Source organism: Azospirillum humicireducens (assembly GCF_001639105.2).
In the GTDB taxonomy this organism is placed as follows: Bacteria; Pseudomonadota; Alphaproteobacteria; order Azospirillales; family Azospirillaceae; genus Azospirillum; species Azospirillum humicireducens.
This window is the reverse complement of the sequence record NZ_CP028907.1, coordinates 57,672-115,342: the sequence shown is the minus strand read 5'-3', so window position 1 is coordinate 115,342 and position 57,671 is coordinate 57,672. Positions and strand designations below refer to the sequence as shown.

General features: G+C 67.2%; 46 protein-coding genes and 4 pseudogenes (2 of these 50 cut by a window edge). 28 read left to right on the top strand and 22 right to left on the bottom strand.

Annotated elements, in window-relative coordinates:
• From A6A40_RS27800 to A6A40_RS27790, 3 genes are all read right to left on the bottom strand, one after another.
• A protein-coding gene (locus A6A40_RS27800; protein ID WP_108549083.1) for an ABC transporter substrate-binding protein crosses the window boundary here: on the bottom strand, positions 1 to 681 show its start. 987 nt of this gene lie to the left of the window's left edge; only the first 681 of its 1,668 coding nucleotides appear in the window; its start codon is at positions 679 to 681; its stop codon lies beyond the left edge, outside the window.
• 109 nt (positions 682 to 790) lie between these two features.
• Positions 791 to 1,582, bottom strand: coding sequence for a class II aldolase/adducin family protein (locus tag A6A40_RS27795; RefSeq protein ID WP_108549082.1), 792 nt, complete (start codon positions 1,580 to 1,582; stop codon positions 791 to 793).
• 28 nt (positions 1,583 to 1,610) lie between these two features.
• A complete protein-coding gene (locus A6A40_RS27790) occupies positions 1,611 to 2,933 on the bottom strand; it encodes a M20 family metallopeptidase (protein WP_108549081.1) in 1,323 nt (440 codons plus the stop codon).
• Between the two features lie 309 nt (positions 2,934 to 3,242).
• Here A6A40_RS27790 and A6A40_RS27785 point away from each other — a divergent pair, with 309 nt between their 5' ends.
• On the top strand, positions 3,243 to 4,226 hold the full coding sequence (locus A6A40_RS27785) for a LysR family transcriptional regulator (protein ID WP_236784104.1): 984 nt from the start codon (positions 3,243 to 3,245) through the stop codon (positions 4,224 to 4,226).
• A gap of 21 nt (positions 4,227 to 4,247) precedes the next feature.
• Here A6A40_RS27785 and A6A40_RS27780 read toward each other — a convergent pair whose 3' ends face one another.
• The 6 genes from A6A40_RS27780 to A6A40_RS27760 form a co-directional block, all read right to left on the bottom strand.
• Positions 4,248 to 5,666 carry a GAF domain-containing protein gene (locus tag A6A40_RS27780; RefSeq protein ID WP_108549079.1) on the bottom strand — a complete coding sequence of 473 codons (1,419 nt, stop codon included), beginning with the start codon at positions 5,664 to 5,666 and terminating at the stop codon, positions 4,248 to 4,250.
• Positions 5,663 to 6,166, bottom strand: coding sequence for a hypothetical protein (locus tag A6A40_RS27775; RefSeq protein ID WP_108549078.1), 504 nt, complete (start codon positions 6,164 to 6,166; stop codon positions 5,663 to 5,665). Before A6A40_RS27775 ends, A6A40_RS27780 begins: the two co-directional genes overlap by 4 nt.
• 113 nt (positions 6,167 to 6,279) lie before the next feature.
• Positions 6,280 to 6,552 (bottom strand): SPOR domain-containing protein, encoded by a 273-nt coding sequence (locus A6A40_RS31980; RefSeq protein WP_236784161.1) that lies wholly within the window; start codon positions 6,550 to 6,552, stop codon positions 6,280 to 6,282.
• Positions 6,553 to 6,940: 388 nt separating this feature from the next.
• Positions 6,941 to 7,303, bottom strand: a 363-nt coding sequence (locus A6A40_RS31970) for a lytic transglycosylase domain-containing protein (protein ID WP_236784103.1), incomplete at its 3' end; no start/stop codon positions are given.
• A 234-nt stretch (positions 7,304 to 7,537) separates the two neighbouring features.
• The gene (locus tag A6A40_RS27765) at positions 7,538 to 7,996 is read right to left on the bottom strand and encodes a hypothetical protein (protein WP_108549077.1); all 459 of its coding nucleotides are present in this window, start codon (positions 7,994 to 7,996) and stop codon (positions 7,538 to 7,540) included.
• A 268-nt stretch (positions 7,997 to 8,264) separates the two neighbouring features.
• A complete protein-coding gene (locus tag A6A40_RS27760) occupies positions 8,265 to 9,725 on the bottom strand; it encodes a catalase (protein ID WP_199275909.1) in 1,461 nt (486 codons plus the stop codon).
• A gap of 113 nt (positions 9,726 to 9,838) precedes the next feature.
• Between A6A40_RS27760 and A6A40_RS27755 the strand changes: the two genes are divergently transcribed.
• From A6A40_RS27755 to A6A40_RS27745, 3 genes are all read left to right on the top strand, one after another.
• A complete protein-coding gene (locus tag A6A40_RS27755) occupies positions 9,839 to 10,786 on the top strand; it encodes a LysR substrate-binding domain-containing protein (protein WP_108549075.1) in 948 nt (315 codons plus the stop codon).
• A gap of 121 nt (positions 10,787 to 10,907) precedes the next feature.
• The gene (gene glgX / locus A6A40_RS27750) at positions 10,908 to 13,235 is read left to right on the top strand and encodes a glycogen debranching protein GlgX (RefSeq protein ID WP_167562545.1); all 2,328 of its coding nucleotides are present in this window, start codon (positions 10,908 to 10,910) and stop codon (positions 13,233 to 13,235) included.
• 61 nt (positions 13,236 to 13,296) lie between these two features.
• The gene (locus A6A40_RS27745) at positions 13,297 to 14,376 is read left to right on the top strand and encodes a zinc-binding metallopeptidase family protein (protein WP_108549074.1); all 1,080 of its coding nucleotides are present in this window, start codon (positions 13,297 to 13,299) and stop codon (positions 14,374 to 14,376) included.
• Between the two features lie 4 nt (positions 14,377 to 14,380).
• Here A6A40_RS27745 and A6A40_RS27740 read toward each other — a convergent pair whose 3' ends face one another.
• Positions 14,381 to 16,033 (bottom strand): GGDEF domain-containing protein, encoded by a 1,653-nt coding sequence (locus tag A6A40_RS27740; RefSeq protein WP_108549073.1) that lies wholly within the window; start codon positions 16,031 to 16,033, stop codon positions 14,381 to 14,383.
• A 452-nt stretch (positions 16,034 to 16,485) separates the two neighbouring features.
• Here A6A40_RS27740 and A6A40_RS31965 point away from each other — a divergent pair.
• From A6A40_RS31965 to A6A40_RS27705, 7 genes and pseudogenes are all read left to right on the top strand, one after another.
• Positions 16,486 to 16,664, top strand: a pseudogene (locus A6A40_RS31965) (ABC transporter substrate-binding protein); the annotation flags it as partial.
• A gap of 1 nt (position 16,665) precedes the next feature.
• Positions 16,666 to 16,884, top strand: a pseudogene (locus tag A6A40_RS31960) (ABC transporter substrate-binding protein); the annotation flags it as partial.
• Position 16,885: 1 nt separating this feature from the next.
• Positions 16,886 to 17,480, top strand: a pseudogene (locus A6A40_RS32515) (type 2 periplasmic-binding domain-containing protein); the annotation flags it as partial.
• Between the two features lie 326 nt (positions 17,481 to 17,806).
• Positions 17,807 to 18,916: an ABC transporter ATP-binding protein gene (locus tag A6A40_RS27720; protein ID WP_108549071.1), complete on the top strand. Its 1,110-nt coding sequence runs from the start codon at positions 17,807 to 17,809 to the stop codon at positions 18,914 to 18,916.
• 67 nt (positions 18,917 to 18,983) lie between these two features.
• On the top strand, positions 18,984 to 20,030 hold the full coding sequence (locus A6A40_RS27715; RefSeq protein ID WP_108549070.1) for an ABC transporter substrate-binding protein: 1,047 nt from the start codon (positions 18,984 to 18,986) through the stop codon (positions 20,028 to 20,030).
• A gap of 202 nt (positions 20,031 to 20,232) precedes the next feature.
• On the top strand, positions 20,233 to 21,483 hold the full coding sequence (locus A6A40_RS27710) for an ABC transporter permease (RefSeq protein WP_108549069.1): 1,251 nt from the start codon (positions 20,233 to 20,235) through the stop codon (positions 21,481 to 21,483).
• Positions 21,480 to 22,310 carry an ABC transporter permease gene (locus tag A6A40_RS27705; RefSeq protein ID WP_162363852.1) on the top strand — a complete coding sequence of 277 codons (831 nt, stop codon included), beginning with the start codon at positions 21,480 to 21,482 and terminating at the stop codon, positions 22,308 to 22,310. Before A6A40_RS27710 ends, A6A40_RS27705 begins: the two co-directional genes overlap by 4 nt.
• A 43-nt stretch (positions 22,311 to 22,353) precedes the next feature.
• Here the strand turns inward: A6A40_RS27705 and A6A40_RS27700 are convergent, their stop codons facing one another.
• The gene (locus A6A40_RS27700; protein ID WP_108549068.1) at positions 22,354 to 22,920 is read right to left on the bottom strand and encodes a cupin domain-containing protein; all 567 of its coding nucleotides are present in this window, start codon (positions 22,918 to 22,920) and stop codon (positions 22,354 to 22,356) included.
• Positions 22,921 to 23,138: 218 nt separating this feature from the next.
• On the opposite strand from A6A40_RS27700, the gene A6A40_RS27695 reads away from it, so the two are divergent.
• The 3 genes from A6A40_RS27695 to A6A40_RS27685 all read left to right on the top strand — a co-directional run bounded on the left by A6A40_RS27695 (position 23,139) and on the right by A6A40_RS27685 (position 27,203).
• Complete coding sequence (locus A6A40_RS27695; RefSeq protein ID WP_174718557.1) at positions 23,139 to 24,599, top strand: NAD-dependent succinate-semialdehyde dehydrogenase; 1,461 nt, start codon at positions 23,139 to 23,141, stop codon at positions 24,597 to 24,599.
• 23 nt (positions 24,600 to 24,622) lie between these two features.
• Positions 24,623 to 25,912: a 4-aminobutyrate--2-oxoglutarate transaminase gene (gabT, locus tag A6A40_RS27690; RefSeq protein WP_108549067.1), complete on the top strand. Its 1,290-nt coding sequence runs from the start codon at positions 24,623 to 24,625 to the stop codon at positions 25,910 to 25,912.
• Between the two features lie 88 nt (positions 25,913 to 26,000).
• Positions 26,001 to 27,203, top strand: coding sequence for a CaiB/BaiF CoA transferase family protein (locus A6A40_RS27685; protein WP_108549066.1), 1,203 nt, complete (start codon positions 26,001 to 26,003; stop codon positions 27,201 to 27,203).
• A gap of 45 nt (positions 27,204 to 27,248) precedes the next feature.
• Here A6A40_RS27685 and A6A40_RS27680 read toward each other — a convergent pair whose 3' ends face one another.
• Positions 27,249 to 28,289: a zinc-dependent alcohol dehydrogenase family protein gene (locus tag A6A40_RS27680; protein ID WP_108549065.1), complete on the bottom strand. Its 1,041-nt coding sequence runs from the start codon at positions 28,287 to 28,289 to the stop codon at positions 27,249 to 27,251.
• A 136-nt stretch (positions 28,290 to 28,425) separates the two neighbouring features.
• Between A6A40_RS27680 and A6A40_RS27675 the strand changes: the two genes are divergently transcribed.
• On the top strand, positions 28,426 to 28,905 hold the full coding sequence (locus A6A40_RS27675; protein WP_108549064.1) for an Lrp/AsnC family transcriptional regulator: 480 nt from the start codon (positions 28,426 to 28,428) through the stop codon (positions 28,903 to 28,905).
• A gap of 383 nt (positions 28,906 to 29,288) precedes the next feature.
• Here the strand turns inward: A6A40_RS27675 and A6A40_RS27670 are convergent.
• On the bottom strand, positions 29,289 to 30,420 hold a 1,132-nt coding region (locus A6A40_RS27670), incomplete at its 3' end, for a CHASE3 domain-containing protein (protein ID WP_257792312.1).
• A gap of 549 nt (positions 30,421 to 30,969) precedes the next feature.
• On the opposite strand from A6A40_RS27670, the gene A6A40_RS27665 reads away from it, so the two are divergent.
• The gene (locus A6A40_RS27665; RefSeq protein WP_108549062.1) at positions 30,970 to 31,872 is read left to right on the top strand and encodes a DMT family transporter; all 903 of its coding nucleotides are present in this window, start codon (positions 30,970 to 30,972) and stop codon (positions 31,870 to 31,872) included.
• Positions 31,873 to 31,881: 9 nt separating this feature from the next.
• Here A6A40_RS27665 and A6A40_RS27660 read toward each other — a convergent pair whose 3' ends face one another.
• From A6A40_RS27660 to A6A40_RS27650, 3 genes are read right to left on the bottom strand one after another with little or no spacing between them, the layout of a single operon-like run.
• Complete coding sequence (locus A6A40_RS27660) at positions 31,882 to 32,256, bottom strand: hypothetical protein (RefSeq protein WP_108549061.1); 375 nt, start codon at positions 32,254 to 32,256, stop codon at positions 31,882 to 31,884.
• Between the two features lie 35 nt (positions 32,257 to 32,291).
• A complete protein-coding gene (locus tag A6A40_RS27655) occupies positions 32,292 to 33,599 on the bottom strand; it encodes a hypothetical protein (protein ID WP_108549060.1) in 1,308 nt (435 codons plus the stop codon).
• Positions 33,600 to 33,601: 2 nt separating this feature from the next.
• A complete protein-coding gene (locus A6A40_RS27650) occupies positions 33,602 to 34,705 on the bottom strand; it encodes a hypothetical protein (protein WP_108549059.1) in 1,104 nt (367 codons plus the stop codon).
• 220 nt (positions 34,706 to 34,925) lie between these two features.
• Between A6A40_RS27650 and A6A40_RS27645 the strand changes: the two genes are divergently transcribed.
• The gene (locus A6A40_RS27645; protein ID WP_108549058.1) at positions 34,926 to 36,968 is read left to right on the top strand and encodes an AsmA family protein; all 2,043 of its coding nucleotides are present in this window, start codon (positions 34,926 to 34,928) and stop codon (positions 36,966 to 36,968) included.
• Between the two features lie 83 nt (positions 36,969 to 37,051).
• Complete coding sequence (locus tag A6A40_RS27640) at positions 37,052 to 38,827, top strand: SLC13 family permease (protein WP_108549057.1); 1,776 nt, start codon at positions 37,052 to 37,054, stop codon at positions 38,825 to 38,827.
• A 364-nt stretch (positions 38,828 to 39,191) separates the two neighbouring features.
• Here A6A40_RS27640 and A6A40_RS27635 read toward each other — a convergent pair.
• The coding region (locus A6A40_RS27635; protein WP_236784101.1) for a methyl-accepting chemotaxis protein at positions 39,192 to 40,508 on the bottom strand (1,317 nt) is incomplete at its 3' end.
• Between the two features lie 361 nt (positions 40,509 to 40,869).
• On the opposite strand from A6A40_RS27635, the gene A6A40_RS27630 reads away from it, so the two are divergent.
• The 4 genes from A6A40_RS27630 (at position 40,870) to A6A40_RS27615 (ending at position 48,120) form a co-directional block, all read left to right on the top strand.
• Positions 40,870 to 41,361, top strand: coding sequence for a hypothetical protein (locus A6A40_RS27630; protein WP_108549055.1), 492 nt, complete (start codon positions 40,870 to 40,872; stop codon positions 41,359 to 41,361).
• 98 nt (positions 41,362 to 41,459) lie between these two features.
• Positions 41,460 to 41,750 (top strand): hypothetical protein, encoded by a 291-nt coding sequence (locus A6A40_RS27625; RefSeq protein ID WP_108549499.1) that lies wholly within the window; start codon positions 41,460 to 41,462, stop codon positions 41,748 to 41,750.
• Between the two features lie 260 nt (positions 41,751 to 42,010).
• On the top strand, positions 42,011 to 43,174 hold the full coding sequence (locus A6A40_RS27620; RefSeq protein WP_108549054.1) for an aminotransferase: 1,164 nt from the start codon (positions 42,011 to 42,013) through the stop codon (positions 43,172 to 43,174).
• Between the two features lie 266 nt (positions 43,175 to 43,440).
• On the top strand, positions 43,441 to 48,120 hold the full coding sequence (locus A6A40_RS27615) for an alpha-2-macroglobulin family protein (protein ID WP_236784100.1): 4,680 nt from the start codon (positions 43,441 to 43,443) through the stop codon (positions 48,118 to 48,120).
• Between the two features lie 78 nt (positions 48,121 to 48,198).
• On the opposite strand, the gene A6A40_RS27610 is transcribed toward A6A40_RS27615, so the two are convergent.
• Positions 48,199 to 48,387 (bottom strand): hypothetical protein, encoded by a 189-nt coding sequence (locus A6A40_RS27610; RefSeq protein ID WP_108549052.1) that lies wholly within the window; start codon positions 48,385 to 48,387, stop codon positions 48,199 to 48,201.
• Positions 48,388 to 48,722: 335 nt separating this feature from the next.
• Between A6A40_RS27610 and A6A40_RS27605 the strand changes: the two genes are divergently transcribed.
• From A6A40_RS27605 to A6A40_RS27585, 6 genes and pseudogenes are all read left to right on the top strand, one after another.
• Positions 48,723 to 49,229 carry a MerR family transcriptional regulator gene (locus A6A40_RS27605; protein WP_108549498.1) on the top strand — a complete coding sequence of 169 codons (507 nt, stop codon included), beginning with the start codon at positions 48,723 to 48,725 and terminating at the stop codon, positions 49,227 to 49,229.
• Positions 49,226 to 50,362, top strand: coding sequence for a thiolase family protein (locus A6A40_RS27600; RefSeq protein WP_108549051.1), 1,137 nt, complete (start codon positions 49,226 to 49,228; stop codon positions 50,360 to 50,362). The genes A6A40_RS27605 and A6A40_RS27600 overlap by 4 nt, the downstream gene beginning before the upstream one ends.
• A 26-nt stretch (positions 50,363 to 50,388) precedes the next feature.
• Complete coding sequence (locus A6A40_RS27595; RefSeq protein WP_108549050.1) at positions 50,389 to 52,728, top strand: 3-hydroxyacyl-CoA dehydrogenase/enoyl-CoA hydratase family protein; 2,340 nt, start codon at positions 50,389 to 50,391, stop codon at positions 52,726 to 52,728.
• Positions 52,729 to 52,744: 16 nt separating this feature from the next.
• Positions 52,745 to 53,328: pseudogene (locus A6A40_RS31955) on the top strand (acyl-CoA dehydrogenase family protein); the annotation flags it as partial.
• A 1-nt stretch (position 53,329) separates the two neighbouring features.
• Positions 53,330 to 54,483: acyl-CoA dehydrogenase C-terminal domain-containing protein (locus tag A6A40_RS27590; RefSeq protein WP_236784099.1), on the top strand; the 1,154-nt coding region annotated here is incomplete at its 5' end.
• Positions 54,484 to 54,860: 377 nt separating this feature from the next.
• Entirely contained in the window at positions 54,861 to 55,511 is a 651-nt protein-coding gene (locus A6A40_RS27585; RefSeq protein WP_108549049.1) for a response regulator, read from the top strand.
• Positions 55,512 to 55,594: 83 nt separating this feature from the next.
• Here A6A40_RS27585 and A6A40_RS27580 read toward each other — a convergent pair whose 3' ends face one another.
• The 4 genes from A6A40_RS27580 to A6A40_RS27565 all read right to left on the bottom strand — a co-directional run.
• Positions 55,595 to 56,029: a CBS domain-containing protein gene (locus A6A40_RS27580; protein ID WP_108549048.1), complete on the bottom strand. Its 435-nt coding sequence runs from the start codon at positions 56,027 to 56,029 to the stop codon at positions 55,595 to 55,597.
• Positions 56,030 to 56,181: 152 nt separating this feature from the next.
• Entirely contained in the window at positions 56,182 to 56,880 is a 699-nt protein-coding gene (locus tag A6A40_RS27575; RefSeq protein WP_236784098.1) for an OmpW/AlkL family protein, read from the bottom strand.
• Between the two features lie 155 nt (positions 56,881 to 57,035).
• Entirely contained in the window at positions 57,036 to 57,512 is a 477-nt protein-coding gene (locus tag A6A40_RS27570) for a hypothetical protein (protein ID WP_418208639.1), read from the bottom strand.
• A 58-nt stretch (positions 57,513 to 57,570) separates the two neighbouring features.
• Positions 57,571 to 57,671, bottom strand: partial view of an NAD(P)/FAD-dependent oxidoreductase gene (locus A6A40_RS27565; protein WP_108549046.1) — the final stretch only. It continues 1,039 nt past the right edge of the window; only the last 101 of its 1,140 coding nucleotides appear in the window; its start codon lies beyond the right edge, outside the window — the gene reads right to left on this strand; the stop codon is at positions 57,571 to 57,573.

Genomic DNA, 57,671 nt, shown 5'->3' with positions numbered 1-57,671 from the left:
CCATTCCTTCAGCTTGAAGGGGCCGGTGCCGACCGGCGTGGTGTTGGCCGGGTTGGCGCGGTAATCGGTGCCTTCATAAAGGTGGGCCGGCACCATCGGGGCGGAGGACACCTCGAAGGCCTGAATGAAGGCGGGGAAGGCCTCCTTCAGCTTGAACTCGACGGTGTTGTCATCAACCGCGGTGATCGACTCGCAGCGGCTGAAGACGGCACGCGCCCGCGGGTGAACCTCCATCAGGAACTTGGAGGTCGAGAACACGACGTCCTTCGCGGTGAAGGGCTTGCCGTCATGCCATTTGACATTCTGGAACAGCTTGAAGGTGTAGGTCAGCCCGTCCGGCGAGACCGTCCAGCTCTCGGCCAGCGACGGCATCGGGTTCAGCTTCTGGTCGTAGGTCAACAGGCCCTGATAGATCTTGCCGGCGACCGTCTGGGTCGGACCCTGCTGGTTCAGCCCCAGCATCAGGGTCGGCGGTTCGGGCTGCACGATGGAGTTGAGGACACCGCCGCGGACCGGCGTCTCCTGGGCCATGGCCGGAGCGGCGACCAGTGCCGCGGTGCCGGGAACGGCGAGCACGGCGGCCAGCAGGCCTGCGGCGGCGGCGCGGTGGACGCCGCGGGTGAAGCCGCCCTGAAAACTACGGCGGAAGCTGGCGGGGATACCGGTAAGGCGTCTGGTCATCGGGTGTCCTCGTCTCCAGAAGTTGTCGGTGGTGTCAGCGACCCTGTCGTGTCGATTGTAATTTTNGCGAAGCGGGGGAGGGTCGGGGAGGGGGGCATGACGACTATCCTCACCGCGGCCCCACCGGCCCGGACGTGCCGTCCAGCCAGCGCAGCAGCGCGTCCCATTCCAGGACGCCGGCCTTCGGATAGGCGCGTTCATATTGCTGCGCCGTGTGTTCGCAGACCTCGGGCGACGGGTAGACCAGCGGCCGGCCGCCGGCCAGCGCCATGATCTGCTGCTTGCAGGCCTGCTCCAGGTAGTACATCAGCACCGCCGCCTCGGCGACGTCCTGGCCGGCGGTCAGCAGGCCGTGGTTGCGCAGGATCATGCTGTGATGGCTGCCGAGATCGGCGACCAGCCGCTCGCGCTCCGCCAGGTCGAGCGCGATGCCTTCGTAGGTGTGATAGGCGATGCGGTTGTACCAGCGCAGCGAATGCTGGGTGATCGGCAGCAGCCCGTCGGCCTGGGCGCTCACCGCCATGCCGGCGTCGGTGTGCAGGTGGATGACGGCGCCGACGTCGGGGCGGGCGTGATGGACGGCGCTGTGGATGGTGAAGCCGGCGGGGTTGATGGCGTCACCCTCGCGCCCGTCCACCAGATTGCCGTCGATGTCGACCTTCACGAGGTTGTCGGGTGTCACCTCGTGGAACATCAGGCCATAGGGGTTGATCAGGAAATGGTCGGGGGTATCGGGAATCCGCGCCGACATGTGGGTGTAGATCAGGTCGGTCATGCCGAGCCGGTCGAACAGCCTGTAGGCGGCGGCCAGATCGGTTCGCACCTTCCACTCCACGTCGGAGCAGTCGCGGGTGGCGCGCGGGGCGTGGGCGGCGGTGGCGGTCAGGGAGGCGGCGATCATCGGGTGGGTCTCGTCGGGAAAGAAGGGATCAGATGGGTTCCAGGCCGCACCAGCCGGCGATGAACAGTGCCAGCACGCGGGTGACGTCGCGCACGCTGTCCAGCGACACCGATTCGTCGATGCCGTGGATACGCGTCGCCTCCGGGCCGTAGCAGGTGGCGGGGGTATCGCCGTACAGCTGGAAGAAGCGGGCGTCGGTGGTGCAGGTCAGCGCCACCAGCTCCGGGTCGCCGCCGCGCACGGCGCGATGGCTGTCGGCCAGCATGGTCACCAGCGGATGGGCCGGGTCGATCTCGCAGCCGGCGGCCTGGAAGCCGTTCCACTGCAACGCGACGCCCACACTGGCAAGAGCCGGGTCGGTGGAGCGCGCCTGCTCCACCGCCCGTGTCACCTCGGCGCGGACCGCCTCCGGCTCCTGCCCGGGGAAGAAGCCGAGCCGGAGGTCGAGCGCGCAGCGCGTCGGGACTGACGACGGCCACTCGCCGCCCTCAATCCGGCCGAGATTGATGTTGACGGGATGGGCGTGGCCGCAGAAGGCGGGATGGCGGCAGGACGGCTCGTTCCACCGCACTTCCAGCGCCTTCAGGTGCGCCGCCAGCGCATAGGCCGCCTCGATGGCGTTCACCCCCGCCGAGGTGTCGAGCACATGGGCCGGCGTGCCGGTCAGCACCAGCCGCAGCCACATCACGCCGACCTGCGCGACGGAGATGGTATGGTTGAACGGCTCCGGGATCACCGCGGCGTCGGCACGGTAGCCGCGGTGCAGGCAGGCGAGCGCGCCATTGCCGGTGCACTCCTCCTCGATCACCGATTGCAGATAGACGGGGGCGGCCGGCCGGTAGCCCAGCGTGCGCAGCGCGCCGAAGGCGGCGGTATAGGCGGCGATGCCCGCCTTCATGTCGCCGGCGCCGCGGCCGTAGAGCCGTCCGTCGGCGATGCGCGGCTCGAAGGGCGGAGTGGTCCACAGCTCCGCCGGGCCGGCCGGCACCACGTCGATGTGGCCGTTCAGGATCAGCGAGCGCCCCTTCGCCTCGCGCGGGCGATGGACGCCGACGACATTCTCCCGACCGGCATAGGCGCCCGGCAACACCGGCGGCGAGAAGCCCGGCATGCGGGAGATCGCCTCCTCGTCCACGTCGAAACGGTCGACCTCCAGCCCGAGCGCGGCGAAGCGGTCGGCCATCAGAGCCTGCGCCCCGGCTTCCTCCCCCAGCAGCGACGGCTGGCGCACGAGGTCCGACAGCAGGGCCACGCACTCGTCCTGCGCTGCGTCGGCGGCGTCCAGGATGGCGGCACGCAGGCCGGGGTCCGGCAACGCATGGTCGAGACGGTCTGCCGTTTCTCGTGTCATTCCGAATCCTCTTCACCGCTGCGGCAGGATTGCACGGTCGGTTGAAAAAAGACAAAGCGGCTGCTGCGCGGCCTATCCCAAATGGATATGACCGCTATAATGCGACGTTATGCATGTCCGGCTTGGCGATGTTTGAAGGCCGCCATGTGTCGATTAGGCGATGACGAATGCGACGTGGCAAATAAGCATTTTTCATTTCGCCCATGAGTTTGATTTATGCCGCAGTTGCTCAGTGGGCAATCATGTGCGTAGTATTTGTGCGGCAGAATGAATGCACCGGAATCGGGCAGAGCGGACAAGGGGCGGGCAGTGAACGAAACCGGGGCGGAACGGCAGGCTTTGGCCCGTCTTGGGCAGCAGATGGACTGGAATCTGCTGCGCACCTTCATGGTGATCGTGCAGGAGGGGAGCATCACCAAGGCCTCCGTCCGCCTGTTTTTGACGCAGCCCGCGGTCAGCCTCGCGCTGAAGCGGCTGGAGGAGCAGCTCGGCCGCACCCTGATCGACCGCGGCCCCGGCCGCTTCGCCGTCACTGCCGCCGGTGAGCAGGTCTATGACGAGGCGGTGGCGATCCACGCGACCGTGTCGCGCCTGGGCGCCCTGGTTCGTGACGCCAAGGACGAGATCAGCGGCCATGTCCACATCCTGATGACCAGCCGCATCCAGACGCCGTTGCTCGACCGCTCGCTGCGGGAATTCCACCGCATGTATCCGCAGGTGACCTTCCGCATCGACGTGATGGCCTCGGCCGACGCTCATATCGCCTTGCAGCAGCGTGTCGGCGCCATGGCGATCTGCCTGCTGCGCGAACCGATTCCCGGATTGTCCAGCCAGGTGTTCCTGCGCCAGACCTACCGCCTCTATTGCGGCTCCGAGTTCCGCCTTTTCGGGCAGCGCGACATCGACATCGCAGAACTGCGGCACGAGAATTTCGTCTCCTTCACCTCCGACCAGATCGACGGCGCCCTGTCTCCGCTGACGCTGTTCCGTGCGCGGGAGGGCTTCGCCGGACGCGTCGTCGCCTCGTCCGCCAATCTGGAGGAGGTGCGCCGCATGATCGTCTGCGGTCTCGGCATCGGGCCGCTGCCGGAGCACATCGCCGCCCGCGACGTCGACGACGGCATGCTGTGGGAATTGCCGCCCTATGAGGGGATCGCGCCGGTCAACGTCCACCTGATCTGGAACGAACAGGCCAAGCTGAACCGGGCGGAGCGGGCCTTCCTGGATTATCTGCAGACGGCGCTCGCCACCGCCCCGGCGCGGGAACTGGCTGGCGTGTCACCTGTCCCGTAACCGCTGCCATCCCACGCCCCTTCACTGCATCTCTTCCAGCCGCAGCGGCGTCTCCACCAGCAGCCGGAACCGCCCGCGCCCGGTCTTCTCGATCCGCAACGGCCCGCGGCGGTCGTCCAGCCGGCGCTGCAGCAGGATCAGCCGCGCTTCCAGATTCTCGGCAAAATCAGGCAAGGGAATGTCCGGCGCCAGCCGCAGTTCGCGGTTGGTGAAATCGGTGCGCCCCAGAATGGTATGCTCTCGCACCAGCTTCCACAGGATCGCCCCGGCCACGCCCTTGATCAGATAATCGTGGTCGAGGAAGACGCTGTCGTCGGTGGTGTAATGGCGCACGGTGATCGGCGGGCCGCCGGCCGGTGCCGGTGCCGGTGCCGGTGCAGGTTCGGCCGGCGGGTCCTCCACCTCCGTCGTCTGGGCCGCGGGCAGGCTGCGCATCAGCGCGCCCAGCTGTGCGGCGAGCGTCGCCAGTGCATCCTCGTCGTCGTAGGTGAAGCGCATCTCCTGGGCGCTCTCCACGAACAGCACCCCGCCCAGCCCGCCGCGGCCGTCCCCGGCCTCATGTGTCAGGATCGGCACCGCCAGCTGGCTGTGCGGCCGCTCCAGACCGGGGAAGGGGATCTCGTGCAACGGCCCCGCCGCCGTGCCCTGCCGCATCGCCATGCTGTAGGCGACATCGGTGGTCATGTGGGTGATGCGGATCGGCACCCGTTCGCGCGCCGCCACCCCGATCACGCCGTCGCCGGGTGCAACCTCCCAACCGATGCCGCTGCCCCGCTTGCTCGCCTCCCCGGCCGCCTCCCCGCTGGCCTCGTAACCCAGCGCCGCGACGGTGAACAGCCGCCCGCTGGCGGCGTCCGGCAGCAGGATCAGCGCATGCTCCACCCCGAACAGGTCGCGCAGGGCCATGATGGCGCGGTCGAGCAGGTCCGACAGGTCGGCGCAGCCGCGCAAGCCCTCGCAGGCGCGCCGGACGGCCGACAGCAGGCTGCGCGGGCGTATGCGCGCTGGCAGGGGACGGCCGCCGGGCACCGCCTCGATCTCCGTCACCCGGAACAGGTCGGCACCGCGCAGCCGGAACACCTCCGCCATCCCGACATGCGAGGCGATCCCCGACAGCTTGGCCTTCATGCTCTCGAACAGCGGCCCGTCGGTCTCGGTCCGCAGATAGTCCAGCCGCAGCCGGTACTGCGCGCCGGTCGACGGGTCGATGACCTCGAGAAGCGCATCCCGGCAGTCCAGGATGTTGGCCCGCGTCTTGTTGAAGAACTGATAGGATAGGGCGATGTGGCCGGGATCGACGTAATGGACCTGAGACAGCTGCGAGACGTTGGGCGTGCCGTCCGGCGCCACTGTGGCGATGGTGGCGGGGATCACCCCCTCCAGACAGGTTCGGATGGCATCCAGCGTCAGCACGGGATGGTGGTCTTGCCGGTCGCTCATGCCTGCACCGGCTCGCCGGCCTTCGGGCCCGGCGTCTGGTCGAACACCGTGGCCGGGCGGACATGCAGCGCCACCAGATCGGCGGGATCGCAGGACATCACCGCCCGGATGAAGGGCTCGGTGAAGCCGATTCCGGTCAGCTCGGCGATGAAGCCGTCCAGATAGGGACCGGTGAGCGCCGCCTCTTCCGCGGTCGGGGCGGCGACAAGGGCGCCGTCGCCCTTGACCTGCAGGGAGCGGTGGGTGCTGGGTTCGGAAAAGACCACGGCCAGCCGGCCGGTGTCGGCGACGGCAGCCACCAGTTCGGCATTGGCGCGCCCGTCGAGCAGCACGGTCAGCCGCTCTCCCCCGGAACTCGCCTGTGCCGCCACGGCCCGCGCGACCAGGGGCCGGTTCGACCGGTCGCTGGAGGCGACATTGACGCTGAGGCTGCGGTCGAGAAAACGCGAGACCGCGGCGCCCACACCCGCCCCAAGCTGAAGACCGTCCGGCTCCGCCACGCCTGCCTCCTCAGCGCCCCTGTATGGCGATCAGGATAGCAACGGCACCGGCCGGGCGGCAAACCAACCGATGGATGTCATCCATGCGGCACGGATTTGCCCGACCTTGTCGGTCACGCTCCCGGCGCCACCACGAAGCAAGCCATGCCGATGGTGACCAGCCCGCTGCAGGCGCTGGCCGCATCCTGCTGCGACAGGCCCGACAGGCGGGCACGGTAGAGCGGTCCGGTCTGGGTATCCACCGCCTGCACCACCCGTTGCGAGCGCGACAGCACCGGCATGGAGTTGCGGGCGCGGTCGATCACACGCTGGCTGTCGTCGGGCGAGCGGAAGGCGCCGAGCTGAACCGTCCACACCCCGCCGCCGGCGGTCGCCGGCCCGGCCATCGTCGCCACCGGCCGCGGTGCCGGCGCGTCGGGCGTCGAGGTGTCCGGCGCCACCACCCGCACCGCAGGCGCCGGCGCCGCTGCCGGGGCGGGCAGCGCCGCCACGGCGATCGGCGGACGGCTGGCCGCCGGGCGGCTGTTCGCCGGCGGCGCGTAGGAGGGCGCCTGATAGGAGGGGGCCTGATAGGAGGGGGTTGGCTGCGACGAGGTGTAGGACGGCCCAAAGTGCGAAGGCAAATCGGAGGACGGCGCACTGACCAGCACGATGTCGGCGCCGTTGGGAGCCGGGGTGCGGTTCAGCCGTGGGCCGACCGACGCGATGTAGCGCCGCGTCTCGCCCGGCAGGCTGCGCTTGCCGGCCAGATAGTCGCCGTAACAGCCCGGACCNCAGATAGGCGGTGCCGGCGATGATGTTGTCATGCGGATCGAACGGGTCGGAGCCCAGATCGTGCTTGCGCCGCATCTCCTCGTAAGTGCCGGGCATCACCTGCATCAGGCCCATCGCGCCGGCCTTGCTGACGATGGGCTTGCCGTTGACGGTGGTGCGCCCGCCGCTTTCCTGGCGGATGACTTCGCGAATCCAAAGCTCCGGCATGTCGAAGCGCTTGGATGCCTCGGCGATGTGGGCGTCGATCTCCGCCGGGGTGGCGGTGCGGTGCGATCCGCCCCCGCTGGCGCAGGCGCTCAGCAGGGCGGTCAGGGCGGCGCAGGTCAGCAACGGCTTCAGGCGACGCACGGAACCCCCGGTCATCGTTTGATTCTAACTTTAGGATAAGCCCGATTTGGAGGTAGCGACCTTTGCACATTCCGGCCCCGCCGTAAACCGTCCCGGCTGTGACCTTCGACGCGGCCGGGGAACGCGGAGGGGGGAGGGCACCGGAGTCCTTCGGCCGGACAAGCGGCCGGACGGGCATCTGCCGTCCGGATCGCCTTCTGCCGGGATAGCCCTTGCGCGGGTCTTTCGGCAATTCGGTCTCGCGGCGAATCACGTTTCCCGGTCGTCGTCCGGATCGCGGCGGGTCGTCAGTTCGCGCATCAGCCGCTCCTTTGCGGTCTTCCGGCTCGGCCTGCCGCCGGGCCTGCCGAGCAGCCCGCCAAGGAGCCCGCCCAGCGGCCCCCCGGTCTTCGGCTCGTCCTCCGGTTCAGCGGTCACCTGCGCGCGCTCCGCCTCGCGCCGGGCCAGCATGGCGGCGCGGTCGACCAGCGGGTTGCGCAGCCGGTGCGGCAGCGCCTTGAAGGCGAGGTTGGCGCGTTCCAGGTCCGTCACCGACTCGGTGGACCGCGCGATGCGCAGCGCCACCCGGAACAGGTCGAGCCGCCACGCATCCTCCGGCGCATGCGGCAGCGTCTCCGCCGCCGCCAGCAGGGTGTCCAGCCCCTTCCCGGTCAGTCCGCTGGTGGATTCCCCGCCGGTCGTTCGTTCGGTATCGCGGTCCCGTCCCATTCCGTCTTCGAAGCTGTCGCGCTGGAGGCGGACTTTAGGACGCCGGCTGCCGCTTTGTCTGCCCCCAAGCGGGGACCACACCATTTGGGTGGGGACGGGAGGAACCGCGACCGAAAAAAGCCCCCTTCCCGAGACGGGGAAGAGGGCGGCAAGTCAGTCGGGGAAATGCGCGGCTGGATGCCGGCAATCATGCAGCGCCCAGGGGGATGGACGCGGCATCTCGAAGCCGGCCCCTCCGCAAAGCCGCGGAAGGGCCGGAAACCTCACGTCACTCCGCGGCCTGCGCCACGCTCAGGCCCAGCCGCTTGGCCACGCCCTCGCCATAGGCCGGGTCGGCGGCCAGGAAGTGCTTCAACTGGCGCTGCTGGATGAACAACGGGGCCTTGCTCAGGCTGCCGGCGATGTTGTCCATCAGGCGGTCCTGAGCCTCGGCGCCGATCAGGCGGAACAGCGCGCCGGCCTGGGCATAATCGTCGTTGCCCTCGCGGTGGTCGTAGTGGGCGGCGTCGCCGCGGATGCGCAGCGGCGGTTCGCTCGCGACACCGGTCTGCGTCGGGCCGCCGAAGCTGTTCGGCTCGTAGTTCGGCCGGGCGCCGCCGTTGCCGTCGGTGCGCATGGCCCCGTCGCGCTGATAGTTGTGGACCGGGCAGCCCTGCGGCTTGTTCACCGGGATCTGGGCGTAGTTGCCGCCCAGCCGGTAGCGGTGGGCGTCGGCATAGGCGAACAGCCGGCCCTGCAGCATCTTGTCGGGGCTGAAGGAGATGCCGGGCACCACGCTGGCCGGGCTGAAGGCGGACTGCTCGGTCTCGGCGAAGAAATTCTCCGGGTTGCGGTTCAGCACCAGTTCGCCGATCTCGATCAGCGGGTAGTCGGCATGCGGCCACACCTTGGTCAGGTCGAACGGGTTGATGCGGTAATCGTCGGCCTCCGCCTCCGGCATGATCTGCACCGAGACGGTCCAGGCCGGGAAATCGCCGTCCTCGATCGAGGCGAACAGGTCGCGGGTGGCGTGGTCGGGGTCGATGCCGCCCATCGTCACCGCCTGCGCGGCGGTGAAGTTCTCGATGCCCTGGCGGGTCTTGAAGTGATACTTGACCCAGAAGCGCTCGTTCGCCGCGTTGATCCACGAGAAGGTGTGGCTGCCGAAGCCGTCCATGTGGCGGTAGCTGCGCGGGGTGCCGCGGTCGCTGAACAGGATGGTCAGTTGGTGCATCGTCTCCGGCGACAGCGAGAAGAAGTCCCACATCGCGGTGGGGTCCTTCAGGTTGGTGGCCGGGTTGCGCTTCTGGGTGTGGATGAAGTCGGGGAACTTCAGCGGATCGCGCAGGAAGAAGACCGGTGTGTTGTTGCCGACCAGATCGTAGTTGCCCTCTTCCGTGTAGAACTTCACGGCGAAGCCGCGCGGGTCGCGCTCGGCATCGGCGGAGCCCTTCTCGCCGCCGACGGTGGAGAAGCGCAGGAAGACCGGCGTTTCCTTGCCGACCGACGACAGGAAGGCGGCCTTGGTCCAGCCGGTCACGTCGCGGGTGACGCGGAAGCTGCCATAGGCGCCGGCTCCCTTGGCGTGGACCACGCGCTCCGGAATGCGTTCGCGGTTGAAATGGGCCAGCTTCTCGATCAGGTGGAAGTCCTGCAGCAGCAGCGGACCGCGCGGCCCTGCGCTCAGCGAATTCTGGTTGTCGGGAACGGGCTGGCCGAAGCTGGTGGTCAGGGTGCTCATCCGGGTCATCCTCGTTAAGGCGGGTGTCGCTCGATGCGGCGTCATTGTCTCGCCTCTGGTTATCCGGCGTCTTGAACGATATATCCAAGACATTGAAGGAAATGCTCCCATAGGCGTTGTCTATGAATCTCTCCGCCCTCTCCCTGCGTGACCTCGAATATGTCGTCGCCGTCGCCGAACTGCGCCATTTCGGCCGAGCCGCCGAACGCTGCGCCGTCAGCCAGCCGTCGCTGAGCGCCCAGATCCGCAAGCTGGAGGAGGCTCTCGGCCTCTCCCTGTTCGAGCGGACAAGCCGCAAGGTCCTGCTGACCCCGCGCGGCGAGGCCATCGTCGCCCAGGCCCGCGTGGTCTTGGAGGAGGCGCGCCGGCTGCTGGCCCTGGCCGACGGGTCGGGCGGTGCGCTGACCGGGCGGCTGCGGCTGGCGGCGATCCACACGCTGGGGCCCTACCTGTTCCCGCACATCCTGCCGCCGCTGCGCGAGGCCTGGCCCGACCTGACGCTGATCCTGTCGGAAGGGCGGACCGACAGTCTGCTGGAGGAGCTGCGCGACGGCCGGCTCGACGCCGTGCTGCTGGCCCTGCCGGTGGAGAGCGACGGGCTGGTGGCGGAGCCGCTGTTCTTCGAGCCCTTCCTGCTCGCCCATCCCGCCGGCCATCGCCTCTGTTCGTCGCCCACCCTGTCGCTGAACGACCTCGACCCGTCCGAGCTTCTGCTGCTGGAGGAGGGGCATTGCCTGCGCGATCAGGCGCTGGCCGCCTGCGGCCTCAGCGCGCGCGGCGGCGGGGTGCACGCCACCGGGCTGGAGACCTTGCGCCACATGGTGGCCGCCGGTGCCGGCTGCACGCTGATGCCGCTGCTGGCGGCCGAGGGGGACGCCGGACGGACAGCCAGCGTCGGCGGGTTGGTGGATTACCGCCCCTTCGATGCGTCCTCCAACGGCACCCGCCCGCCCGGCCGCATCATCGGTCTGGTCTGGCGGGCCAGCGATCCGCGTGACCGCGGTCTGCGCGATCTGGCGGCCTTGCTGCACCGCGTGATGCCGGCAGGCACCGGACCGGTCCTATCCTGAAAGGCTGAGGGGGTTCGGGAAGGAACAAGCGCCCATCGGCCGGGTTGAAGGCTCGGCCCGCGCTTCTCACTGTCCAGGAGCGAGGGCACGATTTTCGATCCAGGTGGAGAAGCGGGCGATCATGGCAAACATCCTGAAACAGGCAACGCGGCTCGGTGAAGGATTGCCCTTTCCGCTGGGAGCGACATGGGACGGGCTCGGCGTCAACTTCGCCTTGTTTTCCGCCCATGCCACCAAGGTCGAACTGTGTCTGTTCGATGAAAACGGCGAGGAGGAGCTCGAACGCATCGAGCTTCCCGAATTCACCAACGAGATCTGGCACGGCTACCTGCCCGATGCCCGCCCCGGCCTGCTCTACGGCTACCGCGTGTACGGCCCGTACGAGCCGGAGCAGGGACACCGCTTCAACCCCAACAAACTTCTGCTCGACCCCTACGCCAAGGAGCTGGTCGGCGAAATCCGCTGGAACCCGGCCCATTTCGGCTATGTGATGGAATCGGGCGACGACTTGACCTATGACGAGCGCGACAGCGCGCCCTTCATGCCGAAGTGCAAGGTGATCGACTCCGCCTTCACCTGGGGCCGTGACCACAAGCCCGGCACCGCCTGGGACCGCACCATCTTCTACGAAACCCATGTGAAGGGCTTCACCAGGCTGCACCCGGCGGTGCCCGACAGCCTGCGCGGCACCTATGGCGGCATGGCGGTGAAGGAGGTGGTCGACTACATCAAGTCGCTCGGCGTCACCTCGGTGGAGCTGCTGCCGGTCCATGCCTTCGTCCAGGACCAGCATCTGGTCGACAAGAATCTCGCCAATTACTGGGGCTACAACTCCATCGGCTTCTTCGCGCCGGAGCCGCGCTATGCCGCCTCACGCAACGCCATCAAGGAATTCAAGGAGATGGTGGCCCATCTCCACAATGCCGGGCTGGAGGTGATCCTCGACGTCGTCTACAACCACACCGCCGAGGGCAACGAGCGCGGGCCGACCCTGTCCTTCAAGGGCATCGACAACGCCTCCTACTACCGCCTGATCCCGGACCGGAAGCGCTATTACATCAACGAGACGGGGACCGGGAACACCGTCAATCTCAGCCACCCGCGCGTCCTGCAGATGGTCACCGACAGCTTGCGCTACTGGGCGACGGAGATGCATGTCGACGGCTTCCGCTTCGACCTCGCCACCATCCTCGGCCGCGAGCCCTACGGCTTCGACGAGGGCGGCGGCTTCCTCGACAGCTGCCTGCAGGACCCGATCCTGAACAGCGTCAAGCTGATCGCCGAGCCGTGGGACTGCGGCCCCGGCGGCTATCAGGTCGGCAACTTCCCGCCGGGCTGGGCTGAATGGAACGACCGCTACCGCGACACCGTCCGCGCCTTCTGGAAGGGCGACGAGGGCAAGCTGCCGGAGGTGGCGCCGCGGCTCTGCGGCTCCGCCGACCTGTTCGACAAGCGCGGGCGCAAGCCCTGGGCCAGTGTGAACTTCATCACCGCCCATGACGGCTATACGCTGAACGACCTCGTCTCCTACAACGACAAGCACAACGAGGCGAACGGCGAGGACAACAACGACGGCCACTCCCACAACCTGTCCTGGAACCATGGGGTGGAGGGGCCGACCGACGATCCGGAGATCAGGGAACTGCGCGAACGCCAGAAGCGCAACATGCTGGCGACGCTGCTGCTGTCGCAGGGTTCGCCGATGCTGCTGGCCGGCGACGAGTTCGGCAACAGCCAGCACGGCAACAACAACGCCTATTGCCAGGACAATGAGACGGCCTGGCTGAACTGGGACGGCATCGACGAGGATGGGCAGGCCCTGATCGAGTTCGTCCGCCGCGTCGTCGCGGTGCGCCAGTCCTTCCCCATGCTGCGGCGCGGGCGCTTCCTGTCGGGCGAATACAATGCCGAGTTCGACGTGAAGGACGTGACATGGCTGACCCCCAACGCCGATGAGATGGACGAGAGCCATTGGCATGACGGCAACGCCCGCTGCATGGGCATGCTGCTGGACGGCCGCGCCCAGGCCAGCGGCATCAAGCGCCCTGCGATGGATGCAACGCTGCTTCTGGTCATCAACGCCCATCACGACGTGGTCGGGTTCACACTGCCCGAGGTGACCGGCGGCAGCGTCTGGCGCTGTCTGGTCGACACCAACCTGCCGGACCCCGACGAGGCGCCGCGTGTCGACACCGGCGACACCTATATGGTGACCGGCCGCTCGCTGCTGCTTCTGGCGCTGGAACCGGAAGGCAAGACCTCCTTCGCGCTCCGCCGCGCCGCCCACGCCCTGCGCAACGTCGCCGAAAGCCCGACACCGGTGACGTCCTACGGCGAGGAGACCACGGAGGAGGAGGCGCCGGCGGAGACGAAGGAGCCGGCCGGGTCCGCCGCGGAACCGGCGCCGGCAAAACCGCAACCGAAACCTGAGACAAGGACGCGGACCTGATTCTCCGCATCCCCTCTCCACGCCGGAGAGGGGATTTCCCGTGGCCCCCGGATTCCCAGCGATGAAACTCTTCGAATGCCAGAACTGCCGCCAGCCGCTCTATTTCGAGAACACGCTGTGCGAGCGCTGCGGCTACCGGCTGGGCTATCTGCCGGATGCGGGCACCCTGTCGGCCATCGACCCCACCGACCATGACGGGGTGTGGAGCGCGCTCGCCACCAGCGAACCCCTCCACAAGTTCTGTGCGAACGCCGGATTGGACGCCTGCAACTGGATGCTGCCGGCGGATTCGCCGGACACCCATTGCGCCGCCTGCCGGCACAACCGCACCATTCCCGACCTGTCCGACACCGCCAACCTGACGCTCTGGCGCAAGCTGGAGATGGCGAAGCACCACCTGTTCTACACGCTGACCAACCTGACGCTGCCGCTGCAGACGCGGATCGAGAATCCGGAGGAAGGGCTCGCCTTCGATTTCCTGTCCGACACGGTCGCCGCCGACGGCACGGTGACGCCGGTTCTGACCGGCCACGCCAACGGCCTGATCACCATCAATGTCGCCGAGGCCGACGATGCCGAGCGCGAGAAGCGGCGCACCGACATGGGCGAGCCTTACCGCACGCTGCTCGGACATTTCCGGCACGAGATCGGCCATTATGTCTGGGACCGCCTGGTGCGCGACGACCCGGCCCTGCTGGAGCGCTTCCGCGCCCTGTTCGGCGACGAGCGCGAGGATTATGGCGAGGCGCTGAAGCGCCACTATGCCAACGGTGCGCCGGCCGACTGGCAGGCGAACTTCGTCAGTTCCTACGCCACCGCCCACCCGTGGGAGGATTTCGCCGAGACCTGGGCGCATTATCTGCACATCGTCGACACGCTGGAGACCGCCCGCGCCTTCGGGCTGAGGATCCGTCCCCGCATCACCGAGGGGGCGGAGTTGGAATCGGAAATCGACTTCAACCCCCACAAGGCCCGGCAGATCGAGGATCTGATTGACCCGTGGCTGCCGCTGACCTATGCCGTGAACAGCCTGAACCGCAGCATGGGCCAGCCTGACCTCTACCCCTTCATCCTGTCGCCGGCGGTGATCGGCAAGCTGGGATTCATGAACGGGATGGTGCGGGGGCTGGAGGGGCGTTGACTCCCTACTCGACCCTGGTCCAGCGCACGGCGCGGTTGCGTCCGTCGCGCTTGGCCTGGTAGAGCGCGGAGTCGGCATGGCGCATCACCGTCGCCATGTCGCCGTCGTCTTCCGGCCAGGAGGCGATGCCGATGGAGCAGCCGACGCGCACCTTCTCGCCGTTGATCGAAACCGGTTCGTTCACCGCGGCGATGATGCGGCAGGCCAATTCCCCGGCATCGGGGGCGGGATGGCCGGCGCGGCGCGGCAGCACGGCGGCGAACTCGTCGCCGCCCAGCCGGGCGATGACATCGTCGCCTCGGAAGATGCCGGCGAGCCGGCCGCCGATCTGCCGCAGGACGGCGTCACCGGCATCGTGGCCCAGCCGGTCGTTCACCGGCTTGAAGCCGTCCAGGTCGATGTACATCACCGTCGCCGATCCGCCGCCGCTCCCGGCCGACGCCTCGACATACTGTTCGAAATAGCGGCGGTTCGGCAGCGCGGTCAGCCGGTCCTCATAGGCGATGTCCTCCAGCCGCATCAGTGCGGCGTCCTTGTTGGTCAGGCTGTCCACCATGTCCCGCAGCGAGACGCACAGCCGGCGGATCTCCGTCACGCCGCCGACGTCTGGAATGGCGACGCCGCGCTCGCCATGGCCGATCCGTCCGGCGGCATCGGCGATCGCGCTCAGCGGGCGGGCGATCCGCCCGGCGGCGAACCAGCCGATCACGCTGAACAGCAGGGCCAGCAGGATGCCCGACCCGATGATGGTCAGCCGAAGCCGGTTGGTCTCGGCGAACACCATGTTGGCCGGCTGGCGGGCGATCACCGTCCAGCCGAGACCGGCATAGTCATGCAGCCCGCGGCCGTGCGCCACGCCGGTGACATAGGTGACGCCGTCCGGCCAGCGGTCGGCGCTCCAGCCGTCGCGCAGCCTTGCGGTCAGAGTCGCGACCGGCAGGGGCTTGCCCACCGTCTGATCCGGACCGATCAGCACCGTGCCATCGACCGAAAGGATGAACAGCGTGAGATCCCGCCGGTCGGACAGCGGCTCCGTCAGCTGCCGGATCGAGGCGTGGGCCCATTCCCAGCTGTAATGGGCAGCCAGCACGCCCACCGGGCTGCCGTCCGCCTTCTGCAGCGGGGCGGAGACATCGACGAATTTCGGCGTCTCGCCCTCCAGGTACGGAATCTTGCCGCGCAGGGCCACAGCCTCGTGCACGTCGCCGATGAACAGCCCTTTCATGCCTTCCTGATGGACCGGGCGGCTGGAGATGTCCGCCCCCAGCAGCAGCCCGCCGGACGCCGCCATCACCCGCCCGTCGGAATTCGTCATGCCGATCCAGGCGATGGTCGGGTCGCGGCGCTTCAACTCGTCGATGGTCGATTGCGCCACCGCCGGGTCCTTCAATGCTTCGATGCGCGAGAGAGCGGCGATCTGATTGGCGCGCGCCCACATGGTCGAATCGAGCTGGCGCGCCAGCGACTGCGCCAGGCCGGTCATCGAATCGCCGATCTCCTGCTCCAGGGCATCGGCGGCGCCATCGCCGACGACCAGCCCCTTCACCACCGCCGATCCCAGAACGAGGATCGCCACGGTGACGGCGACCGTGGCGCGCAGGCCAAGCGTCCAGCTGCGGCGTTCGGCCGTGCCGCTTGGTTGTCCAAGGGGCGTCATCGCGGCATCGTCCTTTCGGGAATCGCAAGGGTGGGGCAGGGATCGATCAGTGAAGACACCGCATCATCCCAACCCGTTACAATGGGTCAAGTAAAACAGTCGGAAATATTTGCAATTTTAGGAAGATCGGATTTTGATGTTCGGCGCGCATCGGTCGTGCGTCCGCCAAAAAAGTTTGCGAAACTGACTTTCAGCATATTGCGTAAAAAGGAAAAGGCCGCTAGCTATTGAGCCGCGGCCCGAGTTTAGGGAGGAAACGCCTGAAAGGCGATCGAAACAACAAATAATGCTGCGTCGCCGAAAATCCAGCCCAATGCGGCTGGATTTTTCGTTTCCGGCGCAAGGATCTTCCGCAAATTCCGTGTTGCCCCGGTGGATGAGGGATTCCCCGAACGGTTGGTTGCGCTATCATGCCGGTCCAACGAACCATACAGTCGGGAAGAATTGTCATCATGAAAAGGCGTGCGTTCCTCACCAGCGCCGGCGCCGGCATTGCCGCCGCCGGGACCGTCGGGACCATTGCGGCCCCGGCCATCGCCCAGGGCTCCCAGCCGGAGATCAAATGGCGCATGGCGTCGAGCTATCCCAAGAGCCTCGACACCATCTACGGCGCGGCGGAGTTCATCGCCCGNGCTACGACAAGGACAAGCTGAAGGACGCGCCGAAGAGCTGGACGCCGTGCAGAACGGCACGGTCGAGTGCGGCCAGTCGGCGGCCTATTTCTATGTCGGCAAGGATCCGACCTTCTGCTTCGACACCGCCATGCCCTTCGGCCTGAACACGCGCCAGCACATCGCCTGGATGATGCATGGCGGCGGGCTGGAGCTGATGCGGGAGGTGTTCAAGGAGCANGAGGCCGCCTACAAGTTCCTGAACTTCGTCGGCAAGGCGGAGAACCAGGCCAAGCTGTCCGAAGGCATCGCCTACGGCACCTCGAACAAGAAGGCCCCGTCGCTGCTGTCGAAGGCGGTCCTGACCGACCTGCCGACCTCGCCCGACAACATGAAGAACGCGGTGGAGATCAACACCGACTTCTGTCGCCAAATACTACTATTACCCCGGCTGGTGGGAAGGATCGGCGCAGATCCCGCTGATGTTCAACATCCAGGCCTGGGAATCGCTGCCGAAATCCTACCAGACCATCCTGGAGCAGGCCTGCTGGGAGGCCAACAGCTGGATGATCGCCAAGTACGACACGCTGAACGCCGCCGCGCTGAAGCGGCTGGTCGCCGGCGGCGCCATCCTGCGCCCCTTCCCGCGCGACATGATGCAGGCCTGCGAGAAGGCGGCGTTCGAATTCTACGACAAGCTCGCCGCCGGCAACCCGCGCTTCAAGAAGGTCTATGACGGCTGGAAGCCCTTCCTGGAGCAGGAACGGCTGTGGTTCCGCGTCGCGGAGAACGGCTTCGACAGCTTCGTCTACAGCCAGGCCGCCCAGCAGCGCTGATTGGAGGCCGGTCGTGGGACCGGGGGGCGGGTAGCCTGCGGCGATTCGCCCCCTCTTTTCGCGGCCGCCGCTGATTTTCATGCTTCCGTCTGTCCGCGATATCGATCATTGGTCTTCTCAATCGCATGCGGAAAGAGCACACTGCCGGTCGAGGCGTGGGCAACCCCTTTGCATTTGCACATAAAATCGGCAGACCGTTGAATTGATCAAGTCATAGTCATTCTTCTTGTCTATTTTCTTAAACGCGTGTTACCGTCAGGGCCAGAAAGACGGACCGGGCCGGGGTGGCGTACCCGGAGCCGGGCGCCTGTGACGGGAGCGGACGGATGGACGGCGGGATGATCGCGACGACAGAGACCCTGGTGCGCTTCACCGGGGTGCAGAAGACCTACGATGGCGAGCATCTGGTGGTGAAAAGCCTCGATCTCGACATCCGCAAGGGCGAGTTCCTGACGCTGTTGGGGCCGTCGGGGTCGGGCAAGACCACCACGCTGATGATGCTGGCCGGGTTCGAAGTGCCGACCCATGGCGACATCTTCATCGGCGACCGGCCGATCAAGAATGTGCCGCCGCACAAGCGCGACATCGGCATGGTCTTCCAGAACTACGCCCTGTTCCCCCACCTGACGATCGAAGAGAACGTCGCCTTCCCGCTGTCGGTGCGCGGCGTTTCCAAGGCGGAAACCAAGGAGCGCGTGGCCGCCGCGCTCGACATGATCAAGCTCGGCAATCTGGCATCGCGCCGTCCCGGCCAGCTGTCCGGCGGCCAGCAGCAGCGCGTGGCGCTGGCCCGCGCCCTGGTCTTCAACCCGGCGCTGGTGCTTATGGACGAGCCGCTGGGGGCGCTGGACAAGCGCCTGCGCGAGCATATGCAGCTGGAGATCAAGCGCCTGCACGAGACGATGGGGCTGACCGTCGTCTACGTCACCCACGACCAGGGGGAGGCCCTGACGATGTCCGACCGCATCGCGGTGTTCAACGACGGCATCGTCCAGCAGATCGACCGCCCGGATGCGCTGTACGAGCGGCCGGTGAACAGCTTCGTCGCCAATTTCATCGGCGAGAACAATGTTCTGAACGGCGTCGTTGAAAATATCGAACAGGGCTGGGCTCGGGTCGCGCTGGATGCCGGCGGCTCGGTGGTGGCGCAGGCGGTCAATGTCGGCGGCGCCGGCAGCCGCAGCTCGCTGTCCATCCGGCCGGAGCGCGTGGCCATCGAGACCGGCGACAGCGGCGATCCGGCCACCAACCGCCTGCCTGCCACTCTGACGGACCTGATCTATGTCGGCGACCACACGCTGGCGATTCTGTCCACGCCCGCCAATCCGGAATTCATGGTCAAGCTGCCGGCCGGCTCCTACGCCGGTCTGGTGCCGGGCCAGGACGTCTACATCGCGTTCCGCCCGGAGGACTGCCGGGCGCTCGATCCGGTCTGAGGACGTGGTTCCTCAGCGCCAGGGTGCCTTCCAGCAACAACAACCACGACGAATAAGGACGGGGATCATGTCGAAGATTAAGGTGGCTCTCGGTTTTGCTGCGACCTTCACCGCCCTCACGGCCCTGTCATCGGCCGCCAGCGCCCGCGACCTGACCGTCGTGTCGTGGGGCGGCGCCTATCAGGACGTCCAGAAGAAGGTCTATTTCGAGCCGTTCAAGGCCACCGGTACGCCGATGAATGACGAATCCTGGGACGGCGGCGTCGGTGTCCTGCGCGCCAAGGTCCAGGGCGGCGCCTCCACCTGGGACGTCGTCCAGGTCGAGAGCGAGGAGCTGGCTCTGGGCTGCGACGAAGGCCTGTACGAGAAGCTGAACTACTCCAAGATCGGCGGCGAGGACGCCTACCTGCCCGCCACCGTCAACGCCTGCGGCGTCGGCGCCATCGTCTATGATTTCGTGCTGGGCTACGACAAGGACAAGCTGAAGGACGCGCCGAAGAGCTGGGCCGACTTCTTCGACACCAAGAAGTTCCCGGGCAAGCGCGGCCTGCGCCAGGGCGCCAAGACCACGCTGGAGATCGCGCTGATGGCCGACGGCGTCGCCCCGGCCGACGTCTACAAGGTGCTGGGCACCGAGGCCGGTGTGGAGCGCGCCTTCAAGAAGCTCGACACCATCAAGAACGACATCGTCTGGTGGAAGGCCGGCGCCCAGCCGCCGCAGCTGCTGGCTTCGGGCGAAGTGGCGATGACCTCGGTCTACAACGGCCGCATCGACGCCGCCAACAAGAAGGAAAACAAGAATTTCGGCATGGTGTGGAACGGCGCGCTCTACACCATCGACAGCTGGGTCATCCTGAAGGGCAGCCCCAACCAGGAGGCCGCCTACAAGTTCCTGAACTTCGTCGGCAAGGCGGAGAACCAGGCCAAGCTGTCCGAAGGCATCGCCTACGGCACCTCGAACAAGAAGGCCCCGTCGCTGCTGTCGAAGGCGGTCCTGACCGACCTGCCGACCTCGCCCGACAACATGAAGAACGCGGTGGAGATCAACACCGACTTCTGGCTGGAGAACATCGACCGCCTGACCGAGCGCTTCAACAAGTGGGCGGCGAAGTAAGCGTCTGAAGCAGTAATTCCCTCTCCTGTACCGGGAGAGGGAAGGCCCTTCCGCGAAGCGGTGGGAAGGTGAGGGGCACCACGAGGCTCCCGAACCGCATGGTTCCCCGGATGGTTCGTTGGACCACCCCTCACCCGGCGCCTATGGCGCCCCCCTCTCCCGGGGCGGGAGAGGGAAAGGACTTTCCAACAGGACATTGCCGATGACAGCCGCCTTCGTTGCCGGCGCCGACGTGCCGTTGAAGCGTCGATTGAAACGGGCCGAGCGCACCCGGCAGCTCCGTGCGCTGGGGCTGGTGCTGCCGCTGCTTGCCTTCCTGCTGTTCACCTTCGTCGTGCCGATCGCCGGCATGATCTGGAAATCGGTGGACGACTGGGAGGTGCCGCAGGTGATGCCGCAGACCGTCGCGGCGCTGGAGCGGTGGAACGGCCAGGGCCTGCCCGACGAGGCCGCCTTCGCCGCGCTCGCCGCCGATATCCGCACCGCGCGCGAGGCCGGCAATCTGGCGGTGGCCGCCAAGCGGCTGAACTATGTGGTCAACGGCTTCCGCACCACGCTGCTGTCGACCGGACGCAAGCTGAAGGAGCAGCCCGCTCCCGGCACCGCGAAGGCGACGCTGATCGAGATCGCGCCGGCCTGGGGCGAGCGCGAGAGCTGGGCGGCGATCAAGAGCGCCAGCGGCCCGGTCACCAGCTATTACCTGCTGGCCGCGGTCGACCTGACCCGCAATCCGGACGGCGCCGTCGTCCATGCCCCGGCGGACCAGTCGATCTACCGCGACGTGTTCCTGCGCACCTTCGAGATCGGCTTCGGCGTCACTGCGCTCTGCCTGATCCTGGGTTTCCCGGTCGCCTATCTGCTGGCGAACCTGCCGACCGGCCGCTCGAACCTGCTGATGATCTTCGTGCTGCTGCCGTTCTGGACCTCGCTGCTGGTGCGGACCTGCGCCTGGATCGTGATCCTGCAGAGCGAGGGCATCGTCAACGGCTCGCTGCAATGGCTGGGCGTGATCGACGAGCCGCTGCGGCTGATCTACAACCGGTTCGGCGTCTACATGGCGATGACCCATGTGCTGCTGCCCTTCATGATCCTGCCGCTCTACAGCGTCATGCGCGGCATCTCCCCGGCCTACATGCGGGCCGCCGCCTCGCTGGGCGCGGCGCCGACGACCGCCTTCCTGCGCATCTACCTGCCGCAGACCATTCCGGGCATCGGCGCCGGCTGCCTGCTCGTCTTCATCCTGGCCATCGGCTACTACATCACGCCGGCGCTGGTCGGCGGCGCTGCCGACCAGATGATTTCCTACTTCATCGCCTTCTACACCACGGAAACGGTCAATTGGGGCCTCGCCTCGGCGCTGGGAGCGGTGCTGCTGCTCTCCACCGTGGTGCTGGCGGTGCTCTACGGCAAGCTGGCGCTCGGCCGCCAGACGACGGGAGGTCTGAAGAATTGAGCGCGAACCATTCCCCCCGGACCGCCAGCCAGCGCATCGCCTGGATTGCCACGGTCGTTTCCGGCACGCTGGTGCTGTTCTTCCTGATGGCGCCGATCCTGGCCATCGTGCCGCTGTCCTTCAGTTCCAGCACCTATCTGACCTACCCGCTGCCGGGCCTGTCGCTGCGCTGGTACGAGGATTTCGTCAATTCTGCGCGCTGGATCCATGCGTTGAAGAACAGCGTCATCATCGGCGTCGCCTCCTCCATGCTGTCGATGGTGCTGGGGACGGTCGCCTCGCTGGGGCTCGCCCAGTGGAAGAGCAGGTGGAAGCCGCTGGTGCTGGCCGTCGTGCTGTCGCCGATGGTCGTTCCCGTCGTCATCACCGCGGTCGGCGTCTATTTCTTCTTCGCGCCGCTCGGGCTGACCGGCAACTATCTCGGTCTGATCCTGGTCCACACCGCGCTGGCGACGCCCTTCGTCGTCATCACCGTGTCGGCGACGCTGCAGAGCTTCGACATGACTCTGGCCCGTGCCGCCGCCTCGCTGGGAGCGCCGCCGCTGCTGACCTTCCGCAAGGTGATCCTGCCGCTGATCCTGCCGGGTCTGGCGTCGGGCGCGCTCTTCGCCTTCGCCACCAGCTTCGACGAGGTGGTGACGGTGCTTCTGCTCGCCGGGCCGGAGCAGCGCACCCTGCCGCGTGAGATGTTCAGCGGCATCCGCGAGAACATCAGCCCCACCATCACCGCGGTTGCGGTGGTGCTGACGGTGATCTCGGTCTGCATGCTGTCGACGCTGGAATACCTGCGCCGGCGCAACGAGCGGCTGAAGGGGAACGCGGGATAGGGGATTGGCTTGGGGGGAGGCCAGACCTCCCCCCAATCCCCGCTCAAAGATACGGCGGCGTGCAGGCGCTGATCAGCTCGCACTCCACCTCGCCGACGTTGCGGAACCGATGGGGGACGCGGCTGTCGAAGAAATAGGCGTCGCCGGGGCCGAGCAGCTGTTTGCGGTCGCCCACCGTCAGCTCGATCTGGCCCTTGATGACGATGCCGCCCTCTTCGGATTCATGCTGAAGCATGGTGCGGCCGGTGTCGGCGCCGGGGGCGTAGCGTTCGTGGAGGATCTGCAGGTTGCGGCTGCGCAGGTCGCCCACCTGCCGGAAGGAGACCTGGCCGACCGTGCCCTTCAGCTCGCCGGCCAGTTCGATCAGCTCGTCGCCCTTGAAGAAGATCTGCTCGGGCGGCGGTAAATCGTCGGAGGAGAAGAATTCGGCAAGAGTCATCGGGATGCCCTGAAGCACCTTGCGCAGCGACGACACCGACGGGCTGCTGCGGTTCTGTTCGATCAAAGAGATCGTGCCGTTGGTAACTCCGGCTCGCTGGGCAAGCGCCCGCTGGGACAGCCCATGCTGTTCGCGGATCTGCTTCAACCTGGCGCCGACATCGAATTCCATCACCGGACTCCTGCTCCACACCTGTCTAGGCAATAGCCCATCCGCGCAACCCCGTCATCAGAATATGAACAGCTAAACAGGGGTTGTTTAATTTATTAAACATGGTACGCTTCTGTCCACGATCCAGGCCCCCGCGCAGGAAGCCCTTGATAAAAAAGGGAGATTTCGCCGGGCGCGGCCTAACGGTTCCACAATCCTTCATCCAGGGCGGATAGAACATGCTGTCGTTGAACGACCAGGGCCTTCTCCGAACCAAGGGCTACGTGAATGGTGCGTGGCGCGCGGCCGAGTCCGGGAAGAGCTTCCCGGTCACCAACCCCGCCACCGGTGCCGTTCTTGCCGAAGTCGCCGACATGGGCGCCGCCGAGACGCGCGAGGCCATCGACGCTGCCAACGCCGCCCTGCCGGGCTGGAAGGCGAAGACCGCCAAGGAGCGCGCGGCCATCCTGCGGCGCTGGCACGACCTGATCCTGGCGGCCCAGGAGGATCTGGCCCAGCTGATGACCGCCGAGCAGGGCAAGCCCCTGACCGAATCGCGCGGTGAGATCGTCTACGGCGCCTCCTTCATCGAATGGTTCGCGGAAGAGGGCAAGCGCGCCTATGGCGACGTCATCCCGACCTTCGCCGGCAACAAGCGCATCGTCGTGCTGAAGGAGGCCATCGGCGTCGTCGCGGCGATCACGCCGTGGAACTTCCCGAACGCCATGATCACCCGCAAGGTGGCCCCGGCGCTGGCCGCCGGCTGCACCGTGGTGGTCAAGCCGGCCGAGGACACCCCGCTGTCGGCGCTGGCGCTCGCCGAACTGGCGGAGCGTGCCGGCTTCCCGGCCGGTGTCTTCAACATCGTGATGGGCAGCGATCCGGCCGCCATCGGAAGCGAGCTGACCCACAGCCCGATCGTCCGCAAGGTCAGCTTCACCGGCTCGACCGAGGTCGGCAAGCTGCTGATGCGGCAGGCCGCCAGCACGGTCAAGAAGGTGTCGCTGGAGCTGGGCGGCAACGCCCCCTTCATCGTCTTCGACGACGCCGACCTCGACGAGGCGGTCAAGGGCGCCATGGCGTCGAAGTACCGCAACGCCGGCCAGACCTGCGTCTGCGCCAACCGCCTGCTGGTCCAGGCCGGCGTCTATGACGCCTTCGCCGCCAAGCTGGCCGAGGCCGTCAAGGCCCTGAAGGTCGGCGACGGCTCCGAGCCGGGTGTCACCCAGGGGCCGCTGATCAACGCCGACGCCATCGCCAAGGTGGAAGAGCTGATGGGCGATGCGCTGGAGAAGGGCGCCACCGTCGCGCTGGGCGGCAAGCGCCACGCGCTGGGCGGCACCTTCTTCGAGCCGACCATCCTGACCGGCATCACCACCGAGATGCGCGTTGCCCGCGAGGAGATCTTCGGGCCGGTCGCCCCGCTGTTCAAGTTCGAGACGGAAGAGGACGCCATCCGCATGGCGAACGACACCGAGTTCGGTCTTGCCGCCTATTTCTACAGCCGCGACATCGGCCGCGTCTGGCGCGTGGCGGAAAAGCTGGAATACGGCATGGTCGGCATCAACGAGGGCATCATCTCGACCGAGGTGGCTCCCTTCGGCGGTGTCAAGGAGTCCGGCATCGGCCGCGAAGGCTCCAAGTACGGCCTCGATGATTTCATGGAAGTCAAATATCTCTGCGTCGGCCTCGGCGCCTGACTGTCGTCAAAGGAAAACAGACCATGACCACCAACCAGTCCTTCGTCGCCCGTCGCGAGGCCGCCGTTTCCCGCGGCATTTCCGCCGGCATGCCCTTCTACATCGACCGCGCTGAGAATGCCGAGATGTGGGATGTCGAGGGCAAGCGCTTCATCGATTTCGCCGGCGGCATCGCCGTGCTGAACACCGGCCACCGCCACCCGAAGGTGATGGAGGCGGTGAAGGCCCAGCTCGACCGCTTCACCCACACCTGCGCGATGGTCACGCCCTATGACAGCTTCGTCGAGCTGGCGGAGAAGCTGAACGCGCTGGTCCCCGGCCCGACCCCGAAGAAGACCGCCTTCTTCACCACCGGCGCCGAGGCGGTGGAGAACGCCGTGAAGGTCGCCCGCGCCGCCACCGGCCGTCCGGGCGTGGTCGCCTTCTCCGGCGGCTTCCACGGCCGCACGCTGCTGACCATGGGCCTGACCGGCAAGGTCGTGCCCTACAAGGTCGGCTTCGGCCCGTTCCCGGCCGAGATCTTCCATGTGCCGTTCCCCAACGCCTATCGCGGCATCAGCGAGGCGGAGAGCCTGAAGGCGCTGGACAGCCTGTTCAAGTCGGACGTCGATCCGGCCCGCGTCGCCGCGATCATCATCGAGCCGGTGCAGGGCGAGGGCGGCTTCAACATCGCCAGCCCGTCCTTCCTGCAGTCGCTGCGCGCGGTCTGCGACAAGCACGGCATCGTCATGATCGTCGACGAGATCCAGACCGGCTTCGCCCGCACCGGCAAGATGTTCGCCGTCGAGCATGCCGGGATCGAGCCGGACCTCGTCACCATGGCCAAGAGCCTGGCCGGCGGCTTCCCGCTGTCGGCGCTGACCGGCAAGGCCGCCCTGATGGACGCCCCGATCCCCGGCGGCCTCGGCGGCACCTATGCCGGCAGCCCGCTGGCGACCACCGCCGCGCTGGCCGTCATCAACGTCATCGAGGAAGAGAAGCTGGTCGAGCGCAGCGAGAAGTTGGGCGAACACATCGCCGGCCGCTTCCGCACCATGGCCCAGCGCAACAGCCTGTCGGTGATCGGCGACGTCCGCAACCTGGGCGCCATGGTTGCCATGGAGCTGGTGACCGACCGCGAGACCAAGGAGCCGGCGGCCGACCTGACCAAGGCGCTCGTCGCCAAGGCGGCGGAAAAGGGCCTGATCCTGCTGTCCTGCGGCACCTACGCCAACGTCATCCGCATCCTGGTCCCGCTGACCGCCTCCGATGCCCTGGTCGATGAAGGCCTGGACATCATCGAGCGGTCTCTGGAAGAACTGGTGTCGGCGTAACAACCTCCCCCTCCCGCTCCTCCGTCCCTCTCGGGGCGGAGGAGCGGGAGGGACGTGGGGGCTGGAAAAAAATCAGGAGGAAGACACCTTGGCCGGACCCTTGTCGCACATCCGGGTGCTGGAGCTGTCGCGCGTGCTGGCCGGGCCGTGGTCGGCGCAGACGCTGGCCGATCTCGGCGCCGACGTGATCAAGGTGGAACGGCCCGGTGCCGGCGACGACACCCGCGCCTGGGGCCCGCCCTGGGCCGGCGACCAGTCGGCCTATTTCCTCTCGACCAACCGCGGCAAGCGCTCGATCACCATCGACTTCGAGCGGCCGGAAGGGCAGGAGCTTGTCCGCAGGCTCGCCGCCCAGGCCGACGTCGTCATCGAGAATTTCAAGGTCGGCGGGCTGGTGAAATACGGTCTCGACTATGACAGCCTGAAGGCGGTCAACCCGCGGCTGGTCTATTGCTCGATCACCGGCTTCGGCCAGACCGGGCCGTACCGCAACCGGGCCGGCTACGACTTCATGATCCAGGGCATGGGCGGGCTGATGAGCATCACCGGCCAGCCCGATGGCGAGCCGGGCGGCGGCCCGGTCAAGGTCGGCGTCGCGGTGACCGACATCTTCACCGGCCTCTACGCCACCATCGGCATCATGGGCGCGCTTGCCCACCGCGACCGCACCGGCGAGGGGCAGCAGGTCGATCTGGCATTGCTCGACGTCCAGGTGGCGGTGCTGGCCAATCAGGCGATGAACTGTCTGGTCGGCGGCAAGGCGCCGCAGCGCCTCGGCAACGCCCATCCCAACATCGTGCCCTATCAGGCTTTCGCCACCCGCGACGGCCACATCATCCTGGCGGTCGGCAACGACGGCCAGTTCGCCAAATTCTGCACGGTCGCCGGCCTCCCCGATCTGGCTCGGGATGAGCGCTACGCCACCAACCCGGCCCGCGTCGCCAACCGCAAGGAACTGGTGGCTCTGCTGGTGGAATTGATCCGCACCCGCGACAGCCACGACTGGCTGGCCGCGCTGGAAGAGGTCGGCGTGCCCTGCGGCCCGATCAACGATCTGGCCGCGGTCTTCGAGGACCCGCAGGTGAAGGCCCGCAACATCCACCAGGATCTGCCGCACCCGACCCAGGGCAGCGTGCCGACGGTGGCCAGCCCCATCCGTTACAGCGGCACGCCGCTGGTCCACGACACCGCCCCGCCGACGCTGGGGCAGCACACCGATGCGGTGCTGGCCGAGTCCCTCGGGCTGGGCGAGGCCGACATTGCCGCCCTGCGCGAGAAGGGCGTGATCTGACCGCTGTTTTGAAAGCCGGAAAGCGCGGGCTTTCCGGCTTGATCGTCAGAACTCCGTCACCACGGTGACGCCGGTGCCCTCGAACCTGTCCATGGTCATCAGGGCGTCGATGGACTGTTCCAGCGTGATCGTCCGGCCGATCAGCTTCTCCGGCGCCAGCTTGCCGGAACGCATCATCTCCATCATCGCGTCATAGCGATGGGCCTGCATGCCGTGGCTGCCGAGGATCTCCAGTTCCTTGGCGATGACGCGGTCCATCGGAATGGCGGGGGTGCTGTTCTCTGCCAGCATCAGCCCAACCTGCACATGCTTGCCCCGCTTGCGCAGGTTGGCGATCGAGTTGAAGCAGGTGGTGGGATGGCCCAGCGCGTCGAGCGAGACATGGGCGCCGCCGCGCGTGATCTCGGTGACCGCTTCGGCGACCTCTCCCACCTCCGCCGCGTTCACCGTGGCGACGGCGCCGAGCGCGCGGGCCAGCGCGAGCTTGTCTTCCGCGATGTCGATGGCGACGACATTGGCCCCCACCGCATTGGCGATCATGATCGCCGACAGGCCGACGCCGCCGCAGCCGTGAACGGCGACCCACTGGCCGGCGGACGCCTTGCCCTGGTCGATGACGGCGCGGAACGAGGTGACGAAGCGGCAGCCGAGGCTGGCCGCCGTGGTGAAATCCATGCTCTCCGGCAGCCCCACCAGATTGATGTCCGCCTGATGCAGGCCGACATACTGGGCGAACGACCCCCAATGGGTGAAACCGGGCTGGAATTGCCGGTCGCAGACCTGATGATTGCCGGAATGGCATTCGGGGCAGGCACCGCATCCGCCGACGAACGGAACCGTCACCCGGTCGCCGACCTTCCATTTCGTCACGTCCCTGCCGACCGCCTCGACGATGCCGGCGAGTTCATGGCCGGGGACATGCGGAAGCTGGATGTCGGGGTCGTGGCCAACCCAGCCATGCCAGTCGCTCCGGCAGACCCCGGTCGCCATCACCCTGACGACGACGCCATGCGGCTCCGGCGTCGGGTCGGGCACGGTCATGATTCGGGGCGGGGTGCGAAAGGCCTCGAAAACCACGGCTTTCATTGGGGGAGCTCCGTCTGGGCGTTGTCCGCATTCTACGACGCCCCCCCTGAAATTGGCTTTCAATTGAAGACGGGTGGCACCAGAGATATGAAAGGGTCTTTCCGATTATGATGCTCTGTCGAAGGAATCCTTCAACATGGACCCGCTTGATAAAATGGATGCCGTGATCGTGGATCGTTTGCAGCAGGATGGCCGGCTGTCCAACGCCAGGCTCGCCGAGCAGCTGGCGCTGAGCGAGGCGTCCTGCTGGCGTCGTCAGAAGCGGTTGGAGGAGTGCGGCGTTATCCGCGGCTATCAGGCGGTTCTGGACCGCCGCAAGCTCGGCTTCGGCGTAATGGCCTTCGTACAGATCGTCTGCACCCAGCATGGCGAGGAAGCGACCGAGGCGTTCGAGAGGATCATCCGGGACTGCCCTTCCGTTCTGAGTTGCCACAACACGACCGGAGAGGCGGATTTCCTGCTGGTCGTCGTCGCCCGTGATCTCGACGATTACAGCGGGTTCGTCGACAAGGTTCTGCGGAAACTGCCGGGCGTCGCCAGCATCCGCTCGCACCTTTCCCTGCGGGAGATGAAGGAGACCAACCGCCTGCCCGTACTGGAGGCGCCCTATCGATGACCCACCGCCCCCCGGGGAGTGAACGGACCGGGGGGAAGGGGGCATCCATGGGCTCGCCCTTGCGGTGCCGCGTCAGGCCGCGCGGACACCACGCAGGAATTCATCGACCGCGGCGCTCAGCGTACTGGCTTCCCGCGACAGTTCGCCGGCCGCATCCAGCACCTGGCCCGCCATGCTGCCGCTTTCGCTGGCGGCTTTCTGCACCTCGATGACGTTGGTGGAAACCTCGCGGGTGCCGGACGCGGCCTGCGTCACGTTGCGGGAGATCTCGCTGGTCGCCGCGTTCTGCTCCTCGACGGCGGAGGCGATGGCGGTGGCGATGCCGCTCATCTGCGTGATCGTAGCGCCGATTCCCTTGATCGCCTCGACTGCGTCCGATGTCNGGATCAGCCCGATCACCTCGCCGATCTTCTGTGCGGCTTCGGCCAGACCGGCCACGGTGTCGTTGGTCCGCCCCGCGTCCTGAACCGCCTGGGCGGCGATCTGCGACGAGTTGCTGACCTGCTTGGAGATTTCGATCAGCGAGGCCGACATTTCCTCTGCGGCGGCGGCAACCGTCTGCACATTGGCGGATGTCTGTTCGGCCGCCGCCGCCGAGGCGCCGGCCTGATGGCTGGTCTGTTCCGCCGTTCCCACCATCGAGCCGGCGACCGACTGCATCCTGTTCGACGCGGTTGCGACGCTTTCCACCACCGCCTTGACGCTGGCTTCGAAGCGCTGGGCCATCGTCGCCATCGCCGCCTTGCGGTCGGCTTCGGCCTTCGCCTTCAACCCCTCCTGCTCGGACGCCATCCGGGCGTTGTCGATGGCGTTCCGCTTGAACACCTCGACGGCCTTGGCCATCGCGCCGATCTCGTCGCCCCGGTCCTGGCCCTCGATCGCCACGCCGTTGTCGCCGGCGGCAAGCCTGCCCATGACGGCGGTCATGCCGCGGATCGGCCCGGCGATTCCGCGCGACAGCAGGATGCCGGCCGCCAGCGCGATGGCGATCATCGCGGCGCCACCGATCAGATTGCTGGTGTAGGAGGCGGAAAAGGCGGTCGCCTGATCGGCGGCGCGCCTGGTCAGCAGATCGCGCTCAACCTTGTCGATCTCGGCGATCTTGGCACGCAGTCCGTCCATCGACGCCTTTCCGGCGCCCGAGGCTTCCAGCCCGCGCGCCTCATCGCGGGACTCGGCCTTGGACATCAGGGCGATCTCCTTTTCGGCGACAGAGGCCCGCCAAGTCTGGGCAAGCCGATCCACCTCGGCGAATCGCGCCTGCTGCGCCGCATTGTCCGCCGTCAGCCGCTTGGCATTCGTCAGGGCTTCCGCATAGGCCCGCTGTCCTGCCCGGTAGGGTTCCAGGAACGTCTCGTCTGCGGAAACCAGATAGCCGCGCACGCCGGTTTCCTGGTCCACCATGGCCGCCTGGATTCGGGATATTTCTTCAAGGACCTTGTAGGTGTGGGTGGTCCAGCCGTTCGATGTCTCGATGAACGACAATTTCGAATATCCAAAGACAGCGACGACCATGGAGACCATGACCAGAGAGGCGAAAGCCGCCGTGAGTTTGGTCGAAATAGAAAAATCCCGAACCTTGAGCATGATTTCTCCTTTCCCATTCATCGAACTCTGCAAATTTCAGAAGAAATATAATTTCTAGAAATTTGGAGTCTGAACTTTTGATGGGATTTTCCGGGTTGATCTGTGTGATCATTCGTCTGCGGAGATTATAAAGCTGGCGAAGAAGTCATACGCAAGTATGGGAAAACCCTTGCCGTCCGGAAATCCATATTAAAAAAGCGGTTAATCCGGCTGAGAGAATACAAGGAGATGGATCGAGGTCTTGAAAGATGTTCGCGGTCCTTATGCATATCGCAGTCGCGACGGCGTTTGGACAGGTCGCTGACCTGTCGTCCGCAATATTCATCCCAGCCATGCGGACCGACGGCGTCCATCGCCGGTGCAGGGCTTGCGCTCGTGCGGTATTCCAACATCATTGGGCCCGGCTCAGCCGCCAAGTGCGACATCGGCCCGCGGCACCTCGACACGTCACGCTTCAACCAACTCCCGGACCCCTCCATGACCGCGGCCCCCGCGACCGACACCCGCCTTGGCATCCTGATGATGCTGGGCGGGATGACGCTCTTCACGCTGAACGACGCGCTCGGCAAATGGCTGGTGGCGGACCATCCCGTCGCCATGCTGCTGGCCGTGCGCAGCCTGTTCGGGCTGGCCGTCCTGGCGCCGATGATCTGGCGCGAGGGGATCGCCGCGGTCTTCGCCGTCGACCGGCTGCCGCTGCACATCCTGCGCGTGGTTCTGATGACGGTGGACGTCGCCTGCTTCTATTGGGCGGTCGGCTATCTGCCGCTTGCCGACGTGATGACCATCTACATGTCGGCGCCGCTGATCGTCACCGCGCTGTCGGTGCTGGTCCTGGGGGAAAGCGTTGGCTGGCGCCGCTGGGTGGCTGTGCTGGTCGGCTTCGTCGGCGTCGTCATCGTGCTGAACCCGACCGGACGCTTCGATCTGTGGCCGTCGCTGGTGGCGCTGCTCGGCGCCTTCATCTTCTCCTGCGGCGTGATCTCCACCCGCGTCCTGCGCTCAGCCTCCAGCCTGACGCTGGTGGGCAATCAGATGGTCGGCGGCCTGCTGATCGGCGGGGTGACATTGCCCTGGACCTGGGAGGCGCCGGGCTGGCTCGGCTTCGTCCTGCTGGGGCTGCTGGGCGTCACCGCGCTGGCCGGACACGCCATGATGAACCGCTCGCTGCAGCTCAGCCCGGCCGCGGTGGTGGTGCCCTTCCAGTATGTCTCGATCCTGTGGGCGGTGGTGCTCGACCTCGCCGTCTGGGGCACCGCGCCGACCGCCCGCATGGGGGTGGGGGCGGCGCTGATCATCGGCAGCGGCCTGTTCATCGTCTATCGCGAACAGCGGCTGAAGCGGGGCGTGGCGGCGGAAGGGGTGGCGGAGGTGCCGTGAGGCAAGGCCTCAGGACCCGAAGAGCCGCGGCACCAGCCGGACCGTCACCGGCTCCACCGGGCGCCAGCCATAATCGCGGATGACGTCGTTGGCTTCCACCGGGCGGCGGTTCTGCTCCAGCGACCATGTGATGTGGTAGGTGGAGCCGTCGGGCCGGTCGCTGGTTCCGTCGATGGCGACGACGACCGCCTGCACCCCCTCGCCATCGTCGGCGCAGCCGATCACCTCCGCCTCGGTGGCGGTCGGCAGCGGCTCCTGCGGGCCGGCGCCGAACTGCAGGGTCACATGGTCGGCGACGACCCGCTCATAGCGCGGCGGGATCAGGGCCAGCAGCCGGCCGCGCTCGTCGGCCGGCAGTTCCCATCCGCTGTATCCCGCTTGCATCGCCCGATCCTCCGAAGCGAAAGACGTTGTACCCGTCAACGCCGGCCGCCGTTCATGATCCCGTCCATGATCTTATTCGCTTCGGCGGGTCCGGCAATCAGTTCGATCATGCGGATGGCGGTGTAGCCGGTGCGCGTGTTGCCGGCGGGACCGCCCAGCGCCTGCTGCGCCTTTGCCGTCAGCGAGACGGTGGTCTTCTGGGTCACCTCCCGCAGCTCGCCGCGCAGGCCCAGCGAATCGGCGATGGTGGCGCATTTGCGCAGCGCCCGCGCCTGGTTCTCCGCCTGGGCCAGCCGGGCCCGCCCGTCGCCGCCGTCCTCCAGCGCACCGATGGCCGCGATGATTCCGGCATCGGCATCCTGCAGCACCTGGGTCTTCACCATGGCGTGGACGGAGTTGCGGACCTGCTTCAGCCGCTGGTCGAAGTCCTTGTTGCGGCTGTGCTCCATCGCGGCGCGGGTGGCGTCCAGGCTGGCGACGAGGCCGAGCGCCAGATCGGCCACCGCCATGCGGTCGGTTGTGCCGCCGGGCGCGCTTTGGAAGGCGCGCGACCGGTCCTCCATCTGGGCGACGACGGTGCCGCTCAGCGCCATGAACAGGGTGGCGCGGTCGGCAGGCTTCTGGCCCAGATCCATGTCCCACAGCCCGCTCAGCAGGGCGGACGGGTCGCTGAGGCGCGAGGTCGCGGTCAGGATGAAGATCTTCAGCGCCTCCGGCCGGGCGCGGGCGATCCGGCGGCCGATGGTCCTGATCGCCTCGATGTGGTCGCCGTGCAGCTTGGGCACCGGCTTGGGCGACAGCGCCGCCTTCATCTCCGCCACATCGGGCGCGATCGACAGGATGGTGGCGATGTCGGACAGGGCGCGCACGCGGTCGGGATTCATCCGCAACTCGAGCGCCTCGCTGTAATGGCCGGCGACGGCCCCCTCGGCGATCCGCGCCACCGCCGTGCCGCATTCGGTCCAGAATCCCTCGGCCAGCGCCTTGCGCTCCGGCCCGTCCTGCAGGGCGGGGCGGAAGGCGCGCAGCCGCTCCTTGCCGATCTGCGCCTCCACCAGCGGCCACAGGCTGTTCATCAATGACCGCTCGATCACGCTCAACGGCACCGGGTCGGCCTTGCCTAGCGCTTCGAACAGGTCCTCGAACGGGTCGCAGAACAGCCGCTTCAGCGTCGGCCGGCGGTGCAGCCGCAGCTCGACCAGCCGGGGGCGGATGACGGCGATGGTGCGCTGGATGTCGGGATGGTCGTTCATCTGCTCCAGCAGCTCGACCACCTGACGGAACTTGGCCTCGTCGATGTCCAGAAGCTTGTCGCCCAGCGCGACCAGATCCCTCATCTCCATGGTCAGGCCGCCTTCCCTTTGAGCGTCTCGATCCGCATGACCAGATCGACGTCCAGCTGGCCGCTGCGCCAGTCGACATAGGCGCGCACCGACCGCTTCTGGGTGGTGATCAGCTTGTCGGCCATCAGCGACTGGTCGATCCGTCCCTCGTCCCTGGGCAGCAGCGGGATGACGCGGAAGATGTCGTGGACGGCCATGTCCTGGCTGTAGCGGTCCTGCGTCAGCGCGTCGCTCCACAGCAGGATCAGGTATTCCCAGCCGTCCAGCAGCCAGGACAGCCGGCTGGACGCCTTGCGGATCTGCGGCCGCTTGGTCTCCCACTGGCGCAACAGGACCTCGAAGGAGGCCATCGCCTGATCCAGCTGGCCGATGACGTTGCGGGCGTGGTTGACCGTGTGTTCCGCCACCTCGGCGCAGAAGCCGCCGATGGGGGCCGCTTCCGACACGTTGTCGGTGGCCCAGTCGGTCATGCTGTCGCGGAAGCCCTGCAGGTCGCGCATCAGCCGCCGCAGCCGGGCCGGCTTGGGCGAGGCGGCGAGCCCGATCGATTCCATCAGCACCGCCAGTTCGGCGATGCGGCCATAGAGTTCGGTCGGCTCCAGCGCCAGCCGCTGCGCCGCCTTCATCATCAGGTCGCGGGTCAGTTTCTGCCCCTCGGCCGAGGTCAGGCCGACCCGCAGGATCTCGGTCGATTCCAGGCCGACCGCCTTCAGCGCCTCGACGATCAGCTGATAGTTGATCAGCAGCCGCTGGTCGTCGTCGTCGCTCAGCGCCGCTTCCGCCGCCGCCACCGCGCCGCCGCCGGCAAGGCCGCAGCGCGCCGCCTCCAGCACCGCCTTGCGGATGTCGTCGGGGGAGCAGCCGTCGGCCTTGGCGATCAGGTCGTGCAGCATGCGGTCGTGCACGGTCATCGGGAAGGCCAGAGGCAGCGACTTCCACGGCACCACATAGACGCCGCGCCCTTCCGACAGGTTGGGCACCATGACCTCCAACTGGTCGCGGCTGTCCTTTCGCACCCGTGTCTGGGCCAGCACCGGCGTGGTGAAGGCCACCGCGGCACCGCGTTCCTCGAAGGTGGAGGGGGCGTAATTGGTAAGGGAGCGCATCGTGTCTGCGGCCGTGCCTGCCAGGGAGTGTCGAACCGGATCATGGGATTACGGCCCGAGGAAGCTGAATTTTGCGTTAAATCCAATGGAAATCGCGCTGCGATCGCACCACCTTCGGGGTGGAGACGGGGATCTCTTGCGGTACTCCCGGCCATGGCCCTTCACCGTTCCGCTCCGCCGGCGGTTGACAGGAAGGGACGGTTTGCGGAGGGCCGGGGGCATGGCGGGCGCAAGGGCGGCGGGAGCGGGATCGGTGTTCAAATGGCTCGGCTACGGCCTCTTGGGGCTGGTCGGTCTCGCCGCGGTCGGCATCGGCGCGGTGCTGCTGCTGTTCGACTGGAACGACGCCCGCGGATTTGTCGCCCGCCGCGCCACGGCCGCGCTGAATCGCGAGGTCGGCATCGACGGCGACCTGCGTGTCCATTTCGGCAATCCGATCCGCATCCATATCGAAGGCCTTCGCGTCGCCAACGCCGACTGGGCGCGGGGAGGCGACAGGGACATGGTGGCGATCCAGGCGGTGGACGCCACGCTGCGGCTCTGGCCCCTGCTGCGCGGCGACTGGGAACTGCCGGAGCTGAGGGTCCAGGCCCCCAAGCTGATCCTGGAGAAGAACGGGCAGGGCGAGGCCAACTGGACCTTCGGCCCGCCCAATGCGGAAAAGGCGGTGGCGAAGGAAGCCGCGACCCCCGACGGCCGCGGCGACATCCCGGTGATCGAACGGCTGGTGATCGCGGACGGCAGGATTCGCTACCGCGACCCCACCAGCGACATCGACGTCGACAACACCATCAACACCGCCACCGGCGGCAACGACAGCGAAACGGTGCAGCTGAACGGCAAGGGCAGCTTTGCCGGGAAGCCCTTCACCCTGACGGCGGAAGGCGGCTCGCTGCTCTATCTCCGCGACGACCCCAAGCCCTATCCGATGAAGATCGAGGCCGCCGTCGGCAAGACCGAGGGCCGCATCGAGGGTTCCGTGGCGGAGCCGGTGAAGATGGAGGGCATCGACCTGTCGGTGGCGCTCAGCGGCAACGATCTGGCGGAGATCTTTCCGATCCTCGGCATCCCGACTCCGAAGACCCGCCCCTATTCCATCTCCGGCCACCTGTCGCGCGAAGGGGGCCTCTGGGCCCTCCACGGCATGAACGGCAAGGTCGGCGAAAGCGACCTGTCCGGCGACCTGTCGGTCGACACCAACGGCGAGAGGCCGATGGTGAAGGCCGATCTGATCTCCAACCGGCTGGCGGCGCAGGATCTGGCCGGTCTCGTCGGCGCCTCGCCGCGCGGCAGCGACGACTACCCGACCCGCGGCAACAACCGGGTCATCCCCGCCACCCCGATCAATGTGGAAAAGCTGCGCAACGCCGACATGGATGTCCGCCTGCGCGGCAAGCGGGTGGAGGCGCCCTTCGCCCCGCTCCAGGATCTGGAGATGCGCGTCAGGCTGACCGACGGCGACCTGCATTTCGACCCGCTGTCGCTGGGCATCGGCGGCGGGCGGATCGCCGGAACGGTGCAGGTCGACGGCAGCCGGAAGGTTCCGGCGCTGCGGACCGACCTGGACATCCGCGCCATGAAACTGTCGGCCTTCTTCAGCGAAACCTCCTTCGCCGGCCAGATCGGCGGCACGGTGGCGGGGCGTATCCAGCTGGCCGGCACCGGCAAGACGGTGGCCGACCTGCTGGCGGCCTCCGACGGCAAGATCGGCGTCTCGGTCGACGGCGGGCGAATCACCAGCCTCGCGGTCAAGGGGCTGAAGACCAACATCCTGGAGACATTGGGCGTCGTGCTCTCCGGGTCGGAGCCGCTGCCCTTCAACTGTCTGGTCGCCAACCTGTCGGTGGAGAAGGGCGTCGCCCGCGTCCAGGCGCTGGCGCTGGATACGCCCGAGACCATCGTCACCGGCAAGGGGACGATCAGCCTGCGCAACGAGGCGCTCGACCTGCGGATCGTCGGCGATTCCAAGTCGCCGCAGATCTTCGCCACCCATGTTCCGGTGCTGGTCGGCGGCACGCTGGGCAACCCCGACATCGGCGTCGATCCCACCGAGTCCGCGGCGCGCGGCGCGGCGGCGGTGGCGCTGGGCGTGCTGCTGACCCCGCTGGCCGGCGTGCTGCCCTTCCTTGACCCAGGCAGTGATGAACAGCCACAGTGTGGCCGGCTGGTGCGGGATGCCCGCTCCCCCGACAAGGGAGCGCCGGCGTCCGGCAAGTCGGGCAATGGCCGCGGGGAGGGCAAGGGGGCGGGTTCGGCCCGCTGACCGCCTGTTCCGCGTGTTTCCTGTCCCTCCCCCTTGAACGGGGCAGCCCGCGCAAACGGACAGGAAGGACGCCGCCTTTCCCAATGACCATCGATCAGATGTTATCGTTCGGCATCATCGGCGCGGTCATCGCGCTGCTGATCTGGGACCGGCTGCGCTACGATCTCGTCGGCATGATCGCGCTGCTGGCGTCGGTTGCGGTTGGGATCGTTCCGACGAAGGAGGCCTTCCAGGGCTTCTCGGACGACATCGTCATCATCGTCGGCTCCGCCCTGGTGATCAGTGCCGCCATCGGCCGGTCGGGCGTGGTCGAGGCGGCGATGCGCCCGCTGGCCGCGCGCATGACGACGGTGTGGATGCAGGTCGCCGTCCTGGCCGGGGCGGTCACGCTGCTGTCGGCCATCGTCAAGAACATCGGCGCGCTCGCCATCTTCATGCCCATCGCCCTGCAGGTGGCGCGGCGGACCGGCACCCCGGTGTCGATGCTGCTGATGCCGATGGCCTTCGGTTCGCTGATGGGCGGGCTGATGACCCTGGTCGGCACCTCCCCGAACGTCATCGTGTCCCGCCTGCGCGCCGAGATGACGGGCGAACCCTTCCGCATGTTCGATTTCACGCCGGTCGGGCTGGTGATCTCGGTGTTCGGCGTCGCCTTCCTGGCGGTCGGCTACCGGCTGCTGCCCAAGGGGCGGACGGCGTCGGCCGGTCCGGCCTTCAACATCGACGATTACACGGCGGAGGCGCGGCTGCCCACCGGGTCCCAGTTCGTCGGCCGCACCGTGGCGGAGCTGGAGGCGGTCGGCGAGGGCGAGGTGACGCTCGCCGCCATCGTGCGCGAGAATTACCGCCGCTATGTGCCGTCGGGCCATTGGGTGCTGTTCGCCGACGACATCCTGGTGCTGGAGGGCGACACCACGGCGCTGGCGGAGCTGGTCAAGCGCGCCGGGCTGAAGATGGTGCATGGCAAGGATCTGGAGGGCGTCGAGAAGGAGGACGACATCGTCCTGGTCGAGGCGGTGGTCGAGCAGCGCTCCACCATGATCGGCCACAGCATCGATGAGGTGAACCTGCGCGAGCGCTTCGGCGCCAACCTGCTGGCGATCAGCCGGCGCGGACGGCCGATCCGTCAGCGGCTGCGCCGCGTCCGCCTGCAATCCGGCGATCTGGTGGTCCTGCAGGGGCGGGAGGCGGCCATGGCCGACACGCTGGCCGAACTGGGCTGTCTGCCGCTGGCCGAGCGCGATCTCGCCATCGGCCGCACGCCCAAGCGCGCCGCGGCGGTCGCCGTCCTGGGGCTGACCGTGGTGCTGGTCGCCACCGGGCTGGTGCCGGTCGCCATCGCCTTCTTCGGGGCGGCGGTGGCGATGATGGCGCTGAAGGTGGTCAGCCTGCGCGATGCCTACGAATCGGTGGAATGGCCGATCCTTGTCCTGCTCGGCTCCCTGATTCCGGTCAGCGAGACCCTGCGCACCACCGGCGGCAGCGAGCTGATCGCCGGCCTGCTGTCGCAGGCGTCGCAGGGACTGCCGCCCATCGGCGCGCTCGCCATGATCATGGTGGCGGCGATGGCGGTGACGCCCTTCCTGAACAATGCCGCCACCGTGCTGGTGATGGCGCCCATCGGCGCCAGTCTCGCCACCCATCTCGGGCTGCGGCCGGACGCCTTCCTGATGGCGGTGGCGATCGGGGCGGGCTGCGACTTCCTCACCCCCATCGGGCACCAGTGCAACACGCTGGTGATGGGGCCGGGCGGCTACCGCTTCGGGGACTATTGGCGGCTGGGGCTGCCGCTGTCGATCATGGTCGTCATCCTGGGCACGGCGGCCATCGCGGTGTTCTGGCCGCTGACGCCGCGTTAGGGCGGGGTCTCCCGCATCCCGGCCGATCCGAAGCGTGCCGCGGAGGGGCCGGCTCCGGTCAGGGCTGCCGTACCTTGCGGACGAAGCCGTCGACTTCCGCGCTCAGGGCGGCGCTCTGTTGCGACAGCGTGTCGGCGGCGGCCAGCAGCGTGTCGGCGGAGCGCCGCGTACGGTCGGCGGCCTCGTTGGCGCCGTCCACATTGGCCGACACGCCCCGCGTGCCGCGTGCGGCCTCCTGGGCGTTCCTGGTGATCTCCTGCGTGGCTGCGCCCTGTTGCTCCACGGCCGAGGCGACCGCCACGGTGATGGTGGAGATGTTGCCGATGGTCCGGGTGATGCCGTCGATCGCCTGAACGGCGTGCANCGCCAGCAGGTTCGTCTGGCTGGCGATCACCTGGATCAGATTGACCACGTCGCCGATGCGCTGTGCGGTGGCGGCCAGACCCTTGACGCTCTCGTTTGTGGCATTCGCCTCGCTGACGGCGTTGCGGGCGACCGACGAGGCGCTGGACACCTGACGGGCGATCTCGGCGACCGAGGCGGCCAGCTCCTCGGTCGCGGCGGCGACTCCCTCGACATTCGCCGTGACGTGGAGGGCGGCGTCCGACATGGAGGCCGACTGGCGGGAGGCGTCCTGCGCGGTGGCGGACAGCGCGCGGGCGTCCTCCTGCACGCTGCCGGTGGCCGCGCGCACCTCGCTCACCATGCGGGACACCGACGCTTCGAACTGGTCGGCGAGCCGTGCCATGGTCTGCCGCTTTTCCTCCTCCTGCCGGCGTTCGCGCTCCTGCTGGCTGGCGCGGACCGTTTCGGCCTCCTCCAGGCCACGCTTGAAGATGTCGGTGGCGCGCGCCATCTCGCCGATCTCGTCGCCCTTGCCGAGATGGGGGACCGCCACGCCATGTTCGTTGCGGGACAGCCGGGTCATCGCGATCTTGAGGGCGTTCAGCGGGACGGAGACCCGCGAGATCAGGATCCAGCCGGCCAGTGCCACGATCAGGCCCAGCAGGGCCAATGTCGTCACATTGACCGTGTGGTAGAAGGCAACCTCCCGTTCCGCCGCCTCGATGGCACCCTGCGTGCGCTGATCCAGCAGCACGTAGAACTCGTCGACCGGTGCCATGATTTCCGATTTGAAGCTATGGTATTCCTTCGAATGCATCAGGGTGCGGGCGAGTTCGAAATCCGGTGCCTTCTTGACGGTGTAGTTGCCCCGGCCATCGTCGAACAGACCCTTCACGGCGTTCATCGCCCTGGTTTCGAGCTTCACCAGCCCATCGGAATTGGCTTGGGCCTGCTTGAGCTTGCCGAACTCCGCCGCCGTGAAGCCGGCCTGCTCCATCAGGGTCTGGAGTGGGACCGTCGGGCCGTCGTCGCGCGGCTTCGTGCCGGAGGCGGCGACGAAATCCCAGTAGATGCGGTGATAGGCCTGCGGGCGCGGCTTCTGGCCGTTGCGGATGGCGAGCACATCCCAATACTGGGCCTCGTACTTCGCATCGCCGGTGATGACATAGGTGCGGGCAAGCCGGGTCAGGTCGTCGGAGCTTTGCCGCAGCTCATCGGCCAGCAGATAGGAATTGTGGCGGATAACCTGCGCAGCCGTCAGAGACTCGCGGGCGCCGGTCAAAAGAGAAAAAGACAGGATGTTGGCGGAGAAGGCGATGATGAGGAGGGGAGCCATGATGGCGATCGTTGTCTTGATCGATAATTTCATTCCATCCAGCCCCATTTCAATGATCGTAGAGCACGATATGTTAGATTTTTCATGGTATTCTTGATGCAGCGGCATGTCATCAAATTTCTTCATGGGCGGATTCTTGTGAACATTGCGTCGATTGGTAAAATGCGTGCGATCTGTCGACCCCATCATTAACGCTGTGGTTGTCCAAGCGCCCTGGAATCACCGTCACGACCATCATTTTCGGAACTTCGGGTCGGCGGCGTCTGCCGTCTGCTTTGCGAGGTTCCGTCACTTGTCCGTCTGGTGTAGGATTTTCCGATCCCAAGGCCCATGAGCCGCTTTGGGCGGACGGGAGGCGGAAATGTCGGTGTGGCGCCGCTATCTGGTGAAGGACGTGACCGGCCGGCTGATCGACCTGCCGAGCAGTCTGCTCGACGGTGCCGACGACGGCACGGCCCCGCTGCCGCATTTCGCCGGCCGCTGCGTGGAGCTGGTGGCCGCGGTGATCGTCGGCGACCGCAAGAGCCATGCCCGCGTCACCGAACTCGCCTTCACCAAGCTGTATTTCGACCAGTCGGGCTATGTCGATGCCGCCAAGCGCGAGCGGATGATCCGCCTGATGCTGGAAAGCTGCGCCGACCGCCGCTGTGCGTCGAACCGGCTGGACATCCGGAAGGGCGGCGGGCCGGAGGATTGCGACCGCCTGTCCCGGTTGGCCGGTGCCGCCCGCGATCAGTTGATCCGCGAATTCGGCTGGCAACCCAAGCCCGCCGAGCGCGACGCCGCCCTCAGCCGTCTCGACCCCGCCCGCCTGGTCGCCACCCGTCCGGAACCGGTGCGGACGCTGCATTGAGGGGTCGTCCCCGGCCCGCAAGGGGAGGGGGGCTTTTCGCGCGCCACCTTCCGGCCCATATGCAGGCCAACCGAAGCATGGAGCCTGGCGAACCACAGATGAGTCCTCCCGATACCGCCCAGACGCTGTCTTTCGCGCGTGTGCGCCAGCTGGCACTGATCGGCGCCGGATGCACCATCATCCTGTTCGGCCTGCTGCTGGCGCCTTTGCCCGGTCCCGGCGGGCTGCCGGTGATGCTGCTCGGCGGCGTCATCGTGCTGCGCAACTCCGCCGACGCCCGCCGCCTGTTCGTGCGCGGCAAGCGGCGCTACCCTCGCATCTTCAGTCCGGTGGAGCGCATCCGGCAGAAGCTGCGCGAGCGCCGGCTGCGCAGGATGAACCGCGGCTGAGCCCGAGCATTTTTCCGCCGTCCCTTACCCGCCGCCGGTCCCGGTGATACCATGGACCCTCGGCGTTCCCGTGTTCCGGGGCCGGCGTGACCGGTTGAACAATCGAACAGTGGAACATCGGCGGAAAAGCGTTCCACACTGTTTCAAACATTCCATTCGACCTGCCGGCAGCCCGCGGTCAGCCTTGCGGAAGCGGGCACTGGACAGCCGTGCCCGCCTCCATCCATCTTGTGCGTCCGTTCGCATCAGGAGGGTTTGCGGTGAAGTCGGGCAACGCGCTGCTGTCCAGCTATGGCACCACCATTTTCGAGGTCATGTCCCGCCTTTCGGAGGAGCATGGCGCGATCAATCTGGGCCAGGGGTTCCCCGACGACCGTGGACCGGCCGACGTGCTGCAGACCGCGGCCGACGCGCTGCTGACCGGCTGGAACCAGTATCCGTCGATGATGGGCACGCCCGACCTGCGCCAGGCGCTGGCCGCCCATGCCCGGCGCTTCTATGGCCTGGACGTCGATTGGAAGACCGAGACGATGGTCACCTCCGGCGCCACCGAGGCGCTGACCGCCTGCCTGCTCGGTCTGATCAATCCAGGCGACGAGGTGGTGCTGTTCCAGCCGATGTATGACAGCTACCTGCCGATCGTCCGGCTGGCCGGCGGCGTGCCGCGCTTCGTCTCGCTGAAGGCGCCGGACTGGAGCTTCAGCCGCGCCGACCTGGAGGCCGCCTTCTCGCCGCGCACCAAGCTGGTGCTGATCAACGATCCGCTGAACCCGGCGGCCAAGGTCTTCGACCGGGCGGAGCTGGAGCTGATCGCCGAGTTCGTCCAGCGCAACGATGCCTTCGCCGTCTGCGATGAGGTGTATGAGCACATCGTCTTCGACGGCCGCCGCCACATCCCGCTGATGACCCTGCCGGGCATGCGCGACCGCTGCCTGAAGATCGGCTCGGCCGGCAAGACCTTCTCGCTGACCGGCTGGAAGGTCGGCTACGTCACCGCCGCCCCGCATCTGCTGCAGCCGGTCGCCAAGGCCCACCAGTTCCTGACCTTCACCACGCCGCCGAACCTCCAGGCCGCGGTCGCCTACGGGCTGGGCAAGGAGGAGGGCTATTTCACCGGGCTCGCCGCCGGGCTGCAGGCCAAGCGCGACCGGCTCGCCGCCGGGCTCGCCTCCGCCGGGTTCGACGTGCTGCCCAGCGCCGGCACCTATTTCGTCGCCGCCGACATCGGCCGCTTCGGCTTCGACGGCGACGATCAGGCCTTCTGCCGCTGGCTGGTGGCGGAGGCGAAGGTCGCGGCCATTCCGGTCAGCGCCTTCTTCGTCGAGAATGCGCCGACAAGCGTCGTGCGTTTCTGCTTCTCGAAGCGGGACGAGGTGCTCGACGAGGCCATTTCCCGCCTGCGCAACCGCTTCGCGGGCCGCTGACCGCCGGCGCGGCAGGGACGATCTGCAGGTTCCTGCCGCAAAGCCATGGCGAAACCCCAGCCGCTTGGGCATACTCCGCGCCGGTTTTGTCCAGGTCCGAGCCGTCGCCAGGGCTGTCCCCGGTCTTGCGGCTCCGGACCCTCCCGCGGAATTGGGGCCTGTCTCGAATGTTGCGTGCGCTGGCGCGTGTCTGTGCCGTTCTCGTCGCGTGCTCCGGCACGTACTCCGTTTCCCGGACCCTTGCCGCCGATCCTCCGGCCGAGCCCGTGCCCTTCGGCGTTTCGGGCGTCGAAGTGGTGGCGGAGCGCGATACGCCCCAGGCCTGCTTCACCTTCACCGATCGGCTTGAGCGCTCGCGCGCGGTCAATTACCGCGACCATGTGGCGGTTGAGCCGGCTGTCGAGGGGGCTGCGATCGCCCGCGACCGCACCCTGTGCGTCGAAGGGCTGCGCCATGGCGAGACCTACCGGATCACGCTGAAGGACGGGCTGCCGGGCATCGACGGCAAGCGCCTGCCTGCCGCCGACACCCGCGAGGTGCAGGTGCCCAACCGCAAGCCGTCGCTGGCCTTCCGCGGCGCCGGCTACATCCTGCCGCGCGTCGGATCGGACGGGCTGCCGCTGCGCTCGATCAACCTGGACCGGGCGAAGCTGCAGGTGCTGCGCATCGCCGACCGGGCGCTGGTCGAGAAGATCTATTTCGGCCGCATCACCCAGCAGATGACCGACTACGACATCGGCGAGATCCTCGACAAGTCGGGTCAGGAGGTCTGGCGCGGCGAGATGGGCATCGGCAACCAGCCGAACCGCACCGTCACCACCGCCTTTCCCATCGATGCCGTCCTGGGCAAGCTGGAGCCGGGCGTCTATGTCGCCGTTGCCGGCGCCGACGAGATCAAGCCCGGCGGCTGGGACCGCAAGGCGACCCAGTGGTTCGTGGTGTCCGACCTCGGCCTCAACACCATTCTCGGCGACGACTCGCTGGTTGTCTTCGCCCGCTCCGTCCAGAGCGCCAGCCCCGAGGCCGGCGTGGAACTGCGTCTGGTCGCCCGCAACGGCGCCGAGCTGGGCCGCGTCCAGACCGGGGAGGACGGGCTCGGCCGCTTCGACCTCGCGGCCCTGCGCGCCGCCGGGACCGAGCCGGTGCAGGCCTTGTTCGCCGCGCGCGGCGACGGTGACTTCGCGGTGCTGGATCTGACCGCCGGCGGCGCCCCGTCGGCCGAGACGCCGGACAAGCCAGCCCCGATCGCGCGCCCGATCACCGGCGGTCTCGACGCCTATCTCTACACCGAACGCGGCATCTATCGGCCGGGCGAGACGGTGCAGCTGACTGCGCTGCTGCGCGACACCGACCTCAATCCGCCCGCAGGCAAATCGCTGACCATCCGCGTGTTGCGTCCTGACGGCTTCGAGGTGGAGCGGCGCAGCCTGGCCGACAGCGGCGCCGGGGGGTTCGCGACCCGCATCGACCTGCCGATGAACGCCTTTCCCGGCAACTGGATCGTCACCGCCCATGCCGAGCCGGACGGCCCGGCCATCGGCAAGGCGGAATTCCTGCTGGAGGATTTCGTGCCGCCGCGGCTCGACCTGTCGCTGTCCTCTGTGACGACGGAGCTGGCGGCTGACGGCGAAGCCGACGTGGCTCTCGACAGCCACTATCTCTATGGCGCCCCCGCCTCCGGCCTGCCGGGAGAGCTGACGGTGACCCTGCGCTCTGCCGCCAACCCCTATCCCAACCTGCCGGGCTATCAATTCGGCTTGGCGCAGGAGGACATGAAGGCCGCCCGCGCCGATCTGCCGGGCTTCATCACCGATTCCAACGGGGCCGCAAGGCTGAAGGTCAAGCTGCCGCGTCCGCCCGAAAGCACCCGCCCGCTGGAAGCGGTGGTGCGCGCCACCCTGTTCGACATCGGCGGCCGTCCGGTCGGCCGCGACTTCGTTCTGCCGGTGCGCCACCAGCCCTTCGCCATCGGCATCAAGCCGCGCTTCGAAGGCGACGGAGTGCCGGAAGGGGCGACCGCCGGCTTCGACGTGATCGCCGTCGGCCCGGACGGCAAGCCGGCTGACCGCGCCGACCTTTCCTATGAGCTGTTCGAGGAGGAGTACGACTACGCCTGGTACGAGGCCAACGGCCGATGGGACTACAAGGTCACCGTGAAGGACCAGCGCGTGACCGGCGGCACCCTGTCGGCCCAGGCCGGCGGTCCGACTGCCGTGGAGGCTCCGGTCGCCGTTGGCCGCTACCGGCTGGAGGTGTTCGATCCCAAGACCGGCGTCGCCACCAGCGTGCGCTTCGCCGCCGGCTGGTGGATGACCCCGACTGCCGGCGAGCGGCCTGACGCTGTCGACGTCTCGGTGATGATGCCGGCCTATCGTGCCGGGGAAAGCGCCTGGGTCTTCGTCAAGCCGCCCTATGACAGCCTGGTCCTGGTGGCGGTTGCCGACCGTGGCGTGACCTATGCCGTCACCCGTTCGATCGGTACGCAGGGTGCTTTTCTGGAGATCCCGGTCGGGCAGGGCTGGACCAGCGGCGCCCATGTGCTGGCGACCGCCTTCGCCACCTCCGACCCGCAATCGAAGAAGCCGCCGCGCCGCGCCGTCGGCCTCGCCTGGCTGGCGATGGACAAGGCGCCGCGCACGCTGGACGTGCGCCTTTCCGCCCCGGCGGAGGTGGAACCGCGCCGCGCCATGACCGCCGACATCACGGTGGACGGTATCGCCGAAGGCAAGCAGGCCTTCGTGACAGTGGCAGCCGTCGACGAATCGGTGATGCAGCTCACCGACCAGCCGTCTCCCGATCCGGCCCGCCACTATCTGGGCAAGCGGCCGCTGACCGTGGAGCTGCGCGATTCCTACGGCCGCCTGATCGACCCGGCCAATCTGGAGGCCGCCCGTCCGCCTGCCGCGCCGGCTCCGCGTCTGCGTCAGGTCGCTGGGCTGGTGCCGCCCAAGTCGGAACGGGTGGTCTCGCTCTATTCCGGGATCCTGACCGTGGGGGCTGACGGCAAGATATCGGTTCCCTTCGATCTGCCCGATTTCCAGGGCCGTCTGCGCCTGATGGCCGTGGCTTGGAGCGAGGGCCGGATGGGCCATGCCGAAAGCCAGATGCTGGTGCGCGACCCGGTCGTCGCCGATGCGGTGCTGCCGCGCTTCCTCGCTCCGGGGGACTCGGCGCAGGTGATGCTGTCGCTCGACAATCTCAACGGTCCGTCCGGCGATTACCGGATGACCCTGTCCGCCGAAGGCGCCGTCTCCCTCCGTCAGGGCGAAGGGGGGGGCGTTCTCGACGTGCCGAAACTGGCGCGCGGCAAGCGCGCCACAGCCGGCCGGGTGCTGACCGCCACTGCCGTCGGCGCCGGCCATGTCACGCTGGACGTCACCGGTCCGGATGGCGTCCGCGTCACCCGGCGCTGGGACGTTACCGTGCGCCCGGCCTCGCCGCTGGTGTCACGCCGATCCGTTGCCGCCTTGGCCACCGACAAGAGCCTGGGCATTCCGGCCGACATCACCGCCGGGCTGCGGCCGGAAACGCTGTCCGTCGGCGCGGTGGTGGCTCCGCTGCCCGATCTCGACGTGGCGGGCCTGTTCTTCGCGCTCGACCGGGCGGCGCCGGGTGGGGCCGAGCAGACCGCCAGCCGCATCCTTCCGCTGCTGTCGATGCCGGAGGTCGCCGCCGGCCTGGGCTTGGCGCCGGAGGACCGGATCAAGGCGCGCGTCCAGCGCGGCATCGACCGGCTCCTGACCTTCCAACGCGCCGATGGTGCCTTTGCCGCCTGGTCGCCGAAGGGCGATCTCGACCCGTGGCTCACCGCCTATGCGGTCGATGTGCTGGGCCGTGCCAAGGCCGCGGGCTACCGCATTCCCGACCAGCCCTACCGCAAGGGGCTGGACTGGCTGAAGCAGACGGTGGACAACGCCTGGGTCGAGACCGCCGACCTTCCCGGCCGTGCCTACGCCCTCTATGTGCTGGCGCGGGCGAAGATGATCGACGCCGGTGCTGTCCGTTACTTCCGGGAGAACTATTGGGACCGGCTGCCGACCGACTTCGGCCGGGCCCAGGCTGCTGCTGCCGCCGCAATACTGGGCGATCAGCAGGCCGCGACGGAGGCCTTTGCCAAGCTGACCGGTGCCCGCATGGTGAGCGCCGCGTTGCGGGATCACGGCTCGTCGTTGCGCGATGAGGCCGGCGTGGTTGTCCTCTTGGCAGAGAGCGGGGTCGCCGACCGCGACCGCATCTTCCAGGCGGCCGAGCGGGTGGCGAAGACCTTCGCCGCCGTGCGCACCACCAACCCGCAGGAACAGGCTTGGCTGCTGTTGGCGTCCAAGGCGCTGATCGACCGGGCCCTGCCGATGAAGCTTGCCATCGGCGACCAGACGATGGAGAACGCCAAGCCTCAGATCCTGCGCGTCGACCCGGCGTCCCCACCGGCCATCCGCAACCTGGGCGGCGAGGTCCGGCAGGTGGTTTCCGCGGCCGGCGTGCCCGACCAGCCGGCCGGCGCGGAGGAGCAGGGGATGACCATCCGCCGCCGCCTGTTCGACATGGCCGGTCGTCCGGTGGATCCGGCCGGTGTCCGTCACAACGACCTGCTGGTGGTGATCCTCGAAGGCGAGGTCGGCGATCCGCTCGACCATTCGGTGCTGGTCAACGATCCGCTGCCGGCCGGCTTCGAGATCGAGAATGTCCGACTCGCCAACAGCGGCCAACTCGGCAAACTGTCCTGGCTGGGTGAGCTGTCCTCCGTCCGCAATGTCGAGTTCCGCGACGACCGCTTCCTTGCCGCCGTCGATCTGCCGAAAGCGTCCCCGCGCTTCCGGCTGGTTTATCTGGTCCGCGCTGTGACCCCTGGCGACTTTGCGGCTCCTGGGGCTCAGGTGCAGGACCTGCAACGTCCACACCTGTCGGCCCGCACCGCGGTATCCCGGCTGCGAGTCCTGCCGGAATGATGGATAGGCCCGGAGGCGGCAGCCTGCCGTTTCCGGGCTGTTCCCGGACCGATGCCTGCACCGGAACTCGGTAAAGGCCTAAAGGTAGCTCTGCTCCCCCCGATGGGCTTCGCGCCGGCGGGCAAGCAGTGTCAATGCGGCCACCACGACCGCGAAACACAGCGTCAGCAGTACGTAGAAGGCCAGCGCAAGGCCGACCGTCATGGTGCCGAGCAGCACCATGGCCAAAATCCAGACGCCCAGCGATACGATGGCGCGCGCCGACATGGGTTGTCTCCTATACCCTGTCCTGATTCGCCGAAAACCCGTTAACCGACTCCGCACCCGCCGCGGCCTTCTGGCCGTCTGTTCGCCGCCGCGTCCAATGCCCATATCGTGGTGGGAACCGGGTCGGCACACGGGCACTTTGTGAAGCCTGCCACAGCCGCAAGGCGGAACGGGGCGTGGCATCCTGTCACTGTGCGGGCGCGTCGCACCTGTTAGAGGCTGAACAGTTCGGTTTCGTCGCATCGCGGGATTGGTTGGCTTGGTCAACAAGTCTGTTGACAGCTAGCGGCATAGACCTTACCTTTACGTAAACGTCAGGGAAGAGGTTGGACGGCGTGGATCGGATTGCGGACGGCATGGCGTCGATGGACACCGAGGAGAGCGGCAGGGCCGAGGGGCCTGGCTGCGATCCGCGCCTGGGCATCGGCGACTTGGCTGGAGAGTTCGGTCTGACCCACCGCACCATCCGCCATTACGAAGATGAGGGGCTGCTGTCGCCGGAACGGATTGGCAGCGCCCGTGGTGGCGTCCATGGTGGCGCCCGCATCTACAGCCACCGCGACCGTGCCCGGCTGGCGCTGATCTGCCGGGGCAAGCGGCTGGGCTTCAGCCTGGCCGAGATCAAGGATTTCCTGAACCTCTACGACAGCGGCGACGCCCAGATCGAACAGATGCGCTACATGCGCACCATCGCGCGCCGCCGGATTTCCGCGCTTGAACAGCAGCTTGCCGACGTCAAACAGACGCTGGCGGAGCTGTGCACCATCGACACCCAGATCTCCGAGCATCTTCGCCGCAACGGCATTACGGAGACGCAGGACATGGAGGAGAAGCACTCATGAAGTCGGTCGTCATCGCCGGTTATGCCCGTTCGCCCTTCGCCTTCGCCCACAAGGGCGAGCTGACCAAGGTCCGCCCCGACGATCTGCTGGCCCGCGTCATCGCGGCGCTGGTCGAGCGCACCGGCCTGAAGACCGAGGATGTCGAGGACGTCATCGTCGGCTGCTCCTTCCCCGAGGGTGAGCAGGGCCTGAACGTTGCCCGCAGCATCTCCTTCCTGGCCAAGCTGCCGCAGACCGCGGCGGCGACCACGGTGAACCGCTATTGCGGCTCCTCCATGCAGTCGATCCATCAGGCGGCCGGCGCCATCCAGATGGGCGCCGGCGAGGTCTTCGTCTGCGGCGGCGTCGAATCGATGACGCGCGTGCCGATCATGGGCTTCAACCCGATGCCGAACCCGACGCTGAAGGAATCCTATCCGGAAGCCTACTGCTCGATGGGCATCACCGCGGAGAATGTCGCCCGCAAATACGCCATCTCCCGCGCCGAGCAGGAGGCGCTTGCGGTCGCCTCCCATGCCAAGGCCGCCGAGGCCCAGGCGGCCGGCCGTCTGGCCGATGAGATCGTCGGCATCCAGACCGCGGCCGGTCTGGTCGACAAGGACGGCTGCATCCGTCCCGGCACCAACGCCGAAGGGCTGGCCGGCCTGAAGCCGGCCTTCACCGCCGACGGCACCGTGACCGCCGGCACCTCCTCGCCGCTGACCGACGGCGCGTCGGTCGTGCTGGTGACGACGGAGGAGTATGCCCGCGCCAACGGCCTGCCGATCCTGGCGAAGATCCGCTCGGTCGCCGTCGCTGGCTGCGCGCCGGAGCTGATGGGGCTGGGTCCGGTCCCGGCGACCCGCAAGGCGCTGGCCCGCGCCGGCCTGTCGATCAACGACATCGACATCATCGAGATCAACGAGGCCTTCTCGTCCCAGGCCATCGCCTGCATGCGCGACCTCGACATCGACCCGTCCCGCATCAATCCGGACGGCGGCGCGCTGGCGCTCGGCCATCCGCTGGGGGCCACCGGCGCCCGCATCACCGGCAAGGCCGCAGCCCTGCTGAAGCGCGAAGGCAAGCAGTTCGCGCTGGCGACCCAGTGCATCGGCGGCGGCCAGGGCATCGCCACCATCCTGGAAGCGGTCTGACGAACGGGATCGGGGAGGAAACGACCATGAAGATCGAACGCGCCGCCGTGATCGGTGCGGGCGTGATGGGGGCCGGCATCGCCGCCCATTTCGCCAACGCCGGCATCCCCTGCGTCCTGCTCGACATCCCGGCCAAGGAGGGCGCCGACCGCAGCGCCATCGCCAAGGGTGCGGTTGCCAAGATGCTGAAGACCGATCCGGCTCCCTTCATGCATCCCAAAAACGCCAAGCTGATCACGCCCGGCAATCTTGAGGATGACCTGAACCTGCTGGCCGACGTCGACTGGATCGTCGAGGCCATCGTCGAGAACCCGGCGATCAAGGCCGACCTCTACAAGCGCATCGACCCGGTGCGCAAGGCGGGCTCGGTGGTGTCGTCCAACACCTCGACCATCCCGCTGGCGGTGCTGACGGAGGGGCAGAGCGGGCAGTTCGCCAAGGACTTCCTGATCACCCACTTCTTCAACCCGCCGCGCTACATGCGTCTGCTGGAGATCGTCGGCGGCGCCGATACCCGCGCCGACGCGCTGGCCGCCATCGCCGAGGTCTGCGACCGCCGCCTCGGCAAGGGTGTCGTCCATTGCAAGGACACGCCGGGCTTCATCGCCAACCGCATCGGCGTCTTCTGGATCCAGGCGGCGGTCAATGCCGCGGTCGATCTCGGCCTGACGGTGGAGGAGGCGGACGCCGTCGGCGGCCGGCCGATGGGCATCCCCAAGACCGGCGTGTTCGGTCTGATGGATTTGGTCGGTCTCGACCTGATGCCGCACATCGCCAAGAGCATGTCGGCAACCTTGCCGGCCAATGACGCCTATCGCGGCCAGATGCGCGAACACCCGGTCATCACGAAGATGATCGCGGAGGGCTATACCGGCCGTAAGGGCAAGGGCGGCTTCTACCGCATCAACAAGGCCGGCGGCGGCAAGGTGAAGGAGTCGGTCAACCTCCAGACCGGCGACTACGCCCCCTCGGAGAAGGCCCGGCTGGACAGCGTGTCCTCCGCCGGCCGCGACCTGCGCAAGCTGTGCGAGCACCCGGACAAGGGCGGCCGCTTCGCCCGCCGCGTCCTGGCCCAGACGCTGGCCTATGCCGCCAGCCTGGTGCCGGAGATTGCCGACAGCATCGTCGCCGTCGATGAGGGCATGCGCCTCGGCTACAACTGGAAGCAGGGTCCGTTCGAGCTGATCGACCGGCTGGGCACCGAGTGGTTCGCCGAGCTGTGCCGTTCCGAAGGCATTCCGGTCCCGGCGCTGGTGGAGACCGCTGCGGGTCGTCCCTTCTACCGGGTGGAGGGCGGCAAGCTCCAGCACCTGACCACGGCCGGCGTCTATGACACCGTCGTGCGTCCGGACGGCGTGCTGCTGCTGTCGGACATCAAGCGCGCCGCCGGCAAGCCGGTGTGGAAGAACGGCTCCGCCAGCCTGTGGGACATCGGCGACGGCGTGCTGTGCGTCGAGTTCACCAGCAAGATGAACGCCGTCGACGGCGACATCATGGCCGCCTACGAGAAGGCGATGCGCCTGATCGGCGACGGAAAAGGCGACTGGAAGGCGCTGGTCATCCACAACGAGGCCGACAATTTCTCGGTCGGTGCCAATCTCGGTCTCGCCCTCTTCGCGCTGAACATCGGCCTGTGGCCGCAGATCGAGGAGATGGTGGAGGGCGGCCAGCGCACCTACCGCGCGCTGAAATACGCCCCCTTCCCGGTGGTGGCGGCGCCCAGCGGCATGGCGCTAGGCGGCGGCTGCGAGATCCTGCTGCACTCCGACCATGTCCAGGCCCATGCCGAGACCTATGTCGGCCTTGTCGAGGTCGGTGTCGGCCTGATCCCGGCCTGGGGCGGCTGCACCGAGATGCTGGCCCGCCATCAGGCCAACCCGAAGGCGCCGCGCGGGCCGATGCCGGGCATCGCCAAGGCCTTCGAGATCATCAGCACCGCCACCGTCGCCAAGTCGGCGGCCGAGGCCAAGGAGCTGCTGTATTTCCGCGCCACCGACGGCATCACCATGAACCGCGACCGGCTGCTGGCCGACGCCAAGGCCAAGGCGCTGGAACTGGCGCAGGCCTACACCCCGCCGGAGAAGACCACCAGCTACGTCCTGCCCGGCCCCAGCGCCAAGGCGGCGATGGAGCTGGCGGTGGAGGGCTTCGCCCTGCAGGGCAAGGTCACACCGCACGACAAGGTGGTTTGCGCCGCCCTGGCCGAGGTGCTGAGCGGCGGCGAGGAGGCTGACATCGCCAAGCCGGTCGGCGAGGACCACATCCTGCGGCTGGAGCGCGAGGCGTTCATGGGGCTGGTGCGCACCGGCGGCACCATCGACCGGATCGAGCACATGCTGCTCACCGGCAAGCCGCTGCGGAACTGAGGGGGAGGAACGAGAGATGCCGATCTACAAGGCTCCGCTTGAGGATGTGCGCTTCGTCCTGGACGAGATCGTCGGCCTGGACAAGCTGTCGGCCCTGCCGGGCTATGAGGACGCCACGCCGGAACTCGTCGGCCAGGTGTTGGAGGAAGGCGCCAGGCTGTGCGAGGAGGTGCTGTTCCCGCTGAACCAGTCGGGCGACGGCGAGGGTTGCCATTTCGAGAATGGCGAGGTCCGCACGCCCAAGGGCTTCAAGGAGGCCTACGCCACCTATATCGAGGCCGGCTGGCAGGGTCTTGCCTGCGATCCGGCCTATGGCGGGCAGGGGCTGCCGAAGCTGGTCAACATAATGCTGGAGGAGTTCATCTGCTCCGCCAACCTCAGCTTCGGCATGTATCCCGGCCTGTCGCTCGGCGCCTACAACGCGCTGGCGATGTACGGCTCGGACGAGTTGAAGCAGCGCTTCCTGCCCAAGCTGGTCGATGGTACCTGGTCCGGCACCATGTGCCTGACCGAGCCGCATTGCGGCACCGACCTCGGCATCATCCGCACCAGGGCGGTGCCCGATGGCGAGGGCGCCTACAAGATTACCGGCACCAAGATNTGGCCCGCCTGCCCGACGCCCCGGCCGGGACCCGCGGCATCAGCCTGTTCCTGGTGCCCAAGTTCCTGCCGAAGGATGACGGTACGCCGGGCGCGCGCAACGGCGTCGCCTGCGGCTCCATCGAGCACAAGATGGGCATCAAGGCGTCCTCGACCTGCGTCATGAACTTCGAGGACGCCACTGGCTGGCTGGTCGGCGAGCCGCATAAGGGCATGCGCGCCATGTTCGTGATGATGAACGCGGCCCGTCTGGCCGTGGGCATCCAGGGGCTGGGTCTGGCCGAGGTCTCCTACCAGAACGCCGTCAACTACGCCCGCGAACGGCTCCAGGGCCGGTCGCTGTCGGGGGTGAAGGCGCCGGACAAGCCGGCCGACCCGATCATCGTCCATCCCGACGTGCGCAAGAACCTGCTTACCGCCCGCGCCTTCACTGAAGGGGCGCGTGCGCTCGGCGCGCTGACCGCCTACAAGCTCGACGTGGCGGAAAAGCATCCCGACGAACGCACCCGCCGCGATGCCGATGAGTTCGTCCAGTTGATGACGCCGATCGTCAAGGCGCTGTTCACCGACATCGGTTTCGACTCGGCCAACATCGCCGTGCAGGTCCATGGCGGCCACGGCTTCATCTGGGAGACCGGTGTCGAGCAGTATGTCCGCGACGCCCGCATCTGCCAGATCTATGAGGGCACCAACGGCATCCAGGCGCTCGACCTCGTCGGCCGCAAGCTGCCGCAGGACGTGGGCCGCCTGCTCCGTCATTTCTTCCACCCCGTCGGCCGCGACATCGAGGCGGCGATGGAGAAGGACGAGTTGGGCGAGTTCGTGATGCCGCTGGCCAAGGCCTTCGCCAAGCTGCAGCAGGCCACCGCCCTGATCGCCCAGAAAGGCCTGAAGGATCCGGAGGAGGCCGGCGCCGCCGCCAGCGACTATCTGCGCCTGTTCGGGCTGGTGGCGTTGGGCTGGAGTTGGCTGACCATGGTTAACAAGGCGCAGGCCAGGCTCGAAGCCGGGGAGGGCAATGCCGCCTTCTATGAGGCGAAGATCAAGACCGCGCGCTTCTATATGACCAAGCTGCTGCCGCAGACCAACAGTCTGTTCATCACCATCGCCGCCGGCGCCAAGCCGTTGATGGAACTGGAAGACGCCGCTTTTTGACATGCTCCCCGTCCTCCGGGGCGCGCGACTTCAGGCCGGACCGGTGCCCGCAAGGCGCCGGTCCGGCTTTTTCTTGCCCGTTCGGCAGGTCGCAAGAGCGCATGCGTACAATGACCGGAAATTGTCATAGATCCTTGGAAATATCACCCTTGGGAAGCATCCGCCTCGGCCAACCAGCATTCATGGCCGTGACAAAAGTTAATTTCAGGTTGTTCCATCTGGTCCCTGCGTGTTACATCTCAATAGAGATTACGTTCGGCCGGTGCCTGCTATATCCTTTGGATTTTAGGGAATATGCGGGTGGCGACAGCCTCCTCCTTTTCTCAAGCCTCTGGGGCGTCTTTCGGAGGGGCAGGCATGGTTCGGGAGTTTGTGCGATGAAGATCCTGATCGGTGATGATCACGTCCTGTTCCGGGAAGGTCTTCGCCGTCTGCTTGAGCAGCTGCGCGAAAACGCGACCTTTGCGGAAGCCAGCAATTTCGACGAGCTACTGGACATGGCGGCTTCGAAGGATGAAGCCTATGACCTGATTCTGACCGACCTGCGTATGCCGGGCTGGCCCGGGTTCTCCGGCATTGGCATGTTGCGCGACCGGCAGCCGAACTCGAAGGTCGTTGTCGTATCGGCGTCCGAGGCGCAGTCCGACGTGCGGGAAGCGCTGGAGAACGGCGCGGCAGGATACATTCCGAAATCATCCAGCGTGAAGATCATGTTGAGCGCGCTCGACCTGATCTTCTCCGGCGGTGTCTATGTGCCGGCGACGGTGTTGCGCGAAGGGATCGAGCCCGATCATCGCGGCGGTTCGGTGATGCCGCCGACCGACCCGCAGTTGGAACAACTGCTGACTCAGCGTCAGCGCGAGGTGCTCGATCGCCTGCGCGAAGGCAAGTCGAACAAGCAGATCGCCCATGAACTGGGCCTGTCCGAAGGCACTGTGAAGATCCACATGACCGCGATCTTCAAGTCTCTCGGCGTGCGCAACCGTACCCAGGCGGCCATGGCCTTTCCGCAGTCGCATTCGGCGTAAAGTCCACTTCCAGGCATCGATGCGAAAAGACCCGCCGGGATGTTCCGGCGGGTCTTTTCGCAATGGCCGATGGATGGTTTTCCTCAGCCCATTCCGGCCACATAGCCGCGCAGGGACTCGACCTCCAGCTCTGCATCGTCGATCCGGGCCTTCACCACGTCGCCGATGCTGATGACGCCGACCACGCGCCCGGACTCGATGATGGGCACATGGCGGATGCGCCGTTCGGTCATCACGGCCATCATTTCGGCTACGGTGTCCGTCGGGGTGGCGGTGATCAGGTCGCGCGTCATCAGGTCCGCCGCCGGGCGGTCGAGTGCCGTTGCACCGTCGCGGGCGACGGCACGCACGATGTCACGTTCCGACAGGATGCCGACCGGTTGGCCATTGTCGTCCATCACCAGAATTGCGCCGATCCGGTTCTCGGTCAGCAGGCGGGTGACGGCTGCCACGGTATCGTCCGGTGCGGCGGAAACGATCCGGTTGCCCTTGCGTTTCAAGACGGCTGCAACATGCATGGCTGTACGGCCTCCCTGCCAATGACCCTGATTACGGAATCATGGGGATGCGCGTACAATCTGCAAGGCAGATTGTTCAAAGAAAAGGACGGCCTCTCCAGATGGGAGAGGCCGTCCTTCGGATAGCCGGAACGAGTCCCGGAAACCCGTTCTTAGAAGCGGTAGCCAATGCCGACGCCGACCAGCCACGGGTCCAGCGTGACCTTCGAGGTGACCGGCAGCGCGCCGTTGACGGTCGCGGTGACGTCAGTCTTCAGGAAGATCTTCTTGACGTCGACGTTCAGCGACCAGTTGCCGGTCAGGGCGACGTCGACACCCGCCTGCAGAGCCCAGCCGAAGCGGTTCTTGTACTCGACGTCGGTGATGCGCAGGCCGGCCGAGTTCGGATTGTTGGCCGAATCCTCGTTGTAGAACAGGGTGTAGTTGATACCGGCGCCGATGTAGGGGCTGATGCGCTCCTTCGGCATGAAGTGGTACTGCACCGTCAGGGTCGGCGGCAGCAAGGAGACCTTGCCGATCTCGATGCCGCTGCCCAGCGCCGGCAGCAGGTTGCCGCGGACCTTGTGGCGGCTGGTGCCGGCGATCAGCTCGGCGGCGATGTTGTCGGTGAAGAAGTAGGAGAAGTCGACTTCGGGGATGTAGTCCTTGCCGACCTTCGCCGACCCGATGTCACCCAGCGCGGTGTTGTTCAGGGTGCCCTTTTCCTGCGGCAGCACGGCCAGGCCGCGCGCGCGGACGACGATGTCGCCGGCCGACTTGCCCTTGAAGTCCTGAGCGAGCGACGGGGAAGCGATGGCGACGAGGGCCGAGGTCGCCAGCAGGGCGGCGGCGGCGCGCGACAGGATGGTCATGGGGTCTGCTCCAGGCAATGCGTTGTTGCTGTTCTGTGGCATCAGCCAGTGGAGCTATTACCAGACGTCCTGTAAGGGTACTAGGGGGTTACAACCGATCCTCATCCGATGCAGCAGCTCTGCAACAGTGACGAGTTGTCGCATCGACAAGGGCATCAAGGATTTGGTTTGATCGACCGCTGCGGAATCAGCGCCATGCAGTTCTGGACGATGGCGTAACATTGACCAAGTCGTGCCGATCCGCCCGATGCACCACCATACACCACGCGCTCGACCACGCCGTTTCTCAAGCTGAAGGTTGCTTCGCAGTCGAAGCTGTTGACTTCATAGCCATAGCCATAGCCATAGCCGTAATGGGGCCATCCCCAGCCGCCATAATAGCCCAGCGGTGGCGGGCTGGGGTAGGTCACCAGACGGGAGCTTCGGTAGGTGAAGAACTCACGGTTGTCGACGGCGGCCTGACGTTCCGGGACGCCGGCACAAGACAACAGCGTCTCCTTGGGCATGCCGATCAGTGCCGTTTGCGCCACCAGCGCCTCGTCCGCAGACGGGTTGGCGCAGCCGGCCAGAGCCCCGGCCATGCCGAGCGAGGCCACGATCAGAAGCCGGCGGGCCGCGTTGCTCTCCATCATCCGACGCCTCACTATCCGACGCACAGACATCGCACGCCTCCACCTAATCAGCAGTCTGTTACCGCGGCCGGGCCGGCGACAGGTCGGACTCGGTCACCCCCAAGGCCCGGACATCCGACGGCAGTCCACGGCCGGTGGCGAGTCCCGCTGCCACCCGGC

Coding starts and splice junctions, on each gene's coding strand:
- A6A40_RS27700 (WP_108549068.1), bottom strand. CDS start 22,920: ATGGAATTCGATGTCGGCGCCAGGTTGAAGCAGATCCGCGAACAGCAT.
- A6A40_RS27715 (WP_108549070.1), top strand. CDS start 18,984: ATGTCGAAGATTAAGGTGGCTCTCGGTTTTGCTGCGACCTTCACCGCC.
- A6A40_RS27665 (WP_108549062.1), top strand. CDS start 30,970: ATGACCGCGGCCCCCGCGACCGACACCCGCCTTGGCATCCTGATGATG.
- A6A40_RS27660 (WP_108549061.1), bottom strand. CDS start 32,256: ATGCAAGCGGGATACAGCGGATGGGAACTGCCGGCCGACGAGCGCGGC.
- A6A40_RS27570 (WP_418208639.1), bottom strand. CDS start 57,512: ATGATGGAGAGCAACGCGGCCCGCCGGCTTCTGATCGTGGCCTCGCTC.
- A6A40_RS27780 (WP_108549079.1), bottom strand. CDS start 5,666: ATGAGCGACCGGCAAGACCACCATCCCGTGCTGACGCTGGATGCCATC.
- A6A40_RS27790 (WP_108549081.1), bottom strand. CDS start 2,933: ATGACACGAGAAACGGCAGACCGTCTCGACCATGCGTTGCCGGACCCC.
- A6A40_RS27585 (WP_108549049.1), top strand. CDS start 54,861: ATGAAGATCCTGATCGGTGATGATCACGTCCTGTTCCGGGAAGGTCTT.
- A6A40_RS27695 (WP_174718557.1), top strand. CDS start 23,139: ATGCTGTCGTTGAACGACCAGGGCCTTCTCCGAACCAAGGGCTACGTG.
- A6A40_RS27755 (WP_108549075.1), top strand. CDS start 9,839: ATGAATCTCTCCGCCCTCTCCCTGCGTGACCTCGAATATGTCGTCGCC.
- A6A40_RS27630 (WP_108549055.1), top strand. CDS start 40,870: ATGTCGGTGTGGCGCCGCTATCTGGTGAAGGACGTGACCGGCCGGCTG.
- A6A40_RS27795 (WP_108549082.1), bottom strand. CDS start 1,582: ATGATCGCCGCCTCCCTGACCGCCACCGCCGCCCACGCCCCGCGCGCC.
- A6A40_RS27765 (WP_108549077.1), bottom strand. CDS start 7,996: ATGGGACGGGACCGCGATACCGAACGAACGACCGGCGGGGAATCCACC.
- A6A40_RS27580 (WP_108549048.1), bottom strand. CDS start 56,029: ATGCATGTTGCAGCCGTCTTGAAACGCAAGGGCAACCGGATCGTTTCC.
- A6A40_RS27745 (WP_108549074.1), top strand. CDS start 13,297: ATGAAACTCTTCGAATGCCAGAACTGCCGCCAGCCGCTCTATTTCGAG.
- A6A40_RS27760 (WP_199275909.1), bottom strand. CDS start 9,725: ATGACCCGGATGAGCACCCTGACCACCAGCTTCGGCCAGCCCGTTCCC.
- gabT (WP_108549067.1), top strand. CDS start 24,623: ATGACCACCAACCAGTCCTTCGTCGCCCGTCGCGAGGCCGCCGTTTCC.
- A6A40_RS27595 (WP_108549050.1), top strand. CDS start 50,389: ATGAAGATCGAACGCGCCGCCGTGATCGGTGCGGGCGTGATGGGGGCC.
- A6A40_RS27650 (WP_108549059.1), bottom strand. CDS start 34,705: ATGCGCTCCCTTACCAATTACGCCCCCTCCACCTTCGAGGAACGCGGT.
- A6A40_RS27610 (WP_108549052.1), bottom strand. CDS start 48,387: ATGTCGGCGCGCGCCATCGTATCGCTGGGCGTCTGGATTTTGGCCATG.
- A6A40_RS27640 (WP_108549057.1), top strand. CDS start 37,052: ATGACCATCGATCAGATGTTATCGTTCGGCATCATCGGCGCGGTCATC.
- A6A40_RS27710 (WP_108549069.1), top strand. CDS start 20,233: ATGACAGCCGCCTTCGTTGCCGGCGCCGACGTGCCGTTGAAGCGTCGA.
- A6A40_RS27680 (WP_108549065.1), bottom strand. CDS start 28,289: ATGAAAGCCGTGGTTTTCGAGGCCTTTCGCACCCCGCCCCGAATCATG.
- A6A40_RS27575 (WP_236784098.1), bottom strand. CDS start 56,880: ATGACCATCCTGTCGCGCGCCGCCGCCGCCCTGCTGGCGACCTCGGCC.
- A6A40_RS27675 (WP_108549064.1), top strand. CDS start 28,426: ATGGACCCGCTTGATAAAATGGATGCCGTGATCGTGGATCGTTTGCAG.
- A6A40_RS27655 (WP_108549060.1), bottom strand. CDS start 33,599: ATGGAGATGAGGGATCTGGTCGCGCTGGGCGACAAGCTTCTGGACATC.
- A6A40_RS27645 (WP_108549058.1), top strand. CDS start 34,926: ATGGCGGGCGCAAGGGCGGCGGGAGCGGGATCGGTGTTCAAATGGCTC.
- A6A40_RS27625 (WP_108549499.1), top strand. CDS start 41,460: ATGAGTCCTCCCGATACCGCCCAGACGCTGTCTTTCGCGCGTGTGCGC.
- glgX (WP_167562545.1), top strand. CDS start 10,908: ATGGCAAACATCCTGAAACAGGCAACGCGGCTCGGTGAAGGATTGCCC.
- A6A40_RS31980 (WP_236784161.1), bottom strand. CDS start 6,552: ATGGCCGGGCCGGCGACCGCCGGCGGCGGGGTGTGGACGGTTCAGCTC.
- A6A40_RS27740 (WP_108549073.1), bottom strand. CDS start 16,033: ATGACGCCCCTTGGACAACCAAGCGGCACGGCCGAACGCCGCAGCTGG.
- A6A40_RS27720 (WP_108549071.1), top strand. CDS start 17,807: ATGGACGGCGGGATGATCGCGACGACAGAGACCCTGGTGCGCTTCACC.
- A6A40_RS27600 (WP_108549051.1), top strand. CDS start 49,226: ATGAAGTCGGTCGTCATCGCCGGTTATGCCCGTTCGCCCTTCGCCTTC.